The sequence below is a fragment of the Vibrio sp. Vb0598 genome (assembly GCF_033338935.1).
In the GTDB taxonomy this organism is placed as follows: Bacteria; Pseudomonadota; Gammaproteobacteria; order Enterobacterales; family Vibrionaceae; genus Vibrio; species Vibrio alginolyticus.
The window spans coordinates 115,344-172,630 of sequence record NZ_JAWOTP010000006.1 but is presented as its reverse complement, the minus strand read 5'-3'; the positions used below and the strand labels follow the sequence as shown (position 1 = coordinate 172,630).

Annotated in this window: 60 protein-coding genes (2 of these 60 cut by a window edge); 36 read left to right on the top strand and 24 right to left on the bottom strand. The window is 44.5% G+C overall.

The window, feature by feature from the left end:
* From R7Q38_RS08950 to R7Q38_RS08880, 15 genes are all read left to right on the top strand, one after another.
* Positions 1-593, top strand: partial view of a hypothetical protein gene (locus R7Q38_RS08950; protein ID WP_318114197.1) — the 3' portion only. Its footprint begins 166 nt before the window's first position; only the last 593 of its 759 coding nucleotides appear in the window; its start codon lies beyond the left edge, outside the window; it ends in the stop codon at positions 591-593.
* Positions 594-705: 112 nt separating this feature from the next.
* The gene (locus R7Q38_RS08945; protein ID WP_005457441.1) at positions 706-834 is read left to right on the top strand and encodes a hypothetical protein; all 129 of its coding nucleotides are present in this window, start codon (positions 706-708) and stop codon (positions 832-834) included.
* A complete protein-coding gene (locus R7Q38_RS08940; protein ID WP_029826364.1) occupies positions 834-1,661 on the top strand; it encodes a major capsid protein P2 in 828 nt (275 codons plus the stop codon). Before R7Q38_RS08945 ends, R7Q38_RS08940 begins: the two co-directional genes overlap by 1 nt.
* 9 nt (positions 1,662-1,670) lie before the next feature.
* Positions 1,671-1,979 carry a hypothetical protein gene (locus R7Q38_RS08935; protein WP_025627790.1) on the top strand — a complete coding sequence of 103 codons (309 nt, stop codon included), beginning with the start codon at positions 1,671-1,673 and terminating at the stop codon, positions 1,977-1,979.
* Complete coding sequence (locus R7Q38_RS08930) at positions 1,979-2,122, top strand: hypothetical protein (protein WP_005457439.1); 144 nt, start codon at positions 1,979-1,981, stop codon at positions 2,120-2,122. Before R7Q38_RS08935 ends, R7Q38_RS08930 begins: the two co-directional genes overlap by 1 nt.
* Positions 2,119-2,316: a hypothetical protein gene (locus R7Q38_RS08925; protein ID WP_005457419.1), complete on the top strand. Its 198-nt coding sequence runs from the start codon at positions 2,119-2,121 to the stop codon at positions 2,314-2,316. The genes R7Q38_RS08930 and R7Q38_RS08925 overlap by 4 nt, the downstream gene beginning before the upstream one ends.
* Positions 2,301-2,687, top strand: a complete 387-nt coding sequence (locus R7Q38_RS08920) for a DNAase (RefSeq protein WP_318114196.1) — start codon at positions 2,301-2,303, stop codon at positions 2,685-2,687. Before R7Q38_RS08925 ends, R7Q38_RS08920 begins: the two co-directional genes overlap by 16 nt.
* Positions 2,688-3,215, top strand: a complete 528-nt coding sequence (locus R7Q38_RS08915) for a hypothetical protein (RefSeq protein WP_017636232.1) — start codon at positions 2,688-2,690, stop codon at positions 3,213-3,215.
* Positions 3,212-3,928: a hypothetical protein gene (locus tag R7Q38_RS08910; RefSeq protein ID WP_318114195.1), complete on the top strand. Its 717-nt coding sequence runs from the start codon at positions 3,212-3,214 to the stop codon at positions 3,926-3,928. The genes R7Q38_RS08915 and R7Q38_RS08910 overlap by 4 nt, the downstream gene beginning before the upstream one ends.
* A 3-nt stretch (positions 3,929-3,931) precedes the next feature.
* Positions 3,932-5,056: a TasA family protein gene (locus tag R7Q38_RS08905; protein WP_318114194.1), complete on the top strand. Its 1,125-nt coding sequence runs from the start codon at positions 3,932-3,934 to the stop codon at positions 5,054-5,056.
* A gap of 2 nt (positions 5,057-5,058) precedes the next feature.
* Complete coding sequence (locus R7Q38_RS08900) at positions 5,059-5,529, top strand: hypothetical protein (RefSeq protein WP_062730603.1); 471 nt, start codon at positions 5,059-5,061, stop codon at positions 5,527-5,529.
* Positions 5,530-5,590: 61 nt separating this feature from the next.
* The gene (locus tag R7Q38_RS08895; protein WP_025625168.1) at positions 5,591-5,818 is read left to right on the top strand and encodes a hypothetical protein; all 228 of its coding nucleotides are present in this window, start codon (positions 5,591-5,593) and stop codon (positions 5,816-5,818) included.
* Positions 5,799-5,984 carry a hypothetical protein gene (locus tag R7Q38_RS08890; protein WP_025543506.1) on the top strand — a complete coding sequence of 62 codons (186 nt, stop codon included), beginning with the start codon at positions 5,799-5,801 and terminating at the stop codon, positions 5,982-5,984. The genes R7Q38_RS08895 and R7Q38_RS08890 overlap by 20 nt, the downstream gene beginning before the upstream one ends.
* A gap of 263 nt (positions 5,985-6,247) precedes the next feature.
* Entirely contained in the window at positions 6,248-7,078 is an 831-nt protein-coding gene (locus R7Q38_RS08885) for a hypothetical protein (protein WP_318114193.1), read from the top strand.
* Positions 7,079-7,253: 175 nt separating this feature from the next.
* Positions 7,254-8,036, top strand: coding sequence for a hypothetical protein (locus tag R7Q38_RS08880; protein ID WP_318114192.1), 783 nt, complete (start codon positions 7,254-7,256; stop codon positions 8,034-8,036).
* Here the strand turns inward: R7Q38_RS08880 and R7Q38_RS08875 are convergent, their stop codons facing one another.
* The 4 genes from R7Q38_RS08875 to R7Q38_RS08860 form a co-directional block, all read right to left on the bottom strand.
* A complete protein-coding gene (locus tag R7Q38_RS08875) occupies positions 8,037-8,459 on the bottom strand; it encodes a phage protein (protein ID WP_140264755.1) in 423 nt (140 codons plus the stop codon).
* A gap of 447 nt (positions 8,460-8,906) precedes the next feature.
* A complete protein-coding gene (locus R7Q38_RS08870) occupies positions 8,907-10,628 on the bottom strand; it encodes an ATP-binding protein (protein ID WP_005377471.1) in 1,722 nt (573 codons plus the stop codon).
* Entirely contained in the window at positions 10,618-11,799 is a 1,182-nt protein-coding gene (locus tag R7Q38_RS08865; RefSeq protein ID WP_005389165.1) for an FIST signal transduction protein, read from the bottom strand. Before R7Q38_RS08865 ends, R7Q38_RS08870 begins: the two co-directional genes overlap by 11 nt.
* Positions 11,800-11,912: 113 nt before the next feature.
* Positions 11,913-12,269, bottom strand: a complete 357-nt coding sequence (locus R7Q38_RS08860; RefSeq protein WP_171342957.1) for a hypothetical protein — start codon at positions 12,267-12,269, stop codon at positions 11,913-11,915.
* 257 nt (positions 12,270-12,526) lie between these two features.
* Here R7Q38_RS08860 and ccoN point away from each other — a divergent pair, with 257 nt between their 5' ends.
* From ccoN to uspE, 10 genes are all read left to right on the top strand, one after another.
* Positions 12,527-13,954 (top strand): cytochrome-c oxidase, cbb3-type subunit I, encoded by a 1,428-nt coding sequence (ccoN, locus tag R7Q38_RS08855; RefSeq protein WP_005396488.1) that lies wholly within the window; start codon positions 12,527-12,529, stop codon positions 13,952-13,954.
* A gap of 12 nt (positions 13,955-13,966) precedes the next feature.
* On the top strand, positions 13,967-14,587 hold the full coding sequence (gene ccoO / locus R7Q38_RS08850; RefSeq protein WP_005377475.1) for a cytochrome-c oxidase, cbb3-type subunit II: 621 nt from the start codon (positions 13,967-13,969) through the stop codon (positions 14,585-14,587).
* A 9-nt stretch (positions 14,588-14,596) separates the two neighbouring features.
* Positions 14,597-14,770: a cbb3-type cytochrome oxidase subunit 3 gene (locus R7Q38_RS08845; protein ID WP_005377485.1), complete on the top strand. Its 174-nt coding sequence runs from the start codon at positions 14,597-14,599 to the stop codon at positions 14,768-14,770.
* Positions 14,770-15,744: a cytochrome-c oxidase, cbb3-type subunit III gene (ccoP, locus tag R7Q38_RS08840; RefSeq protein WP_005377487.1), complete on the top strand. Its 975-nt coding sequence runs from the start codon at positions 14,770-14,772 to the stop codon at positions 15,742-15,744. The genes R7Q38_RS08845 and ccoP overlap by 1 nt, the downstream gene beginning before the upstream one ends.
* Before the next feature lie 105 nt (positions 15,745-15,849).
* Complete coding sequence (locus R7Q38_RS08835) at positions 15,850-16,326, top strand: FixH family protein (protein ID WP_005377489.1); 477 nt, start codon at positions 15,850-15,852, stop codon at positions 16,324-16,326.
* A 4-nt stretch (positions 16,327-16,330) separates the two neighbouring features.
* Positions 16,331-18,694 carry a heavy metal translocating P-type ATPase gene (locus R7Q38_RS08830; protein ID WP_064353934.1) on the top strand — a complete coding sequence of 788 codons (2,364 nt, stop codon included), beginning with the start codon at positions 16,331-16,333 and terminating at the stop codon, positions 18,692-18,694.
* A gap of 15 nt (positions 18,695-18,709) precedes the next feature.
* On the top strand, positions 18,710-18,874 hold the full coding sequence (gene ccoS / locus R7Q38_RS08825) for a cbb3-type cytochrome oxidase assembly protein CcoS (protein WP_005377493.1): 165 nt from the start codon (positions 18,710-18,712) through the stop codon (positions 18,872-18,874).
* 8 nt (positions 18,875-18,882) lie between these two features.
* On the top strand, positions 18,883-19,563 hold the full coding sequence (locus R7Q38_RS08820) for a sulfite exporter TauE/SafE family protein (protein WP_064353933.1): 681 nt from the start codon (positions 18,883-18,885) through the stop codon (positions 19,561-19,563).
* 90 nt (positions 19,564-19,653) lie between these two features.
* Positions 19,654-20,400 carry an FNR family transcription factor gene (locus tag R7Q38_RS08815; RefSeq protein WP_005377497.1) on the top strand — a complete coding sequence of 249 codons (747 nt, stop codon included), beginning with the start codon at positions 19,654-19,656 and terminating at the stop codon, positions 20,398-20,400.
* 180 nt (positions 20,401-20,580) lie between these two features.
* Positions 20,581-21,528, top strand: coding sequence for a universal stress protein UspE (uspE, locus tag R7Q38_RS08810; RefSeq protein ID WP_005377500.1), 948 nt, complete (start codon positions 20,581-20,583; stop codon positions 21,526-21,528).
* 139 nt (positions 21,529-21,667) lie between these two features.
* On the opposite strand, the gene ttcA is transcribed toward uspE, so the two are convergent.
* The 4 genes from ttcA to R7Q38_RS08790 form a co-directional block, all read right to left on the bottom strand.
* Positions 21,668-22,561, bottom strand: coding sequence for a tRNA 2-thiocytidine(32) synthetase TtcA (gene ttcA / locus R7Q38_RS08805; RefSeq protein ID WP_005377502.1), 894 nt, complete (start codon positions 22,559-22,561; stop codon positions 21,668-21,670).
* 198 nt (positions 22,562-22,759) lie between these two features.
* The gene (locus R7Q38_RS08800) at positions 22,760-23,422 is read right to left on the bottom strand and encodes a DUF2987 domain-containing protein (RefSeq protein WP_005389171.1); all 663 of its coding nucleotides are present in this window, start codon (positions 23,420-23,422) and stop codon (positions 22,760-22,762) included.
* Between the two features lie 13 nt (positions 23,423-23,435).
* Positions 23,436-24,272, bottom strand: a complete 837-nt coding sequence (locus tag R7Q38_RS08795; protein ID WP_172563636.1) for a glucosaminidase domain-containing protein — start codon at positions 24,270-24,272, stop codon at positions 23,436-23,438.
* Positions 24,265-25,062, bottom strand: a complete 798-nt coding sequence (locus R7Q38_RS08790; RefSeq protein WP_213877454.1) for a hypothetical protein — start codon at positions 25,060-25,062, stop codon at positions 24,265-24,267. The genes R7Q38_RS08795 and R7Q38_RS08790 overlap by 8 nt, the downstream gene beginning before the upstream one ends.
* 400 nt (positions 25,063-25,462) lie before the next feature.
* Here R7Q38_RS08790 and potA point away from each other — a divergent pair, with 400 nt between their 5' ends.
* From potA to R7Q38_RS08765, 5 genes are all read left to right on the top strand, one after another.
* Entirely contained in the window at positions 25,463-26,578 is a 1,116-nt protein-coding gene (potA, locus tag R7Q38_RS08785; RefSeq protein WP_017634901.1) for a spermidine/putrescine ABC transporter ATP-binding protein PotA, read from the top strand.
* Positions 26,559-27,419, top strand: coding sequence for a spermidine/putrescine ABC transporter permease PotB (gene potB, locus R7Q38_RS08780; protein WP_005377512.1), 861 nt, complete (start codon positions 26,559-26,561; stop codon positions 27,417-27,419). The genes potA and potB overlap by 20 nt, the downstream gene beginning before the upstream one ends.
* Complete coding sequence (gene potC / locus R7Q38_RS08775) at positions 27,419-28,189, top strand: spermidine/putrescine ABC transporter permease PotC (RefSeq protein WP_005389180.1); 771 nt, start codon at positions 27,419-27,421, stop codon at positions 28,187-28,189. The genes potB and potC overlap by 1 nt, the downstream gene beginning before the upstream one ends.
* A 102-nt stretch (positions 28,190-28,291) precedes the next feature.
* On the top strand, positions 28,292-29,323 hold the full coding sequence (locus tag R7Q38_RS08770) for an extracellular solute-binding protein (protein ID WP_017634902.1): 1,032 nt from the start codon (positions 28,292-28,294) through the stop codon (positions 29,321-29,323).
* Between the two features lie 249 nt (positions 29,324-29,572).
* On the top strand, positions 29,573-30,610 hold the full coding sequence (locus R7Q38_RS08765) for an extracellular solute-binding protein (RefSeq protein WP_005377521.1): 1,038 nt from the start codon (positions 29,573-29,575) through the stop codon (positions 30,608-30,610).
* Positions 30,611-30,698: 88 nt separating this feature from the next.
* Here R7Q38_RS08765 and cobB read toward each other — a convergent pair whose 3' ends face one another.
* Positions 30,699-31,430: a Sir2 family NAD+-dependent deacetylase gene (gene cobB, locus R7Q38_RS08760; protein ID WP_005377522.1), complete on the bottom strand. Its 732-nt coding sequence runs from the start codon at positions 31,428-31,430 to the stop codon at positions 30,699-30,701.
* 118 nt (positions 31,431-31,548) lie between these two features.
* Between cobB and R7Q38_RS08755 the strand changes: the two genes are divergently transcribed.
* Positions 31,549-31,722, top strand: a complete 174-nt coding sequence (locus R7Q38_RS08755) for a hypothetical protein (protein WP_165401620.1) — start codon at positions 31,549-31,551, stop codon at positions 31,720-31,722.
* A gap of 32 nt (positions 31,723-31,754) precedes the next feature.
* On the opposite strand, the gene R7Q38_RS08750 is transcribed toward R7Q38_RS08755, so the two are convergent.
* From R7Q38_RS08750 to R7Q38_RS08695, 12 genes are all read right to left on the bottom strand, one after another.
* Positions 31,755-32,975, bottom strand: a complete 1,221-nt coding sequence (locus R7Q38_RS08750; RefSeq protein ID WP_213914993.1) for an ammonium transporter — start codon at positions 32,973-32,975, stop codon at positions 31,755-31,757.
* Positions 32,976-33,297: 322 nt separating this feature from the next.
* Positions 33,298-34,197, bottom strand: a complete 900-nt coding sequence (locus R7Q38_RS08745; RefSeq protein WP_238844451.1) for an immunity 49 family protein — start codon at positions 34,195-34,197, stop codon at positions 33,298-33,300.
* On the bottom strand, positions 34,187-38,584 hold the full coding sequence (locus R7Q38_RS08740) for an RHS repeat-associated core domain-containing protein (protein WP_239938396.1): 4,398 nt from the start codon (positions 38,582-38,584) through the stop codon (positions 34,187-34,189). Before R7Q38_RS08740 ends, R7Q38_RS08745 begins: the two co-directional genes overlap by 11 nt.
* Before the next feature lie 423 nt (positions 38,585-39,007).
* Positions 39,008-39,424 carry a membrane protein gene (locus tag R7Q38_RS08735; RefSeq protein ID WP_005377532.1) on the bottom strand — a complete coding sequence of 139 codons (417 nt, stop codon included), beginning with the start codon at positions 39,422-39,424 and terminating at the stop codon, positions 39,008-39,010.
* Positions 39,408-40,451 (bottom strand): formate dehydrogenase subunit gamma, encoded by a 1,044-nt coding sequence (locus R7Q38_RS08730; RefSeq protein ID WP_239938397.1) that lies wholly within the window; start codon positions 40,449-40,451, stop codon positions 39,408-39,410. Before R7Q38_RS08730 ends, R7Q38_RS08735 begins: the two co-directional genes overlap by 17 nt.
* Before the next feature lie 14 nt (positions 40,452-40,465).
* Positions 40,466-41,074, bottom strand: a complete 609-nt coding sequence (gene fdh3B, locus R7Q38_RS08725) for a formate dehydrogenase FDH3 subunit beta (RefSeq protein ID WP_005377536.1) — start codon at positions 41,072-41,074, stop codon at positions 40,466-40,468.
* Positions 41,075-41,085: 11 nt separating this feature from the next.
* Complete coding sequence (locus R7Q38_RS08720; protein WP_136977098.1) at positions 41,086-43,941, bottom strand: formate dehydrogenase subunit alpha; 2,856 nt, start codon at positions 43,939-43,941, stop codon at positions 41,086-41,088.
* Positions 43,942-43,951: 10 nt separating this feature from the next.
* On the bottom strand, positions 43,952-44,152 hold the full coding sequence (locus R7Q38_RS08715) for a twin-arginine translocation signal domain-containing protein (RefSeq protein ID WP_005377542.1): 201 nt from the start codon (positions 44,150-44,152) through the stop codon (positions 43,952-43,954).
* 73 nt (positions 44,153-44,225) lie between these two features.
* Positions 44,226-44,852 (bottom strand): molecular chaperone, encoded by a 627-nt coding sequence (locus tag R7Q38_RS08710; protein WP_017820684.1) that lies wholly within the window; start codon positions 44,850-44,852, stop codon positions 44,226-44,228.
* Positions 44,853-44,861: 9 nt separating this feature from the next.
* On the bottom strand, positions 44,862-46,523 hold the full coding sequence (locus R7Q38_RS08705) for a 4Fe-4S dicluster domain-containing protein (RefSeq protein WP_318114191.1): 1,662 nt from the start codon (positions 46,521-46,523) through the stop codon (positions 44,862-44,864).
* Positions 46,524-46,831: 308 nt separating this feature from the next.
* The gene (locus R7Q38_RS08700; protein ID WP_239938399.1) at positions 46,832-47,461 is read right to left on the bottom strand and encodes a DUF3306 domain-containing protein; all 630 of its coding nucleotides are present in this window, start codon (positions 47,459-47,461) and stop codon (positions 46,832-46,834) included.
* Positions 47,451-47,915, bottom strand: a complete 465-nt coding sequence (locus R7Q38_RS08695; RefSeq protein WP_005389514.1) for a DUF3305 domain-containing protein — start codon at positions 47,913-47,915, stop codon at positions 47,451-47,453. The genes R7Q38_RS08700 and R7Q38_RS08695 overlap by 11 nt, the downstream gene beginning before the upstream one ends.
* Positions 47,916-48,238: 323 nt before the next feature.
* Between R7Q38_RS08695 and R7Q38_RS08690 the strand changes: the two genes are divergently transcribed.
* On the top strand, positions 48,239-49,063 hold the full coding sequence (locus tag R7Q38_RS08690; RefSeq protein ID WP_239938400.1) for a formate dehydrogenase accessory sulfurtransferase FdhD: 825 nt from the start codon (positions 48,239-48,241) through the stop codon (positions 49,061-49,063).
* A gap of 240 nt (positions 49,064-49,303) precedes the next feature.
* On the opposite strand, the gene R7Q38_RS08685 is transcribed toward R7Q38_RS08690, so the two are convergent.
* The 3 genes from R7Q38_RS08685 to R7Q38_RS08675 form a co-directional block, all read right to left on the bottom strand.
* On the bottom strand, positions 49,304-50,896 hold the full coding sequence (locus R7Q38_RS08685; RefSeq protein ID WP_031781344.1) for an ABC-F family ATPase: 1,593 nt from the start codon (positions 50,894-50,896) through the stop codon (positions 49,304-49,306).
* A 217-nt stretch (positions 50,897-51,113) separates the two neighbouring features.
* On the bottom strand, positions 51,114-53,153 hold the full coding sequence (locus tag R7Q38_RS08680; RefSeq protein ID WP_239938401.1) for a cache domain-containing protein: 2,040 nt from the start codon (positions 53,151-53,153) through the stop codon (positions 51,114-51,116).
* The gene (locus R7Q38_RS08675) at positions 53,143-54,594 is read right to left on the bottom strand and encodes a sigma-54-dependent transcriptional regulator (RefSeq protein ID WP_064353911.1); all 1,452 of its coding nucleotides are present in this window, start codon (positions 54,592-54,594) and stop codon (positions 53,143-53,145) included. The genes R7Q38_RS08680 and R7Q38_RS08675 overlap by 11 nt, the downstream gene beginning before the upstream one ends.
* Positions 54,595-54,927: 333 nt before the next feature.
* Here R7Q38_RS08675 and R7Q38_RS08670 point away from each other — a divergent pair, with 333 nt between their 5' ends.
* The 4 genes in view from R7Q38_RS08670 to mobA are tightly spaced (at most 50 nt apart) and all read left to right on the top strand, a layout consistent with a single transcriptional unit that may run on beyond the window.
* Positions 54,928-55,746: a substrate-binding domain-containing protein gene (locus R7Q38_RS08670; protein ID WP_152812149.1), complete on the top strand. Its 819-nt coding sequence runs from the start codon at positions 54,928-54,930 to the stop codon at positions 55,744-55,746.
* A 6-nt stretch (positions 55,747-55,752) separates the two neighbouring features.
* Positions 55,753-56,451, top strand: coding sequence for an ABC transporter permease (locus R7Q38_RS08665; protein WP_005389524.1), 699 nt, complete (start codon positions 55,753-55,755; stop codon positions 56,449-56,451).
* A 50-nt stretch (positions 56,452-56,501) separates the two neighbouring features.
* Positions 56,502-57,221: an energy-coupling factor ABC transporter ATP-binding protein gene (locus R7Q38_RS08660; RefSeq protein ID WP_025766658.1), complete on the top strand. Its 720-nt coding sequence runs from the start codon at positions 56,502-56,504 to the stop codon at positions 57,219-57,221.
* Positions 57,199-57,287, top strand: partial view of a molybdenum cofactor guanylyltransferase MobA gene (gene mobA / locus R7Q38_RS08655; protein ID WP_005453897.1) — the beginning only. It continues 499 nt past the right edge of the window; 89 of the gene's 588 nt are visible here — the first part of the coding sequence; the start codon lies at positions 57,199-57,201; the stop codon falls past the right edge of the window. The genes R7Q38_RS08660 and mobA overlap by 23 nt, the downstream gene beginning before the upstream one ends.

The following is a 57,287-nucleotide window of genomic DNA, read 5'->3' as shown; positions in this document are numbered from 1 at the left end:
ACCCTTACCGCAACTACGCGGGGGCGAAATTCCGCGGCCAACAATGTCTAGAAACCAGTTCTCGCGTGGCGTTCGTCAAGGCTTTGGTGATGGCACGTAAACGCGGCAAGTCGTTCAAGTTGGCGTATATCCCCAAAGATGGGGCTTGCTCGGAAGAATTGGAGTTCTTCAGTGCCGCGGTATGGGCGGTGGGTAATGGCGACGCTAAACAACTGCATGTGATCATCGAAGAGCTAGCAAGCTGCGTGGAGACGTCCGGTAAACTCAAAGGCAAAGCGGGCGAATTATGGCGAGGTGGGCGTCAATATGGGCTTGTACTGCATTCGATTTTCCAACGCGGGCAAGAAGTGCCCAAGACCGTGACCGAGCAATCACCTGTATGGTGGATTGGTGCGGTCAACTCGATGGCCGATGTGCGATGGCTCGCGGATAAAAAAGGCTTGTGCGTCGATACCTTGGCGGGCTTGAAGTCAGCCAAAAACAACAAAGCCGCAATTGGCAAGCCGATTGCCGAATATTTATTGGTTCGGGATGGTATCGGCAACGTGGAAAAAGGCGCATTCAACTGTCTAACCGGAGCACTTCAACGCTAAATCCAACCTATAGGTTAACCACTTAACCTATAGGTTGCTCTCACTTCCAAGCCTGTCCGTTTCCCTGTTTCATGAAATCACTTTTTAACCGTGTACAACCGAAAGGGACAACATGAAACAGCAACACAAAAACCTACTGATGGCACTGATTATCACGTTAATCGTGATTGCCGCTATCAACAATATCAGCGTACTCAACCCAGTGCGTGAAACTCTTAACGGCGAAAATGGGTGGTTCTAATGGAAGCACTAAAACAACCTTTTAACCCGCGTCCACGTGAGCTTGACCCTGTAGAGGGTGTGAACTGGGGCAACCAAGCCACCTTGCGCTTGGTATCGGGTCCAACTTACCAAAACATTGAACTGGTCACGGACATTCTCGATGCGGCAGACATCGAGCGCATCACAGTGAAAGTGAACGGCCGTGAAATCGTCAACGTGACGGGTCAAGACCTTATCGACCTGCAAGAGCACAAGAAAGAATACGTGCAAGCGGGTCGCTACGTGCTGAACTTCTCGGATTTGTCGATGCGTACCAAACTGGGTATCCGTACAGGTGAGCTAGTCACGCTGCAAGGCGAAATCTGGTTTATGTACATCCAGCTAAAAGCCAAAACGGGTGCCGCGGCACCAATGATTCGCGCTCGTGCTCATACCACGGCGGCGCAAAGCCAACGTATCTACATGCCGCGCATCTATTCCCAAACGTGGTACGCCGCATCGAGTGGTCGCACACCGTTTGACTTTGCCGAGCGTAGCGCGGCGCTGTCTATCAAGCGTTTGCACCTCAAAGACAACACGATTGAACGCGTTCGCGTCCTGCGTGATGAACGTGAAGAGCTCAACGTCAACAAGGCCGATAACGCCTACGACTTAGCCGCGGCAGGTCGTGAGCAGAATGCGGGCTTCTTCTCGATGGACTTCACGCGTTGCGGTTTTGGTAGCGAAGCACGTTTACCAACGGCGGCCATGAAACAACTGGCGTTTGAAGTGGAAAAAACGGCACCGGGCAGCATTCCGGTTCTGATTGAAGCCATCGAACAAGTGGCGGTGCCTACCGCGCAGTAAGGGGGCGTTATGGCGCAAGAGCAAAGCATGTGGGGTTCCATTTGGGATGGCGTCTTAGAAACGGGCGGCGAACTGATGACCGATGTCACCGACTTGGGCAAGGACTGGCTCGGCGTAAAGATTGAGAACGAAGCTCAACGCGTCGAATCCAGCAATCCAGATGAACAGCGAAAGCACAATAACGACTACCAACAACCCACGGGTGAGCCTGTGTACACCTCCGCGTTTGCGGGGGTGACCACCACGCACCTGATGATGGGAATGCTGTTCGTACTGTTGTTATTGGCGATGTTCTACGTCGCTAAGGGGAAGAAGTAATGCCGTTTATTCCATACCTGATTGCAGGTGCGGTGGGCGTATGGGCGGGCATCAAAATCACGGGCGGTTTTGACCGCATCGGATGGGTGCTCGGTCTGCTTCTGGTGTGTTATGTCCTGTACAAGAAAGGATTCAAATTATGATTGGTGGGCTTTTAGGCAATTCCGGCTCGATGCCAATTAGCGCCAACGGTGGTCCCGCGGTCAGCGGTGCCGATGGCGAATCAAGTGGCAGCCTATCGGTAGGCAATATCAACATGGGCGGGGGCAACTCCACCACGTTGATGATTCTTGTAGTGATTGTGATTGCGGCGGTGTTGCTATGGAAAAAGAAGTAATTGAAGTCGTGACGCAATCGAAACGTGCGCTTGGTGAACTCAAGCCCGCGTTTCGCGCTTGCCCTGATGCGTATGTCGAATTGTGCAAAGCGGTCAAGGATGGCCGCGTGAGTCTGTATCGCCTAATCAGCAATGAAAATGATCTCATCATTGCGGGTGAGCGTGATGGGGATAACTACTTTTTGTGGGGCGTCGCGGGGCGTGGTCTGCGTTCGGGGATTATCCAGTTATTCAAAGTGGTGAAAGCGGCGGGCATGTCATCCATGACCGCCGACACCGCCTTTGATGGTGTCGCCCGCTTGGTGCGTTCGATTGGCGTCACCGCCAAGCAAGACGGTGATTTTATTCGTTTGGATTTGGGGGTGCAGTAGATGGGTAGTTCTAAATCAAAATCGAGTAATACCAGTAACACGACTAACGTCAGCGGTCAGAATGCCATTAGTGGCGATAACCTCGGTGTGGCGATTTCGGGGGTGAACAACTCGACCATCAACACCACCATGACCGACCACGGCGCCGTCAATGCCGCCATGGAGCTTGGCGAAAAGGCGTTTGATGAAGCATTTGCGTTTGGCGGCGAAATGCTCAACAGCAATGAGCGTATTTCGCTTGAAGCGATGGACACCACGCACGACATTGCCGAAACCGCCATTGACGAAGTGGCTGATTTTGCGGGCGATTCCTTGGCAACGTATGCCTCAACCAACAGCGAAAACCTCGATATGTTGGCGGGACTGGCGGGCAACCAAGCGGCGCAGAACTCGAAGAATCTGCAAGCCATGATGGACTTGGCGAAATTCAAACAAGACGGCGGGCAAGTCGAAACAAGCAAGATGATGGTGATGTTAGCAATCGTGCTTGTGTTGGTGCTTGGCTACGTAATGGTGAAGAAACGATGAACACGCAACTAATCGCGGGTCAAGCCATCCCGCTGACGCCAGATGGCAATTGGCTGTATCTGAAATCGGCGCAAGCTGAGATTGAAGTCTATCGGGAATCGTCCGGTGAACGCGTCACGCTTGGTAAGTCGTCGGTGTTTAACGTGGGCGAGGGTAAACACCTTGGGCGTTTGCTTATCTCAAGCCGCACCGATAACCAGATTGAAATTCAATTTGGCTTTGGGATGTTCACGCCGCCCGTTGAGGGTCAAAGCGTTGTGGTTCAAGCCTTGCCGAATGTGGTGATTGAACAGCAACCCGCGGTAGAAATTGCGCCCAATCAACAACTGGCAGTGAATCAACTTCCCGCGGTTGAATTGGCTGCGAATCAACAGCTCGGCGTCACGACGTTGCCGCCTGTTGAGTTCAAAGCGCCGCAACCCGTGAATGTTCAATCATTGCCCGCGGTCACGCTCGAAGCCGCGCAAGTGGTCAAAGTGGATGAGCAAGTCAGTGGAAACCTCATCACCGAAGCGGTGAGCGTGTTCCCGCACAGCATTGCGCAAAACGCCACGCGCAAAGCCATCACGATTAAGGCGGCGAAAGCCAATAGCGCCTCGGTGTTTATTGATGCGTTTGAACTGGAAGCGGGCGAGCGCATCACCATTGAAAGCACGGCCGACATGACCTTAACAGGTACGGCGGGTGACACCGTCACGACTATGGAGATTTAACGCATGGGACAAGTACGAGAGAACTTACCAAACGGCGACCCACGCAACAAAATTGAATACTTGGCCGATTGCATCGACGACGCCAAGGCCGCGAGTGCAGAGAGCGGAAGCGACGCACCGCAAAACCTATTGGTAAACCCTGAGTTATCGCATTCCGGTGTTGATTTGGCGATGGGTTCTCCGCATCAACTGCGTTGGCTCACCAATGCCTACACCTACAAAGACCAAGCCGCGAACCAAATGCACCTTGGGCGCAGCTTTGGCCGTCCAGCTCCCGTAGGTTGGGGAGTGGAAGTCGTGCCGATTGATGGCGTGAGCGATTATCACAGCGTGGCGTACTCAAGCCTTGGCGGTGATATTGAGAAGTTCGACTACACGGCCAAAGCGTCCTATCTACTGGCGACAGGCTCAAACAGTCGCGTGTTGCATTTCAGTGTGTTCAGTGCGCCTTTTGACCGAGAGCTACGAGCACTCAACGATGAGGGCACCGCGTGGGTGCCAGAAAATCAATCGTATAGCTTGTTTTTTCGTGGTGAAAAGAACACCGCCGTGCGCTTTGGTTTGCTTGAACTTGATGCAAACGGCGATTTCGTCGGGTATGTGGCACAAGCGCAGATCCCCGCCGAAGCAGGGTTTAACCAGTTTTCACAAGCATGGTTGCACGGTATCAAACTCCAAGCGGGCGGTTTGTACGCTTACTTTGTGGAGTCAGATACCAGTTTGGGCGAGTTCACTTCAAGCCCAGTCAGTGCGGGCGTGTTTTTAAACCCTGATGAACTCGACATCATTCCAGACTTGACGCCAAGCGACACCGCCACACGCCGTTTTCGATTAACGGAGTCGTTTGGCGAATTCAGCAAAGCAGACGTTGAAGCGGGCGTTCATCTCAACGTGAGTAAGTTTCTGATGCCGTTTGGTATGGAAAAGCACCTTATCTTTGCGAGCTTAAAAGGCACACCAGGATATTACACCGTGCAGAACTTGCCCGCCGAAGTGGTGAAAACCCGTCATGACCAAGTCAGTGTGCGTGGAACGGTTGCCGATGCAACCACCGTCATCATGGCGTACTACTCGGAATCGCCTGTGCACTTGAATTACTTCAACTCAGTCAACTATCAAGCGGTGTAACTATGCCGCTATTTATCTTTGTCATCATACTCTTAGGGATGGGAGCCTTTACTATGACAACCTCAACCACATCAAGCGTTCGCGGGATTCGCATTCATAACCCGCTTAACATTCGCATTGCCTCTAATGCATGGAAAGGTAAGGTGACGCCGTCACGCGATAAAGCCTTTGAAACCTTTAAAGCGCCCGAATGGGGCTTTCGTGCCGGAGCAATTTTGCTGCGTAACTATCAGCTACGCCACGAACTGCACACGCTAACCGAAATCATTCACCGCTTTGCGCCACCAAACGAAAACCACACGGCCAACTATGCACGCTTTGTCGCGGGTCGTGTGGGCGTCGGTATGGATGAGCGCATTGATTTGGTGAACAACAAACCGCTGTTAGTCGAAGTTCTTCACGCCATGAGCATCATGGAAGTAGGTCGCCACTACAGCAAACACACGGTGCTGAAAGGCGTCAATCTGGTTTAAAACGTCGTTGAAAACGTCATTGATAGCGTCATATGACGTTTGATTATATTAAGGAAAAAGTATGTTTGAACGTTCAACATTAAAAGGATTTGCGTTATTAGGTTCAGTCATTGCTGCGGCAACGGGCTACGGCCATTTATTCAGCGTGGAATTGACCGATACGGGCGTCAATTTTGGCGGTGCGGTTGGCTTGGCAATTCCTGCCGTGATTGGCGCTTATGAAGCGTTACCGGACAAGTGGAAACCAAGCAAAAAAGTAGGGGGCTTGGATGGAGAGCGCCCTAGTTAACGCCTTATCTGGTCTGGGCTTTTCGTCTGAATCGCTTGTGTTGTTTGCTTTGATGGGTATGAACTTGAAATACCAGATTGCTATCAACAAGCAGTTAACCCAAGGGCTGCAAGAAGTGCGAGAAAGTGTTTTGGTTCTAACGGCCACGCGCAACAATGAAAGCTAAGGCTTAAACCTTGCGAACTGGTTCGAAACGCTACTAATGACGATTTACACAGCGAGTAGGGAGCCGATACTTTTGGCGGGTCGATTGACCTCGATAGGCTTCAAATGACGCCACCAAAGCAGAAGCCTAAAAAAGCCGAACCCTTAGCGATGGGGTTCGGCTTTCTCTTTTTGTGATGTAACAGTTATCCTTATGCTTGTTATATGCAGGAATGAGCATACAATTTAATTTCATGCTTATTGGTTCGATTTGAGGGAAGAGTAATGATTGAACAAGTTAAGATAAACGAAACGGGAATTGATGCCATTTTTTGTAAACCTTTTGAGTCAGAGGGTCTTTTTTCTAATAACAAATTAGCCGGAATTAGAATTGAACTAGAGGATATATCTCCTGACCAGCAAAAAATAGTGACAGAGCTATTAGGTCATAACGAAGTAAATGTTATAGATCCGTTTAGTAAACGCGAATACTCGGCAAAAATGACTAAACCTCAGGAGAAATTCAGTTCGGGTAATAATTTAAGATCCTACACGCTGGAAGTTATAGAGACAGACAGCATACCTTATTTCGAAAAAATAGAGCTTAACGGAAAAGCCTATGAAATTTTGAGTTATGGGGAAAAGCTTTACAAAGAGACGATTTCTAAGCAGGGTGTAGTAAAGCTCGCTCCTGAAGCCTTTGATGAATTTAAAGTTATGCTATTAGAGCCGGAGGTTAATGTTGCTAGATTGGGTTTAGACGATGAGCCTGTTAAAATGCGATTTGGTTCATCTATGTTCTGGTCTAAGCATGAGTCTGAAGAGGGAGTTTACTATAAACATATATTTCGATTATTTGACTACAATCTTGAGCCTAGTAAGAATAACTTTGCGTGTAGGGTAACTCAAAATAATTCAGTATCCCTTCTTATTGATTACAGCTTGAAGCTAGAGAGTGTCATTGAACTTTTATCACAAGAGAAATGTTTATCCCCAGAAACGAGAGATATTCTTCGAGATTTAAAACCTAAAGAAGTATTAAATGACATTGTTATAAATAATACCTTGGATTGTATTAGCGAAGTTATTGATGCAGAAGATGCTTTCTCATTATAAATATAGGAATGTGGTTCAACATCCACCTTTCTATATTTTTAGACCAACTTAATTAGGTTCGAAATATTATTCTATAACTTATTGTTTGATAAGGTTAATAATGTCAAAGGTATCAAAGAGAAGAATAAGCAATATAAAAACCAGGAGAGATATAAAACGTAAAAGAGCTCGAAACATGAGACGGTTTTACGTATCTTCTGTTAGTAATAAAGCGTCACTTGAAAACTTTTCCCATTTAATCTCGACTTTACGTATTCCTAAGGAGCATGAAGAAGAATATATAGAAATATACCGAGTATTGATTAGCCTAAGAGTTGAAAGCATTCCAAGAAAATCTGGCGGAATTAAGGGTTCTCTAGAGCGCTTGCAGAGCACTAGTATGTCCTTAAATCAAGTTTATCTGCATCGACTTATATCCTTGTATGAGGGAGTCTTTTATGCTTTAGCAACTAATAATTATTATCTCGTTGCACTTTCTATGCGGGCACTGTTTGAAACCACCGCCGCCTTGGGATACCTCTATAATCGCTTAAACTCATATAGTGAAGGCAACATAGAGTCTGAAACCTTAGATGACGATCTAATGATTTTGTTTCTTGGTACTAAAGATAAGTTGCTGCAGGAGAGTAATCCTTATGAGCCAAAAAATGTGATGAAAATGCTAGATTTTGCAGACAAAATATTTGTTTCTAAATTTCTAAAACAACAAGCTCCCAGTAAGAATATGTTGAGAGAAATATACGAATGGCTTTGTGAGTACTGTCATCCTAATTTTCATTCGACAACAATTGCATGTCAGTTAGATAAGAAAAACCAGCAGTTAAACTTTAATCATTTCAGCACTCTAGACATGAGAAAGACTCAAATACCAATTATTGAACCAATAATAATCGGAACGAAGACATTTGTTCATATGTACTATAACAGTGGGCAGCTCATCGATGCCTTAAAAAAGTAGTCATTTGTTTTTACTCGGTATCCATTCGGCGGCTTTCATTCGACGGCCGCCACGAAACGGCAACAGGTTTTCCTTAGCAGGATAAACCTTGGGGTACTCAAAGTGTCCGTACATTTCCACAAACTGACGATGTTCGTCACGCCAGAACACAAAGCTTTCCAATTCTTTAGGGCTGAACTCACGACCGGACGGTGTGATTAACACAGCTCGTTGCTCACAAACTCGAAAACCAGACCAGCGGATGTCATTAGGCAAATAACCAAGTGATTTGATGAGTAGAAGTTTTTCCGCCATCGGATTTACCGGAACGGTGCCATCTAACCAGCGAACAACCGTCGGCTTGGTAACGTGAAAAAACTCGGCGCCTTGCTTAAGGGTTTTAAATTCGCGCCAGAATAGAGTGCAGAATGATTCGTGAAACATGACAACGCTCGCAATTTGATGAACAGACTAAAATTATTTTTTTCTTGTTTTTTCGCCTTAACCGAACGCCTCATAATGTGGCGGTAAGAGTATTGGGCGAGTTTTGTAGATTGCGGGAAACAATCGCCAGTAATAGTACAAACGACTTAAACGTTTAAAACTCACAAAATTAAAATTTACGGCTTGGTTATCAGAGACTTATGAAAGGCTTAATCAAAGAGTTAGACTTTGTTAACAAAACCTCCTATAGTGCGCATTATATGTGTTATGTTAAATTGTGTATTGCTGTACGCTAAATGTTGTCTGAGTATGCTCCTATTCCCCTGCAGATTTTAAATTTAAGGGCCTTACTGTGAGCATTAAACATAATCGTTATTTACCATAAAATACTTAATATAGTTCTTAATAATCTATCGATTGTTAAGATCTATATTAACGCCTTTTTACTTATTGAAATGACTGTATAGCTTCAAAGATATCTTGTCTTCTAACTGGCTTGGAAATGAATCCGTCCATACCGGCATCCAGGCATTTATCTCTATCGCTTTCTAGCGCATGTGCAGTTAACGCTATAATTGGGGTCCTGAGACCTTTATCTCGAATAAGTCTTGTTGCGGTAATTCCATCCATCACTGGCATCGAGACATCCATGAGAATCAAATCGATTAAATCCTCATTCTCTTCTAAAAATGTTAATGCCTCAGCTCCATGGCTTGCGATATGAACATTATGGCCAAGCTTATTTAAGATAAGCTTTATTACGAACTGATTCGATTCGGTATCTTCTACGACGAGAAGTTCCATTGCTTTTGTCGGTTGATTGGTTTCGATTCTAACTGGACGATTTTGATTACAACGAGTCAAAACTGGAATCGAAATCGTAAAGGTTGAACCAACATGCTCATCACTTTTAACGGCAATCTTTCCACGCATCATTTCGACTAAATGCTTGGTTATTGCGAGCCCCAGTCCTGTACCACCGAAGCGTCTCGTGATGGAACGGTCTCCTTGATGAAATGCCGTAAACAAGTGTTCTTGCTTTGCTTTAGATATACCAATTCCAGTGTCAGATATTGAGATCACAAGTTCAGCATCTTGCTCAGATACAGAAACTTTTACTTCACCTTCGTCTGTAAACTTTATTGCATTCCCTATTAGATTAAACAGAATTTGAGATAACCGCGTGGAGTCAATCCAAAATTGTTTGTCATTAGTGACAGTACAGTTTAGCTTGAATTTAAGATTTTTCTTCTTAGCTATTTGTTTTTGCTGAGAAATAACAAAAGTGACAGTGTCTCTTAAGTTAATCCATTGTTCATTGAGCTGAAAGCGACCTGACTCGATTTTAGAAAGATCAAGAATGTCACTGATTATCGCGAGAAGTAACTCTGCAGAGCACTCCATTTGGCTCAAAGCATCAATTTGTTCTTCTGACAAGGTTGATTGCTTCAGAATATCTAGCATTCCAAGAACGGAATTTAAAGGGGTTCTTATTTCATGACTCATCATCGCTAAGAACTCCGACTTAGACCGGTTCGCAAGCTCTGCTTCTTCTCTTGCTTTAGCGAGCTGAGTTGTTCTTACTTCAACGATACGTTGTAACTTCTCTTTGGTCTCGATATCAATGACCGCCCTTTCAATTAAGGGACGAAACCGCCTCAAGGTTTCCTTATTCTCTATGCTAAAGTGCCCTTTCTGAGCTCCAATAAGTAGGATTACGGTTTGCGTTACTTCTGAACGTATACCAGTTAAAACGACCGAGTTTACATGGCTTTTTATAAAGCTGTTTAAGTTAACAAACTCAGCGAGTTTATCTGGCTCGAACAGTAGAATGCATTCACCATTGAGAGCTCTTTGATAGGTGTTACCGTGTAACCAGGATACATTATCAAATACGCTATTAGTTGATATCAATGTCTTGAAGGGATATCGTTCACCATCACGAGTCAGTACAATAAAATCATCGAAGTTGATGTACTTTTTGAGGACATTGTTTAATCCCGTAAATATCTCATGCCGATTCTTTGCCTCACTCATCGCAGATATCGCGGAAAGAATGGCCTTGTTTTCATCGGCGAGTAGTCGTTCTCTTTGTCTAGCCTGCTTTAGCTCAACTAACGCTTCTTGAAGCGCTTCCTGTTGATATATGTCTAAGTATTTATCTTTCATAAGGTTTATGGAATATAGCCGATGAAATCATCAGGTTTCCATGTCCATTCTCACCACCAATAAATCTACCTTGCTCGCCGAAAGTAAAAGGGCAAATAAAAGGCAAATGTTCTAGTTCTTGGTTAATTTGTTCACAAACGCTATTCATGTCTTGCATTAAGTGCAACATGGGACCTGCGCAAAAGATATTTATCACTCCAATTTTTCGAGACTCTTCTAATTTTTGGTTAAAAGCGGCATTGACGACTTTTGCAGCGCGCGCAACGAGATGCTCACGACTTCCTTTCATTAATGTGAGCTCGTCACCCTCTTCTATTCGTGTAAACAACTCGATTCCACCATCTTGCGTCTCACGGATCGGATGGGATAACTTGTAATATGGGCGATCATAGAGATGACCTGCGATCCGCCCTAATGGATAAGCACTCGAATTTGTAAAAAGCATATTATCTTTACCTACTTGGTTATCCTGGTGATTTGTCCACCTTCTATAAACATTGAGCGCAGGTTCGTTATCAATTTCAAGTAAGCATCTATCGTTGGTCTTGGTTGCAACACCTTTGATATTAGTTGGTGTATGTCCAGCGCTAAAAGCGATATCAACAGGTTGAGAGGAGTAAAAGAGAGTTAAGCTTAAACCTGAAGTTTGAGAGCCTTGGGCGGTTATCACAGACCATTTCCCAGCGATGTTATTATCAGCGGCTGAACCACCAATAATTGGAATTAGAGTTCCAAATCTTTCATCTATAGACGCAATGATTGATTCCTCTTGCCCTGGTGTGGCATGAAGTAGAATTAAGTTTGGTACCTCTCCTACACGGTTAGCGCTCTCAAGGGCCATATCCAAAGCCTTGGTGACACTGTCACCTGAATTATGATTAGAAATACCAGTACCATAAGCATGAGGGCCTGTATCATAAACAGCAAGTGCCGCAATTACTGGGCCTGTATGAAAGCCCTGATCTGTCATTACGGCTTGACATGAACTGGCGCCATGAAAAGGCACACCAGGAAAATGCGCAAGAAACGCTTCTCGAATCAACTCGAAATTGTATTCTTCCGTGTAGTAACACATCACGTAAGACAAGTTCTGTTGTGTCAATTCGGATCTGAGCGTTTTTATCGCTGAGTCTTCATCTTTAATATGAGTAAAAACTGATTGGCAATGCATACGATTTTATAATTGGATATCACTCTGCTGTTATACCATTCCAACCAATTTTCTCTAGGTAAGAAGGTGTTAATTTCATTAATAAGTTACGATTATCTCGTGATAGATCGTATTTATAATTGAACTACAACAATGTTTTCACCTTTTTTAAAGGTGATTTTTTTCGATTCAGGCATGATGTCCCATTCTACTGACTTATGCTTCTCGTTGAGATTGATAAAATTACCAGATTGATTTAGATCAATTTTTAGAGTGCTACTTTCTATCGTTTCGAGCGAAATTCCCATTGAGTCACGATTAATCGTGATTATTTCTCCTTCAATTGTTACATCGCATCGTTCTTTTTGTGAACAGTCAACGCTATTAACACTCTCGTGTGTAAAGGTACGCCAGAAAAATGCGCCTATTAAAACACTGAGCATGATTAAGATTTGTGCAAGTCGCGCCTTTGTTAACTTTTGTGCAGGCATAATTACTAATATCCTTGTTACAAACTTCAAACTTTTTAAATAAAAAATGATTTCCAGAGGTCCAGTAAGGTTACTACCCTGTCATTGAATTGTTAATTCAAGTATAGTGTCACGCTGAAAATGCCACTTTTTATTAAAGTCAGCAATGGAAATAAGGTGATGATAACACTTGAATTCTAGAGTTTACTTGGGTGGTGTTACGACGCAAGTCGTGTTGGAAGTAAAAGTGTAGTTAATTAGAAATTGGAAGCATGCAAATGAGCCAAGTAAAGCAGCTTGAACAAAACTACAACTATACAGTCGTTCGCCAATTTACCCTTGTGACCATTTTATGGGGCATAGTTGGTATGGCTGTTGGTGTTTTGATTGCCGCTCAATTAGTTTGGCCACAGCTAAACTTTGATACGCCGTGGTTGACGTACAGTCGCTTACGTCCACTGCATACTAATGCGGTAATTTTTGCGTTTGGTACCAGTGCTCTGTTCGCAACGTCTTATTATGTTGTACAGCGCACATGTCAAACACGTCTTTTTGGTGGCCCACTCGTTGCCTTCACCTTTTGGGGTTGGCAAGCAATCATCCTGGCAGCAGCCATTACTTTGCCTCTCGGTTTAACATCGGGTAAAGAGTATGCTGAGCTAGAATGGCCTATTGATATCGCAATTGCGCTAGTATGGGTATCATATGCGGTGGTGTTCTTCGGCACACTGGTGAAACGAAACACGTCACACATATATGTGGCAAACTGGTTCTTCGGTGCCTTTATTATCACAGTAGCAGTACTTCACATCGTGAACAGCATGGCTATTCCTGTGTCACTCGGTAAATCTTACTCGATTTACTCGGGCGCAGTGGATGCGATGGTTCAGTGGTGGTATGGACACAATGCGGTAGGTTTCCTACTGACCGCTGGTTTCCTAGGTATGATGTACTACTTCGTTCCTAAACAAGCTGAACGTCCTGTTTATTCTTACCGTCTATCTATCGTTCACTTCTGGGCACTTATTTCTCTATATATTTGGGCAGGCCCTCACCACCTTCATTATACAGCGCTACCAGACTGGACTCAGTCTCTAGGTATGGTTATGTCACTGGTTCTATTTGCTCCTTCTTGGGGTGGTATGATCAACGGTATTATGACGTTATCTGGTGCATGGCATAAGCTTCGTTATGACCCTATCCTACGTTTCCTAATCGTTTCACTGTCGTTCTACGGTATGTCTACCTTTGAAGGCCCGATGATGTCGATTAAGACGGTTAACGCACTTTCTCACTACACAGACTGGACCATTGGTCACGTTCACTCTGGTGCGTTAGGTTGGGTTGCGATGGTCTCTATCGGCTCTGTATATCACTTGGTACCTCGCCTATTTGGCCAAGAGCGTATGTACTCTGTTGGTCTAGTTAATGTGCATTTCTGGCTAGCAACAATCGGTACCGTTCTTTACATCGTTGCGATGTGGATCTCTGGTGTAATGCAAGGTCTTATGTGGCGCGCGGTTAACTCTGACGGTACGCTAACTTACAGTTTTGTTGAATCTGTAGAAGCGTCTTATCCGTTCTACTTTGTACGTTTCCTAGGCGGATTTATCTTCCTATCTGGTATGTTCCTAATGGCATACAACACGTACAAAACGGTAAGTGCACCTAAAGAAAGCCTAAAAGCTATCCCACATCCGGCATAAGGAGATTTAAGAATGAGTAATAATTCTAATAATCGCCATGAAATCTTAGAACGTAATGTCGGTTTGTTGGCTATTTTTATCGTGTTTGCTATCAGTTGGGGTGCTCTTGTAGAGATCACTCCTCTGATTTTCCAAAAGCAAACGACTGAACCTGTAGAAAATCTGCGCGCTTACACTCCTTTGGAGATGGAAGGCCGTGATATCTACATCCGTGAAGGTTGTAACGTTTGTCACAGCCAGATGGTTCGTCCTTTCCGCTCAGAGACTGAACGTTACGGTCACTACTCTGTTGCTGGTGAGAGTGTTTGGGAACACCCATTCCTTTGGGGCTCTAAGCGTACAGGCCCGGATTTAGCTCGTGTTGGTGGTCGTTATTCTGACGAATGGCACCGTGTTCACCTGTTAGATCCTCGTGAGCTTGTACCTGAGTCAAACATGCCAGGTTTCCCGTGGCTAGCTGAAAACGTTTTAGACGGTAAGCTAACTCAGAAGAAACTTGAGCTATTTCGTGATCAGTTCGGCGTTCCATACACTGATGAAGAGATCGCGAATTCGGCTAAAGAAGTAGAAGGTAAAACAGAGATGGATGCAATCATCGCTTACCTTCAGTCTCTTGGTCATGCAATGAAGTAAGGGGATCATATGGATTTCGGTACAATTCATAGTATTTATACCGTTGTACTCTTCGCTAGTTTTATTGGCATCGTATGGTGGGCATTTAGTAAAAAGCGTAAAGCACGCTTTGAAGAAGATGCCAACTTGGTGTTTGCTGACGAAGAACAAAAGACCCCTAATAACCAAGGAGTGAAGAAGTAATGACTACATTCTGGAGTCTCTGGATTATCGTGATTACTGTCGGTACGCTAGTAGGCTGTGCGATTCTCCTGACTTGGTGCGCTAAAGATAAAATGGGCGTCGAGGAAGGGGAAGACATGGGCCACGAGTACGATGGTATTCGCGAGCTAAACAACCCTCTACCAAAGTGGTGGACTTACCTGTTTGTAAGCACATTTGTGTTCGCAGCAGTTTACCTTGCCCTATTCCCAGGTCTAGGTAGCTTCAAGGGCTTTTTAAACTGGCAGAGTTCGGCTCAAACCGTTCGCTCACTAGAAGAGTCAAAAGAAGCCATCGCTGCAGCACAAGAGAACAAGCAACTAAACCAATATGCAAAAGAACTGGATGATGCCGACGCTTACTTCGGCGAAGCATTCCGTAAACTTGCGCACAATGACAGTGGTCTACGCCCAATTCCTGAAATTGCGCAAGATCCTGAAGCATTAAAAGTTGGTCAGCGTTTGTTTTTGCAAAACTGTTCTCAATGCCATGGCTCTGATGCACGTGGTCAGAAAGGCTTCCCTAACCTGACTGATGATGCATGGCTATATGGTGGCGAGCCAGCAGCGATCGTTACAACCATCATGCACGGCCGTATTGGTCAAATGCCAGCATGGAAAGATGCCCTTGGTGAGCAAGGTGTTCAAGAAGTTGTAAGTTACACACTTAGTCTATCTGGTCGTAAAGTAAATGCTCGTGAAGCCGCGGCAGGTAAAGCACGCTTCGTAGTGTGTGCTGCTTGTCATGGTACCGATGGTAAGGGTAACCCTGCAGTCGGTGCGCCTGACCTTACAGACCAAGACTGGTTATTTGGTGACTCTCGTGCAGCTGTAACAGAAACCGTAATGAACGGACGCTCAGGCGTAATGCCTGCGTGGAAAGACATTTTGGGTGAAGATAAAGTTCAGCTCGTTGCCTCATATGTCTGGAGTTTAAGTAACTCAGAGAGTAAGTAACTGAGATATTACGTAACATAGCAATAACAGCCCCTTTCATAGGGGCTGTCTTTCCTTTAAATTTAACGCCTTACATTTTTTCATTTAGCTGTTGAGAACTTTTTTATGGTAAAGCCTTGGTATAAACAATTTTGGCCGTGGTTCCTAATCATCCTTCCTCTTACTGTCGTAGTTTGGACTGTGATTACTGTGGTCGTTTTCTCGAACAACTCTGTTTCTTTAGTCGCCGAGGATTACTATAAAAAAGGCAAAGGCATTAATATCGACATTAGTAAAATGAATGTCGCTCGTGACCTAGGTCTTAACGCTGAGATTTCCTCTGAAAATAACAATGTTGTGATTGTTTTCGCTAAAGGGAAGCTACCTCATTACCCTGCTCTAACGGCCACTTTCACTCATCGTACTCTTCCTGATCGTGACTTCACAAAGCTTGTAACAGCGGATGCATCTGGTAATTACCGACTAAAAGCTGAGGAATCTATTCAAGGACCATGGTTTGTTGAACTACAACCACACGACAAGCAATGGATGATCCAAGGTAAAGTTGAGTTTCCTGCCTCTTCAACACCGTTAATGAAGTAAGCATATGTGTAAATCCTGTTATCACTGCGGTGAAGATGTACCAGCCAACACGGATTTCAAAGTAGAAATATTGGGTGAAATTCGCGACATGTGTTGTCCGGGCTGCGAAACTGTGGCGCAGACTATTGTCGATAGTGGTCTTGTATCATATTACCAATACCGCACTGCGCCTGCAGAAAAGGCAGATCTAGTACCAGAGCAACTCCAAGCTTTAATTCATTATGACAATGCGGATGTACAATCTGAATTCGTACGAAATCGCGAAAATGTTTCTGAAGTAACCCTTTCTTTAGAAGGCGTTTCATGTGCTGCTTGTGCGTGGTTAATCGAAAAGCAAGTTTCCAATACAGCCGGGTTGGTATCTATTCGTGTTAATACAACCACCAATCGAGCGTTACTAGCCTGGGATAAAACTCAGGTACGGTTAAGCGAGCTCCTTTCCGTTATTCATAAACTTGGTTACAAAGCTGCACCTTTTGAAGCAGATAAGCAAGAAGCCTCTTACCATCGAATGATGAAGCAATATCTATATCGGCTAGGTATTGCAGGTTTAGCAACCATGCAGGTCATGATGCTCGCCGTTGCACTGTATCTCGAAGTCTTTGGTGATTTAGAGCCAGAGTTTAAAAGTTACTTTCGTTGGGTAAGTTTGATTTTTGCTACTCCTGTTTTGCTTTATTCCGCTCTTCCATTTTACTTAAACGCATGGCGCAGTATCAAAGGCCGAACCCTTGGTATGGATGTCCCGGTTTCTATCGCGTTGATCTTTGCCTATGTTGCAAGTTTAGTTGCAACAGTAACTGAACAAGGCGAAGTCTTCTTTGAATCTATCTCGATGTTTACCTTCTTTTTGTTAGTAGGTCGATTCTTAGAGATGCGCGCTCGTCGCAAAGCTGCTGCAGCGAGTGGTAACCTTCTTAAGTTGATTCCGGCAATTGCTACAACGCTGGACGGTGATCAGATACCCGTGAAGACGCTAAAAGTTGGCGATCGTATTCGCGTTCTACCTGGTGAACATATCCCCGCTGACGGTAAAGTTATTTCAGGCCGTATTCATATTGATGAATCCATGCTAACAGGTGAGTCAGTGCACGTTGTGAAACGAGAAGGCGATATTGTTTATGCGGGAACGCTAAACGGAGACGAATCATTTGAACTTGAGGTAGTAAGCTCAAAGGCCGATTCAATGATTTCCAACATCGTGCGTTTACAAGATGAAGCTCAACACTCCAAACCTAAAATTGCGGAAATTGCAGACATTGTCGCCCGTTACTTTGTTGGTGTGATTCTTATTATCTCTGCTGGTACTTGGTTTTACTGGCATCAAACAAAACCAGATGATGCGTTTTGGATCATGCTGTCTGTGTTAGTCGCTACGTGTCCATGTGCGCTATCTCTGGCCACACCGACCGCACTCACTTGTGCTACCTCTAGAATGGGTAATTTTGGCATTTTACTTCGTAAAGGCCATGTGTTTGAGACATTATGTAAGATCAACCACTTAGTTGTAGATAAAACAGGCACTCTAACGAAAGGTGATATTGAGATCTGTGAAACAAAGGTACTTAGTGATCTCCCACAGAAAGATTGTCTATCACTAGCTGCAGCTTTAGAGGCTCATGCAAACCACCCTATCGCTCGTTCTTTTGCAACTTTCACCAATGATGACTTTATCGTGTCTGATGTGCAAAACGTGATTGGGTCAGGGATTGAAGGGATATGGAATGGCAAAATCGTTAAGATAGGTAGTGCTGCTTTTGTTCAAGGCAAAGAAAGTGGTGAAAGCCAGGCGGTCTATCTGTCGGTTGATGGCAAGCATGTCGCTAGCTTTTACTACCGCGACCCTATCCGAAAAGAAAGCAAAGCCTTTATTCAACGTTTTGCTGACGCTGGAATTAAGACAACCCTGCTAACTGGTGATTCTCTCTCAAACGCCCAACCAGTGGCGAATGAAATTGGTATCGATCACATCGTCGCGTCAGCAAAGCCAGAAGATAAGCTTGCATACCTTAAGAGCTTGGACGAAAACAGTATCACTATGATGGTTGGTGATGGAATCAATGACGCGCCGACTCTCGCCGGAGCTCACCTTTCTGTCGCAATGGGCGGTGGTACAGATGTCGCTAAAGCTTCTGCAGATATGACGTTACTTGGGGATAATCTCGAAAAGCTACTAGAGGCACGTTTGCTTGCACTGCGTACAAGAAAGATTATTCGAGAAAACTTGGCTTGGTCTTTGGGTTACAACCTGTTAATTTTGCCTTTGGCGGTCGCAGGTTTAGTGGCTCCCTACATTGCAGTAGTTGGCATGTCTGCAAGCTCAATTATCGTTGTATCTAACTCTTTGCGCCTGCTCAAAGAGAAATAAGTAGAGAAAGCAAACATGGAAAGTCTTTATATATTGATTCCCATCGCTATCGTTCTCGTTTGTGTTGCTGTCGCCGTTTTTCTTTGGGCGGTAAGAAGCGATCAGTTTGAAGATCTTGAACGGCAAGGGCACAACATTCTTCTCGACGAAGAAGACCAATCTAATAGTGATAAAAAGTAGCGACCTTTATGACTCCTGATTTTATCGGTGCGTTGATGATCGGCTTAGTAGGAGCCGGTCATTGTATGGGTATGTGTGGTGGTATCGCGTCTCTACTTACCATGGGCTCTTCTGCTAAAAATAAAACCACCCCTCTTATCCCCCTCTTCTACAACCTCGGACGATTGTTCAGTTATACCTTAATAGGTGCATTAGTGGGTGGTGCTATATCAGGTTTATCTGAGCTTAGTGGGTTAACGCACTCTCTTGCTTGGTTAAGGCTGATTGCTGCGTTATTCATGATCCTGGTCGCGCTGTATATTGCTAAATGGTGGCAAGGCTTACTTTTAATAGAAAAGCTAGGGCAGTATCTCTGGCGCTTTATCTCGCCGGCAGGGAAGAGTTTGTTACCATTAAAGCATCCTCTTCACGCGTTGCCATTTGGCTTTATTTGGGGTTGGTTACCATGTGGTTTAGTTTATTCAGCGCTTACTTGGTCGGCGGTTTCTGGTAGTGCGATGAACGGCGGCCTAATTATGCTTGCGTTTGGGCTCGGAACGCTACCTGCAATGCTTATTATTGGATACGGTGCCAATCATTTTCAGAAATTACAAAAATCATTAATATTTAGAAATATTTCAGCATTAATACTTATTGGCTATGGTACGTATACCGCTGTAGGAGCCTTAGCATTACTCGGTTTCATATAACGTTAAACTCTATTGAGGTGACATTTTTGCTACCCTTTAGGATTAAGCGATGCTAAAATATTGATGTATATCAAATAGTGAAAGGTTGTTATGATTTCTGAAAAACCTGCAACAAAGCGTATCCAATCAGGCGGTTGCGCCATTCATTGCCAAGATTGTAGCATTAGTCAACTGTGTATCCCGTTCACTCTAAATGAGGCAGAACTTGACCAGCTTGACCAAATCATCGAACGTAAGAAGCCTATTCAAAAAGGACAAGAGCTTTTTAAGGCCGGTGATGAGCTAAAATCGCTATACGCTATCCGCTCTGGTACCATCAAGAGCTATACGATCACAGAGCAAGGTGATGAGCAAATCACAGCGTTTCACTTAGCTGGAGACTTAGTCGGTTTCGATGCTATCACTGGTGACTCCCACCCTAGCTTTGCTCAAGCACTCGAAACGTCGATGGTATGTGAAATCCCATACGAAATTTTAGACGATCTATCGGGTAAAATGCCTAAGCTTCGCCAGCAAATCATGCGTTTGATGAGTAACGAAATTAAAGGTGATCAGGAAATGATTTTGCTTCTTTCTAAAAAGAACGCAGAAGAGCGACTAGCTGCTTTCCTTTACAACCTATCAACGCGTTTTTCTCAGCGTGGCTTCAGCCCTAGAGAGTTTCGTTTAACTATGACTCGTGGTGATATTGGCAACTACCTTGGTCTTACAGTCGAAACGATCAGTCGTTTGTTAGGTCGTTTCCAGAAATCTGAGATCCTAAGCGTAAAAGGTAAATATATCACTATCTTAGACCACGATGCATTGATGGAACTTGCTGGTGTAACTAAAGAATAATACACCCTAATTATTGATGTAGCTCGAAAATGAGCTACATCATATTTCTCATAAATTCCTTTCGAAAGTCCTCAAAAAGTTCTCCAAACTAAGCTACAGTAAAAATGTACGGTGAGTACTCCAAAATACTGATTTAATTTACATTCAGTATCTGGTTTTGCAATAGAAGTGGGCTTAGTTATGAGTATATACAGTAAGATCCTTGTTGTAGCTGACATCAATAATGATGAGCAGCCCGCACTTGCAAGAGCTGTTCAATTAGCTCAGAAAAGTGTATCTAGAAGCCGAATCACTTTCTTTTTATCCATTTACGATTTCTCGTATGACATGACGTCAATGCTATCAGTGGATGAAAGAGATGCTATGCGTCGAGGTGTCATTCATCAGCGTGAGCAGTGGATGCGTAAAATTGCTCAACCATACCTAAACGATGGCTTCGACTTTGATGTTTGTGTTGTCTGGCACAACCGCCCTTATGAGGCGATTATTGCTGAAGTCTATGCAGGCAATCATGACCTAGTCATCAAAGGCACACGTAAGCATGATGTTTTAGAGTCTGTCATTTTCACACCGACAGATTGGCACTTGTTGCGAAAATGCCCTATTCCAGTGCTTCTTATCAAGAATGCTGCTTGGCCGGAACAAGCAAGTATCCTTGCCTCAGTACATGTGGGCTCAGAAAACCCGACTCATATTGATCTCAACGATACGATGGTCGAGCGATTAAAAGAAATCACCACTCGGCTTGAGGCCAAGCCATATCTTGTTAACGCCTATCCCGTTACACCGGCGAATATTACGATTGAACTTCCTGAATTTGACCCAACGACTTATACCGATGCAGTGCGAGGTCATCATTTAACGGCTATGAAAGCACTACGCCAAAAACATGGTCTTGATGAAGAACAAACGATAGTTGAGCAAGGTTTACCTGAAGATGTCATTCCGGCAGCTGCAGAGCGCTTGAACGCAGCAATGGTTATTTTAGGTACCACAGGGCGAACAGGGCTTTCTGCTGTCTTTATTGGTAATACAGCGGAGCACGTAATTGATAAAATAAATTGCGATGTGTTGGCTCTAAAACCAAAAGGCTACATTAGTCCTCTCGATCCAAATACAGCAACCTAATCTCTCCTTAGTATTGCTATGTATTGAGCGCTTTCAAATAAACGCTAATAAATCCCCCGAATACAGGGGGATTTTGTTTGGGAACAGTTAAAGCGTTGGGTACAAAAAAGGAGGTCTAATTGACCTCCTTTTTTACGAGTTAGATGTTCGTAACATCGATGAACATTGATTCATCAATATTCGTCGAAGAAACGACAGCCTCATTAAATTCATACTCTTCGCGGTTACCCTCACGATCTAGCGGTAAGTTAACAAAGTCGAACAATTCGCGGTCTGCTAGTTGGCTTGGGCTTACGTTTTGAATTGATTTAAAAATCGCTTCCACACGCCCTGGCGTCTTCTTATCCCATTCAATCAACATTGCTTTTATAGATTGACGCTGAAGGTTCTCTTGAGAGCCACAAAGGTTACACGGAATTATTGGGAAATCCTTGTGCTCAGCGTATTTGATCAAATCTTTTTCACGACAGTAAGTCAATGGACGAATGACCACGTTACGGCCATCATCAGAGCGTAGCTTTGGTGGCATCGCTTTAAGGCGAGAGCCGTGGAACATATTCAAGAACATTGTTTCGACGATGTCATCCATGTGATGACCTAGCGCAAGCTTAGTTGCACCAATCTTCTCTGCAAATGAATACAGCGTACCACGTCGCAGGCGTGAACACAGACCACAAGTGGTTTTGCCTTCTGGTACCTTCTCTTTTACGACGGAATACGTGTCCTTATCGACGATATAGTAAGGGATATTCAGTGTTTCGAAATACTCTGGCAGAATGTGCTCAGGGAAGCCCGGTTGTTTTTGGTCTAGGTTTACCGCAACCACTTCAAATTTGATCGGTGCGGCTTTTTGAAGATTCAGCAGGATATCAAGCATCGCGAATGAATCTTTACCACCGCTAATACATGCCATTACAACATCGCCTTCTTCGATCATGTTGTAATCAGTAATGGCATTTCCAACATGTCTTCTTAGGCGTTTCTGAAGCTTGTTGAATTCTAGGGTTTCTTTTCTTGTATCTATTTGGTTCATTGCGGGCTCTCACATCGCCGATAAATCGACTAGGACTTCCTAACATGGGTTTCTTTGGGGCGTGGATTATACGAGCTTTTTACGCAGGATTAAATGCTTGTCTTATTGAGTCTTTAAGAAAAGAGTGTGAAAGATACTTTAGTTACGGTCAAAATTAAAAAAGAGCTGCGATTGCAGCCCTTTCTAAACGTTCAGTGTTCATTTCTTTGCGTTAGGTAGATAAGGTAACACTCGCATCGTCGGTTCTGGTAGTGTCATTGTGCCACCTTGCCCTATTTCACTTAGTGCGACTTGTATCTTGCCATTGACAATTGGCTTTTCGGTTCCGTTTGAGAAAATCACTTTATCATTCAGTTGATTTGCAAACTCCATCGTCACACCTTGAACCTCCGGTGTAAACCAACCCGCAAACATACCGCCTAAATCTTCCAGCATCGTCTGCATTTGAGGTAGAAGAGGCTTAAGTTGGTCGTAAGAAACGTTACCCTGTAATGGTTCTTTGGTCATCACGACAAGTGAGTAATCGCAACGTGTATCTTTTGGGGTATCGACAAAAACCAACGGATTCGCTGACTTTAAGTTTTTATCAACAGGTAAAGGCAACTCTTGTGAAGCAGGGATAACAAACTCTTCATAGTGCTCTTCTTTTTCCATCCAAGCTTTTTCTATCGTACAAATTTGTTTAGTTTTTGCGTCCACAAAAAAGACACCAACTTTCACATCGTCATGCCCTTCTTTATTGTTGTTTTTTAGTTGAGTGTATAACTTTGAGTACGTGAACATGTACTCTTGAGCTTGGGTTATCGGCGATACAAGAATTAGCGCCGCACTTCCCAATAGACTTAGGCTTAACTTTTTCATTTTATCCGTTATTTTATTGCGTCCAGTAGGCGTTGTTATGACGAATCATAGCGCGAAGATCGTGTACATAGGCGATGCCACGTTCAGAATAGGCTAGTAACCCATGCGTTAACTCTGACGCCGTTGCGACCGTTAACAAGCCCTTGTTCTTTTCAGCCAGAGATGTTCTGATTTCACGCAGGTCTGCATACGCTGGGTTTCGATTAACATTCATAAAGTAGCCATGAACAGACTGTTGTACAGAATCGAATTTTTCAACTTCATGAACTTTGTTAGCGCCACGTTGCGCTGGAACAATTCCACAGCCCTTTTTATAACACCATTGGCCGAACAAGTTGTTTGCTTGAGTAGCAAAACGAGAAGTGCCCCACGCAGATTCATTTGCCGCTTGAGTTAGAACCAACGCTTCTGGTAAGACGTTCACTCTCACAAGCATCTCGTCTAGCCACGCTTGATCAACCTTATTGTTACTCAAGGGCAAAGAATACAAAGATGATAACCGCAGTGCATACTCTTGTTGTACTTGCGTCACTTGCCCCACCTTTAAAGAGGTAAGAAAGGCCCGCTCATGACGAATTCGTTGATTTTCAAGAGCAATTTTAGGCCTTAAAAAATCAAAAAAAGCTGCTTTTTTCTCTTTCGTATCTTTTATTGAATTGAAGTCTGGGATATCACCGATGTATGGCAAGTGTGATAAATCGACATGCTTAATCTTGCCAGAGAGTACGTCAGGATTTTCCACATATTTAAACTGTTTCTCGTAGTGTAAATATGGGCCTATAGAAATAAAAGTGGCGGCTATACAGGTTGCCGCCACTCGTAAACTTATTGATTTCAAAGAATTAGGCATCAAACACCTGTGAGTTACCATTGTGATCATTATCGTTTTTCTGTGTTGTAACGATCTTAAGCTTAATTCCAAACATTTCGCGGTAGAGTATGCCTTTCAAATGGAAGAAGAATGGCAGCACAAAAATCAAGCCAATACCGTAGAACATTGCTGCAATAATAAACATTAACATCACGCCTAAGTAAAGCCCCGCGACCACAAAAATCTTCTTGTTGATTGCGCGAAGTGATAACAGCAACGCTTGCATTGGTGGCACCCTTTTCTCACAAATCAACAAGATAGAGTGACTAAATGCCAAGGAAAGATACAGCGACAGTAAAGGAAAAATCATACCAACCACACCTTGTAGCATTAAGCTCATGAGCGTTGCTAGGATAACAGGAATGGTGAACTGCAACCCCTTTCCAACATGGCGCAACTTAGTCTTTAGGCCAGCGACATGACTCATAGCCATCAAACTTATCCCCGCATAAATTGGGGCGCTAATCACCTCATAACTGAAATTCGCGACATAAATAGAAGACACAATATCGTTTGTGAACGACTCTGGGTTCTCAAACGCATCAAGAATAACGGTCAAATCGCCCAACTGCAGTTTTAATGCAATATAGAAAATACCTAACTGGACAAAAAGCAATACAATAATGGCAGGAGAAAATGATAAAAAGTGCTGGATGGTTGCTCGCCAAGCTTCGTTAAAAACCGCACCAGCTTTAAGCTCGTAGTTGCCAGACAAAGCTCGCTCTACACTCCCCCCAAGATTGAAATCTTTCTCAAAATCGTCGTTCATAGTTTATCCAAGACTAACTTGTAAAATTTTGACTGGAATTCCAGTCAATTAATGTAATCGTCATTATAAAGAAATCTTTCCACATCTAACATCACAACTCACCTACAATCCTTGCAATCTCAACTGTATGGTTGATAATTAACCACTTTCAAGGTCATGAAATTGAAACAATTGTTGAACAAAGTTTAGTGCTATCAAACTGTGTCTAGATGCCAATTAATCTCATAAAAACAGTATGGTAAGGAATGATGGCTTTTTCCTGCAAAATTATTTCTGTTTCAAGATAAGAAAATGCTTTAATTTCACACTTTTGGTGATTATGATGCGCGCCTCAAAAGTGAATGGTTAGTGTCACATCAGCTGGGATAATCCCGGCTTGAACGTGGGGGAAATACAGACGTTGAACGCAAAACCGCAAGCAGGAAAGCCAGTTATTCGTTTATCTGGTATTAGTAAAAGTTTCGATGGTAAGGAAATCATCGGTAATTTAAATCTGGATGTTAATCATGGTGAATTTCTGACGATTCTCGGGCCTTCTGGTTGTGGTAAGACAACAGTTTTACGCATGATTGCAGGTTTTGAAACGGCAGATAACGGTCAAATTATTTTGGATGACCAGGATGTAACACAGGTTCCTGCAGAGCAAAGGCACGTCAACACGGTATTTCAAAGTTACGCATTGTTTCCACACATGACCGTATATGAGAATGTCGCTTTTGGTCTTCGTATGCAGAAAACGCCTACTGCGGACATTGAACCACGAGTAATGGAAGCGCTACGCATGGTGCGCCTAGAAAAAATGGCTCAGCGTAAGCCTCATCAGCTTTCTGGCGGTCAGCAACAACGTATCGCCATTGCGCGTGCGGTTGTTAACAAACCAAAAGTACTGCTGCTAGATGAATCTCTATCTGCACTTGATTACAAACTGCGTAAGCAAATGCAAATCGAGCTTAAACAGCTTCAGCGTCAACTTGGTATTACCTTTATCTTCGTTACGCACGATCAGGAAGAGGCCCTATCGATGTCTGACCGCATTATTGTTATGCGCGACGGTGTTATCGAGCAGGATGGTTCTCCACGTGAGATTTACGAAGAGCCGAAGAACCTATTTGTTGCTCGCTTTATCGGTGAGATCAACGTATTCAACGCAACCATGCTAGAGCGTATCGACGAGAAACGTATCCGTGCAGAAATCGAAGGTGTCGAGTCTGTTGTTTACTACGATCAGGAAGCGCAAGCAGGTGAAAAACTGCAAGTACTACTTCGCCCAGAAGACTTACGTATCGAAGAGATCAAAGAGTCTGAAGAAAAAGGCATCGTAGGTCACGTAACAGAGCGTACCTATAAAGGTATGACGCTTGATTCCGTTATCCAATTGGATTCAGGCATGCGTGTAATGGTTAGCGAATTCTTTAACGAAGATGATCCTGATGTGGACCACTCACTTGGCCAGAAAGTCGCTATCACTTGGGTTGAGAGTTGGGAGGTAGTCCTCAATGATAAGCAAGAAGATTAATCTTCAAAACGCGATCATTACCTTAATCGTCGGTTGGTTAACACTTTTCGTGTTGGTACCAAATGTGATGATTATCGGTACGAGTTTCTTAACGCGTGATGAAGCAAACTTAATCGAAATGACATTTACTTTCGACAACTACTTACGTCTACTCGACCCCTTGTATGCGAAAGTGCTGATGCACTCGTTCTACATGGCGATTGTGGCGACGTTGTTGTGTTTAGTAATTGGTTACCCATTTGCTTACATCATAGCGAAAATGCCAGAGAAATGGCGCCCATTCATGTTGTTCTTAGTTATCGTACCTTTTTGGACAAACTCTCTTATCCGTACTTACGGCCTGAAGATTGTTCTGGGTACACAAGGTATTTTGAACAAATCATTAATGGCGATGGAAATCATCGATAAGCCATTACGTATTATGTACACCGAAACAGCAGTAATGATTGGTCTTGTGTACATCCTGCTTCCATTTATGATTCTGCCGCTTTACTCGGCAATCGAGAAGTTGGACAACACTTATATCGAGGCGGCGAAAGATCTTGGTGCGAACAAGTTCCAAACCATTACGAAAGTGATTCTACCTCTTACAATGCCTGGCATTATCGGTGGTTGTTTGTTGGTTCTGCTACCAGCACTAGGTATGTTCTACATCTCTGACCTTCTTGGTGGTGCGAAGAACCTACTGATTGGTAACGTTATTAAGAGCCAAGTATTGAACGCTCGTGACTGGCCATTTGGTGCTGCGACCAGTATCGCCCTCACCTTCGCAATGGCTGTGATGCTTTACGCTTACTACAGAGCAGGCAAACTATTGAATAAGAAAGTGGAGCTAGACTAATGGGACGCACAGTTAGATTTAGCTTTATGGCGCTGGTGTATGCATTTTTGTATCTGCCAATCATCGTCTTAATTGTTAACTCATTTAATGCCAACAAATTTGGTATGAAATGGGGTGGTTTCACCACGAAATGGTACGAAACCTTAGTAAATAACGACAGCCTAATGCAAGCTGCATGGCATTCATTGAACGTAGCGGTATTCTCAGCGACAGCAGCAACCATCATTGGTAGCTTAACGGCAGTTGCCCTATTCCGTTACTCGTTCAAAGGTAAAGGTGCGGTAAACGGCATGCTGTTTGTCGTGATGATGTCTCCCGATATTGTAATGGCGATTTCATTGCTTGCTCTGTTCCTAGTATTAGGCGCACAGCTTGGCTTCTTTACTCTATTGATTGCTCACATCACCTTTTGTCTACCATTCGTTGTGGTAACTGTATACAGCCGCTTAAATGGCTTTGATGTGAAAATGTTGGAAGCAGCAAAAGACCTTGGTGCAAGCGAGTGGGTTATCTTGAAACAGATCATCCTTCCTCTCGCTAAACCAGCGGTTGCCGCAGGTTGGCTATTGAGCTTTACCCTGTCTTTGGACGATGTGATCATCAGCTCGTTTGTAACGGGTCCAACATACGAAATCTTGCCATTGAAGATTTACTCAATGGTTAAGGTGGGCATTTCACCGGAAGTTAACGCCCTAGCAACGGTGATGTTGATTGTTTCTTTGGTCTTGGTAGTAATTTCTCAGTTGCTAGCAAGAGAAAAAGTGAAGTAGAATCCGCACCTGTTAACATCACGAAACAGAATGGTTACATGCCATTCTGTTTTTCTATCTATCGTCCAAAATTGGACAACGTTTGGTTTGGAGCTAACGTCAATGAAAAAATGGGCTACTCTATTAGCTGGTAGTGCATGTGCGCTTTCTCTGTTCTCTGGTACAGCGACAGCGGATGATAAAGAACTAGTATTTATGAACTGGGGTCCTTACATCAACAGTAATATCCTAGAGCAATTTACTAAAGAAACTGGCATCAAAGTGATCTACTCGACTTACGAGTCGAACGAAACTTTGTATGCAAAGCTAAAAACTCATAACCAAGGTTATGACCTAGTAGTACCTTCAACGTACTTCGTGGCGAAGATGCGTGACGAAGGCATGCTACAAAAGATCGATAAGACTAAGCTGAAAAACTTCGGCAACCTAGATAAAAACTACCTAGACAAGCCTTACGATCCAAGTAACGACTACTCTATCCCACACGTTGTTGCGATTACAGGCCTAGCGGTTAACGCAGACATGTACGATCCAAACGACTTCCAAAGCTGGGCTGACCTATGGAAGCCTGAGCTTGAAGGTCAAGTAATGTTGATGGACGACACTCGTGAAGTGTTCCATATCGCTCTGCGTAAACTTGGCTACTCAGGTAACTCAAAAGACCCTAAGCAAATCGATGAAGCGTACGCTGAGCTACAAAAGTTGATGCCAAACGTTCTAGTTTTCAACTCTGACAACCCAGGCGCACCTTACATGTCTGGCGAAGTGGGCGTTGGTATGCTTTGGAACGGTAGCGCCGCAGCGGCACAAAGTGAAGGCCTGAACCTTAAACTCGTTTTTCCTAAAGAAGGCGGTATCGGCTGGGTTGATAACTTCGCTATCTCTTCCGGTGCGAAGAACGTAGAAGCCGCTCACAAGATGATCGACTTCTTACTGCGCCCAGAAATCGCAGAGCAAATCTCTCGTGATACTGGCTACCTAACGGCGGTGGAGGAATCGAATGCTAAGTTTAAAGACGTTGCCCCACTATTCCCTTCTCAAGAAGACCTTGACCGCGTTGAATGGCAAGATGCGGTTGGTGATCTAACCGTTAAATACGAAGATTACTTCCTCAAGCTGAAAGCGGGACAATAATCTAGCTTGTGTAACAAGTCATCAACCATAGGAAAATAGGCAGCAATACGCTGCCTATTTTTGTCTTAGGCTGATATAATCGCGCGTTGCTAGGTTTATTTGTCTTGGTATCATAGATTTATCGTCTCATAACAAGGAGACAACGATATTCAAGCTAAATGAACATATTTGTGCTTACTGCGATTTGGCTCAACTTGATAACTCCAGCTAGTATTGACTTGTCCAATCGCGAAACAAAACGGAAAACAAATGAAAAGTAAATTCTACGCAAGCGCTCTATGTGCAGCGACGCTCATCGCTACCCCTGCAATGGCTGCTGATCAAGAACTGTATTTCTACAACTGGTCGGAATACATTCCAAACGAAGTTCTTGAAGACTTTACAAAAGAAACCGGAATCAAAGTTATTTACTCTACATACGAATCTAACGAGAGTATGTACGCAAAACTAAAAACTCAAGGTTCTGGTTACGACTTGGTAGTACCGTCTACCTATTTCGTCTCTAAAATGCGTAAAGAAGGCATGCTACAACAGATCGACAAAGAGAAATTATCTCATTTTGCCGATCTTGATACTAACTTCCTAAACAAACCGTTCGATCCGAACAACAACTACTCTATCCCATACATTTGGGGTGCGACCGGTATTGGTATCAATGCTGACATGCTAGACAAGTCATCGGTTTCTAAATGGGATGATTTCTGGGATAGCAAGTGGGAAGGTCAACTAATGCTGATGGATGATTCTCGCGAAGTATTCCACATTGCATTGACTAAGCTTGGTTACTCACCAAACACGACTAACCCAGAAGAAATCAAAGCCGCTTACGAAGAACTGAAAAAGCTAATGCCAAACGTATTAGTATTTAACTCAGACTTTCCTGCAAACCCTTACCTTGCGGGTGAAGTTTCACTAGGCATGCTTTGGAACGGTTCTGCATACATGGCTCGTCAAGAAGGCGCGAACATCGACATCATCTGGCCAGAAAAAGGCACTATCTTCTGGATGGACAGCCTAGCAATTCCAGCTGGTGCGAAGAACGTTGACGCAGCTCATAAGATGATCGATTTCCTACTACGTCCTGAGAACGCAGCTAAGATTGCACTTGAGATTGGTTATCCTACGCCAGTTAAAACGGCACACGATCTGCTACCGAAAGAATTTGCTAATGATCCAAGCATCTTCCCACCACAAGAAGTGATGGACAGCGGTACTTGGCAAGATGAAGTTGGCGAAGCGAGCGTAATGTACGATGAGTACTTCCAAAAGCTAAAAGTGAACAACTAATTCGTTAGTTTTAAAGATATGAAAAAGCGGCTCATGAGCCGCTTTTTTGTTCTTAATGACAAGACAAAAACTCTTCCTGTTGAAGTTACTACGCTCTTTCTTTTCCTTCTAGAGCCAGTATCTCGTCAACTAATTTTGGAACCTCAACGCTTGCTTTTCCGTAGCGTTTTTCCTCAAATTCACTTTCTACCGCACTAGGTTCTAGGTTAATTTCAATGGTATGTGCGCCGTGCATTTTTGCATCATGAACAAAACCTGCTGCGGGATACACAACGCCAGAAGTCCCAATAGAAATAAACAAATCTGCTTCTTCTAATGACGCGTAGATATCCCCCATTCGCAGTGGCATTTCACCAAACCAAACAATATGTGGTCGCATTTGTGAAGGGATCTGACAACAGTGACAAAGCTCGCCGGTCTTAATGTCCTCATTGTGCTCTACTACTTGGTTAGATTCACTACAGCGGGCCTTGAGCAACTCACCATGCATGTGAATCACATTCTGACTGCCGCCTCTTTCGTGAAGGTTGTCTATATTTTGAGTGATGACCGTCACTTTACCTTCTAACTCAGCCTCTAAACGACCTAATGCTTCATGCGCTGCATTAGGCTTTATCGCATTATCTTGAAGTTTCTTGCGGCGTTGGTTGTAAAAATCTTGAACAAGGTCCGGATCGCGAGCAAACCCTTCAGGCGTTGCTACATCTTCGATACGGTGATTCTCCCATAGGCCATCTTGCGCACGAAATGTTTGAATACCAGATTCGGCCGAGATACCTGCACCAGTAAGTACTACAATATTTCTATAAGGGAAATTCATAACTCATCCTTGCTGTTTTTTCATTAGCTTAACACTGAAAGAATAGCAACAGTAGTAATATGGATTAGACCATAGTCGTAATGGTCACTATTAGAATTACAATTTAAGAGGAACAGCAATGAGACAAGTATCTCTAGCGTTTATATTGCTTATGACTTTGGCAGGCTGTCAACTTACCAATGTTGAAGGCGAAGTCGATGATGTAAAGGTAAGAGTCAGCACCAATGATGATGACCATCGAGGTAATGGTAATTTCTGTCCTCCTGGCCAAGCCAAGAAAGGCAATTGCTAAAAGAGCGGCTTTATGCCGCTCCCATATTGGCCTCAATCCTCGTTGGTCGAAGATATTTTATGAATGGCTAGGTCAGCGCCATTGAATTCGTCTTCTTCTGAAAGCCTCAGTCCCATACTGGTATTAATCGCACCGTAGACTACAAGTGCACCAAGCACTGCGATGGAAAGGCCCAAAAGCGTTCCTAGAAGCTGAACGATAATGCTCACGCCACCTAGCCCACCCAATGCGCTTTGACCAAAAATCCCAGCGGCAATACCACCCCAAGCGCCACATACACCGTGTAAAGGCCAGACACCTAGCACATCATCAATCTTGGTTTTGTTTTGTAGGTGGGTAAAAAGATAAACAAATAGCACGCCAGCAATAGCACCTGTTACTAAAGCACCGATAGGATGCATTAAGTCTGAGCCCGCACATACAGCAACCAAGCCAGCTAGTGGGCCGTTATGAATAAAGCCAGGGTCATTCTTACCAACCAACAGTGACGCGACAATGCCCCCGACCATTGCCATCAATGAGTTCATAGCCACCAAGCCACTTATGCCTGACAAAGTTTGAGCTGACATGACGTTGAAGCCAAACCACCCCACACATAAGATCCAAGCTCCCAAAGCCAAAAACGGAATATTCGAAGGTGCAAAGTTGGTGTGCTTTCCTGCTCGAACTCTGCCTTTTCTCATGCCCAAAAACACGACGGCAACAAGCGCTATCCAGCCGCCAACACCATGCACAACGACTGAACCTGCAAAATCGTGGAAGCCATAACCAAAGGTATTGTCAAACCAAGCTTGAACACCAAAGTTTCCGTTCCAGATCATTCCCTCAAATAACGGGTATACGATGCCGACAGTGAAAAATGTTGCGATTAGAATCGGATAAAAACGAGCTCGTTCTGCGATACCACCTGAAACAATAGCGGGAATCGCTGCAGCGAAGGTCAGCAAGAAAAAGAACTTCACTAACTCGTAACCATTGCCTTGAGATAATGTCTCAGCATCAGCGAAGAAGGTGCCGCCATAAGCGACCCAGTATCCAATGAAAAAATACGCGATGGCGGATATACCGAAATCGGCCAAGATTTTAACTAAAGCATTAACTTGGTTCTTTTGGCGCACGGTTCCTACTTCAAGAAAAGCAAAACCAGCATGCATCAAAAAAACCATGATTGCGCCAAGTAGTAAGAAAAGTGTGTCGGAACTTTGCGTGAGAGTTTGTACAGCGCCGTGTACCTGATTGGCAGTTACACTCATTATGATTGTCTCCGTTGATCTGTAGCGCACTTATCCTGTGCATCAAAGTTAGGCTCATCACCAATTTGGTGAACTTAATTTATAGAGCGTCTAACAGAGCAATTCTCATTCCACAATTTACATTTCTAACACTTACACTTTAATTTATTGTTTTGTATGAACTTTAATAAAATTAGGCATTCTTGAAATGGTTCTTAACACGCTAATAAATGCACCAATATGGTTTTAGTGCACCAACATAATGCGCACCATATAGCTCAACAAAACGTAAAAGCCACCTCATGAGAGGTGGCTTATATACTGAATTGCTAACTAAAGGAGTTTATCGAGTGATCTTCCCTGCTTTTACTTCTTCTAACCAACGTCCTTCGACAAGATAGGGAGGGAGCCAACCAGTTTCAACAGATAAACGGTTACCTTTGTCATACCACATACATGCCATGCCAAGCAGAGGGAAATTAATGAACGTGCGGATCCCTACTCTATCTGGTCCCAATTCTTTAAGATGATATTTCTCTTGAAACTGTAGGTTTTTAACGAGCACTTCCTCAAAATCATAACCAATGTTAGTAGTGAGCGCTGCGAAGGTTTCTAGAATCCCCATCGCAATTTCCAACGCCCAGTTATCCCCTTGAGCTACCGCTGCGTCCATTGCTGCAACCAGCTTATCAGGGTAGTCCGATGTGCGGTTATGGAACGACTGAATTACGTCTACTAGCATATAAGACAGCTCACCCGCTTTGGTAGAGCTCTTCTTCATTAGAAAAATGGGAAAGCTTGCCAATGCGTCTAAACTAGGTCTATCACGTACAATTGTCGATATAAAATACATATCAATCCATCTATTAGGATTTATGCACCCCGTTTCCAAAATACCTTCCCCGTCCCACTTTACTTCAGGATAGTCGAGGATCTTGATAGATAATTCATCATTGGGATGCGTAGCAAGCATATGATAACCAGCACTCATCAGCGAAGTTTCGTAAAGACGTAATGTACAAATTTGCTCGTCTTCATGAGAGGCTTGAAACCATGTGTACCAGCGAACCTGCTCAATGGCGAAATCACCAAGACTGACTAGGTTTTCACGCCTGATTTTAAGGCCTTCTTTTCTGTTATCTAAGACCCGGTTTATAAATTTTTTCCGATTCACAATGGCTTGTGTGTCAAGTTCAGGATTTGCTTTTCGCTCTAAAAATTTGACCGATTCTTTACTTTGCATTTTGACTTAATCCTTTTGAATCAATTTTAAACTCTGCCACTTCTAGTTTTACATCTGAGGCCTTACCACTTTCAGGGATATTCGCTTGAGTATGTATATATCGAATAGTTCTGCCGGATAAAGCGGCGTATTGAATTTCGTCGGCAGCTAATTTTTCAGTCGTTCCTTCCTTTTTTTCAGACATTAGGTTGGTGATTTCGGCAGTGTATTCCGTTGTCCCTTGCTGATATGCCATATTTCCAATTTTTCTGCTACCCAGCGGGCTGCTCCCTCCTTTGGCCTCAACAATTATAATTTCACCTGGTGGCGGCTCTTCCACCTCGTAAACCATATCAAAATCGCCCGGCTTCGAAATTGAGGTTCCAATATCTTTGGGATGAAGCAGCTTAGCGTTAGGACGTTTACTCCGGACAAAGTCATCCGCGGCCAACTCACCTATTTTTGCAGACTGTTGGTTAATATTGCCAATTTGAGCATTATATCCCTCTTCGCCAGTTCGAGCGTCCATTGCCTCTTGACGCTCTTTCAAGCATTCATCAATTTTTGCTTTGTTTTTTTCTGTTAGCTCATAATCACTCATATTGAGTTCAGAGTTTTCTTTATACTCTGCTTTATTCAGCACAAGATCTTCAGTGAAGATCGTGCAACCTTCCTCTCCACCAACTTTCTCTGAGTCAAAAACATGCGCATTTACAAACTCCTCAATCCCAACAACATACTGCACTTCGTGTCTGGTGCCATCTGAGTGATTGATATGACGATAAAAAGTAATCTCGTTCTTCTCGCAATCAATATGGTCTAAATCGTACTCATATCGGATATGATTTTTACCTTTTGGTTTTCGGATTTTGACTTGCGAGCGAACGCCACCTTCTCCGACGGATGATTCTTTTGCAGCTTCTAAAATCTGATCGCAAACCTCTTGGGGGACATCGCTTTGCGCCTGATACTCTGCCAACATTTGACCCAAGCGTTTTAGCCCTTCTTCACAAAGGAAACCTGTTGGATCAATCCACTGGATAGGGTTGACTGCATATTGGTAATGATTAATACCACCAGCAATAGATATCGGATCTTGTTGGATAAAACGTCCTAGTTTAGGATCGTAATACCGAGCGAGGTTGTAATGTAAGCTGGTTTCTTGATCGAAGTACTGTCCTTGAAAACGCAGTGGATTTGCTACATTTTCAATATGTACATGAGCAAAGCCGTTAGCATCGTAGCTGGCACTCCATACAACATTCCCCTCGCAATCGATCAGTCGCTCTGGTTTACCAACTTGATCGCACTGGTACCAATAAATAACGTCATTTTCTAGCAGTGCCACTGGCGTGTAGGTTTCTGGTTGATATAGGTACCAGCGGAAAGCGCATGAAGAGCGTTCACCAATTAAACGTTCCCCTTCCCACAAGAACTCCGTAACGCCTTGTTGTGTAATTTTCTTCGTCCTGCGCCCTAATGCATCATATTCATATTGACTGATGCCATCGTCGGTGTGAACTTCAATGAGCTGATTTAACGCATCAAATACGCGAGTCTGAACATGTCCTTGCCCCTCACGTTTTGTCTGGTTTCCTTGCGCGTCATATTTGAACCGGACACCATCGTGTACTTCAATACGATCAGCGAATACCTCTGAAGATGGCAAAGTAGGATTGCCAAAACTATCGTATTCAAACTTAGTCACTTCTCCGGAAGCATTGACTCGTTTCAGTTGCCCTAAGGCATCGTACTGATAGTGCGTTGCTCCTGCCGTATTATCAATGATTGATGAAATACGGTTTTGCGCATTGTAAACGTACTTTTTCTCTCTATCTGGCCAATGTTGTTCAACCAAACGACCAACACCATCATAAATGATGCGCTCATTAAAATGTGCCGTTTCAATTTGGGAAACTCGTCCCATTTCATCGTAATGAAATTTGATTTGAGGTAAATCTAGGTTTCCAAACCGAATCGCTGAAAAACGCCCATATCGATCATAAGAGAAGTTCAGCTCCGTATTATCTGGCAGTACCTGAGATACGCGTTGGCCAACTCTGTTAAACTCCTGCGCTATCTCAAACTGACCTTGAATGCGCTTTGTTAAATGCCCGAATGAAGAGTATTGGTATTGCAATGTTTGATGGCGATTGGAGGCGAACGTAAGTCGCCCACCAAGCGTATAATTAAAGTGGTGCTCTACAATACCGCTAGCATTTCCTGCTTTGACGTGCTTGAGATAACCCGCAGCGTCATAGCGGTACAGCACCGTCCTATCGGCGACTTGCTTACGATGGATCCGCCCCATATCGTCATAATCAAATTGGCTTTGTAGATTATCAAACCCGATAGTTCCTGACAGCTGGCCTTCATCGTCATACAGGAATTCGAACTCTAAGCCGTCACTCCGAACTAATTTAGTCAGGTTACGTTGTTGATCGTATTCGTAAGAAATATGGCTGCCATCGGGAAAGATGACTGCTTCTTGTTGCGCGAGTGCTCCCCATTGATACGAGGTAATGCCTGCTGGCGTTCGAATCTGAGCAACACGGCTGTGCTCATCGTAAGAATATTCTTCGCTATAACCGACTTTGTCTTCGTCGTTAAAATAACGAACTGATGTACGCCTGCCAAATTGATCATAAGCGAGTTGAGCAATACACCCATCGGGATAAGCAACGCCATTCACTAAATCTTCTTCATTGTAGCTATAACGAAGTAATGTACCGTCTATTTCATTCGCGATAAGTCTTTGTTGTTCATCCCACCACCACTGACTTTTCTTACCATCTTCAGACTCTTTTTTGACGACTTGACCGTGTTTATCGTAATCATATTCCGTGACACAGCCAAACTGGTCGGTATCCCAAACTCTTTGACCGAGGCTATTGTAGTAAGCCTTCTCGATATCCCCGTCAGGTGAAACCGTTTTAACTAACTTACCTAAGCCGTCATAACCATATTGAATTTCTTTGCCAGAGGAATGAAACTTAGAAACTAATTGACCATGCTGATTATATTGATAATTGACCGTTGACTGATCAGGATAGATAGCTTGCGCTTTTCGCCCTAATTCATCATATTGCCATCGCCAAGTTTTACCTGTGGGGCTTATTTTCTCGAGTAAGTTACCCTGCTCGTCATGCAAGAAAGACCATTGATGATCTAACGAGTCAGAATAAGAAGAGTGATTTCCTTGATAATGGAAGCGATAGTCATAAATTCCTGCGTCCCCAACGTTTCTGATGCATTTCGCTTTTGCACCTTCGCCATCCCATTCAAAATAATGAGTAAAGCCAGTTGGTCGTACACGTTTAACAATTAAATGCCCGCGGTATTGATACTGTTCCTTTAAGCCTAAATGATTAGTTGCACTGACCAAATCATCGTGCTCATCATAGGTATAAGTTGTCAGAACTTTTTGGGACTTTGCATTTAGCAGTTCTACAAGGCGTCCTTGCTTATCATATTGACATTCAAGAACCGGACGCTTGTTGTATGCAATCTCGATCAATCGATGGTTTCGAGAATACTGCAGTTGAAACGTTGAAAACGTGCCATTTCTGACTTGTTTAACAACCCAACGATCATCTTTCTGTTCAAATCGATATTGATGCCCATTCGCGAGCGTTACAATCCGAGTTGTTGAGCTCAGGAAATAACAGCTCGCACCAGCGTATATTTGATAACTTGTTGCTCCAATATCTACTGGCTCAAATTCTGTGATATCGGCCTTATCGTCAACAAACTCCCAAGCGATAACATTGTCTTTCTCGTTCGTCTTTTCGCGTAATTCAAACTGAAATGCATGTCGCCAACCAAAGCCCATTCCATGATTTACATCCGACTGCGAAGAGCGGTAAGTACGCTGCCAAGTAGTACCTTGTTGTAGCTCGATATCATAGAGTTCGAGAATTTCTTCACCCGTCACAAGTGATACAGGATCACCGGCTTTCTCATGTTTTTCGCTGCTTTGTTGCTGAGGCTTGGCGGATGCGGCACTTCTGCCACTCTTTTTATTCGACTTCCCCTTTCCCTTCGATGGTTTTGCATTGACGGTATTTTGAGTCGGTGGAGGCGTAACCGCTGACGAGAGTGCGTAGTTTTCGCCGGTAGGTACAATTCGAGCGACACGTAAGTCACCGTTCACCAAAGCATTGGCAAACGTTGAATTATAGTGTTGGGAAGTAAGCTCACCGTCAGGTATGTTTGGCTTGAATTGACCAATCGTATAGAACAAGTCCTCGACAGAGCGAAGGTCAAGCTCACCAAAGCTCTCAAGAAACTCTATTGCCTCTTGTTTGGTCACGAATGTTTTAGGTTCGCCGCTAGTAAGTAACTGACCAGAGAAGTGATAACTTTCGCCAAAGCGATTCGTGATAGGAATGACGAATTGAGGGATCATAGCCGTAACGTGTTTGTCCTTTTCTTACCTTGCCGCATCATTTAATGCTCGTTTCGCTCTTTTTATTTGTGAGAGCAAGATGCCTTAATCAAACATCCTCCGATAGAGATTCCTCTGTATGCGTAGACTGAATGTATTGATGGCAATTTTCACGTATGCAACTCTTTGAATTTCTGAGCGCAGCGTACTTTAACGGGACGATGAATCCTGAGTAAATGAACAATAGCGTGAGTGAGACTAATGTCTCATCGTGACGCGATTTTTTTACATGTTTCTTACTTAACTATGATTTTCTGCCCAGTTACGTAAATTCACTCAATAAGTTGCATCAAGTATCACCACTGCGACTCAACGCTTCATATTTGAGACAAAACAGCAACAAAAAAACCGCCTATTACGGCGGTTTTGCTTAAAGAATACTGATTAAAGGTTTGGACCTGTCGATGGTCTGTGTGGTTGGTTATTGAGCAGTTGCTGCATCCCTTGAAACATTCGCATAAACCACACCAAGATGGCTAATGCAGCAAACACCATCCCTACCCAAGGAATAAAGTAAGCGATGGTTTCAAGCAAAGTACTATGCAACCAATAATCACTCACGCCAACGAGTACACCGTTAGAAGTCGCGACGGTGACGATCAACACAACAAAAAACGTCAGGTAGAGAAAGAAGGTGCGAATTAAACCGTAGTAATGAGAAATCACTACGTCGCTGTCTTCTCCCTTATCTAATCGGTAACCCGCATAGATAATTGCGATAACGCCTGAGATCAGAAACGTAAACGGGGTCAGACAGCTCAGGATGTACGCAACCCAAATCCCGTTATGAGGTTTGTTCATTCGCTTTCGCTCCTTTTACTTCCGTTTGTGCCGTATCTGTTTCGCCCATTGCTTCTTTGGATTTCACTTCTTCATACCAAAGATCGTGATGCTCTTTCGCCCATGTTTCATCAACTTCACCTGTCACCATGCCTTCTAGCGCACCTTCCATACCGAATAGACCAATATAGATGTGGAAGATAAAGCCACAGATTAGAATCAGCGCCGAAATCGCATGAACTAAGTTAGAAAGCTCCATGTCACGGCGAGTTTGGCCAAAGATAGGAAAGTCCAGAACTAAGCCACTCACTGCCGCGATAGCACCAAAGAAGATTAACAACCAATAGATTGCCTTCTCACCACCGTTTGAGAAACCAGCTGACGGATGTGTGCCTTTGTGTTTACCAACCATGCCGCCCATTTTCATAAACCAACGAACATCTGTCATGTTTGGAATCGACTTGCGCCACCATTTAAAGAGCACGAGCATCAGTAAAATGAAGAACAATGGTCCCATGTAATTGTGGTACTGCTTCGCCAACATGACGATAAAGCCCCAGAACTCAGTAGGAACGTACGGTTTTAAGAAGTGCTTACCGTAAACCAGCATCAAACCACTGAATGCCAGCGTTAAGAATGTAAACGCCATACTCCAGTGAAGCGCGCGGTCTAAACGAGACCAACGCTTCATTTTTTTACCAGTACGCGGCTTGCTAAGCATCAAAGGACCAACGAATACGTAAGCCATGATTACCATTGCAATACTGCCGAAAATCGCGACAGCACCCGCTGGAGACATCCATTTCTCTTTTAGAATGTACCAAGTCTCACCAGGTTTACTGATCAATACGCCATGTTCTGGCGATTGAGACGTGGTGTAGCCTTCTTGCCCCTCTCTGACTTCGCGCCAATAGTCTGCCCCGGCGAGTTGCGTGATCTCCTGTTGAATAACTTTAGAAGATTGTTCCTCTGCTGAAGCAGGCATTGCGAAAGTCAGCAGCAATGCTGTCAGCATTGCTAAAGATGCACGTTTAAGCGTGTTTAACATGTGCCTCTCCTTACTTAGCTTTTCGTCGCATCGTAAGAAAGATCGTTTCCGTCTGTCCAACCTGCGTTTTTCGCGCCGCGTTCTACCACACGTTGACGGAAAATGTCAGAGACTTTCTCTGCGTCACCCGCAAGCAGCGCTTTAGTTGAACAAAGCGATGCACACATCGGTAACTTGCCTTCTGCGATACGGTTCGCACCGTATTTTTGACGTTCTTCCTCAGAGCCAGGCTCTGTTTCTGGGCCGCCCGCGCAGAAAGTACATTTATCCATTTTGCCACGTTCACCAAACGCTTCTTGTTTAGGAAATTGAGGTGCGCCAAACGGACAAGCAAACAAACAGTAACCACAACCGATACACAGATCTTTATTGTGAAGAACGATGCCGTCTTCGGTATGTTCGAAACAATCAGCTGGACAAACTGCCATACAAGGCGCATCGGTACAGTGCATACAAGCAACAGAGATAGAGTTTTCACCAGCTTCACCGTCATTAAGTGTCACAACGCGACGACGTTGGATACCCCATTCAAGCGCATCGTCGTTTTCGTTCTTACATGCAGTAACACAGCCGTTACACTCGATACAGCGCTTGGTGTCACATAGGAATTTCATTCGTGCCATTGTCAGACTCCTTACGCTTTACGAATGTTACATAGGGTTACTTTGGTTTCCTGCATCAAGGTAACCGGGTCGTAACCGTAAGTGGTTGCCGTGTTAGCCGATTCGCCAACAACGTAAGGCTGTGTACCTTCTGGGTATTTAGGACGTAGGTCTTCACCTTCGAACTTACCGCCAAAGTGGAACGGAATGAACGCCAAGCCAGGTTTCACACGACGTGTTACCATCGCTTTCACCTTGATTCGTCCCTTCTCTGCACCTTCAACCCAAACATCATCACCATCTCTGAAGCCAAGATCGTTCGCGTCTTTCGGGTTCACTTCAACAAACATTTCTTGTTGAAGCTCGGCAAGCCAAGGGTTTGAACGCGTCTCTTCACCACCACCTTCGTATTCAACCAGACGGCCAGAAGTCAGAACGATTGGGTACTCGCCCGATTTGTCCTGCTCTTGAATGGATTTATACAACGTAGGTACACGGAAGATTGCATCTTTGTCTTCCCAAGTTGGGTAATCCGTTACAAGGTCACGACGTGGTGTGTAAAGTGGTTCACGATGCAGTGGCACACGGTCTGGGAACGTCCAAACAATCGCACGCGCTTTCGCGTTACCAAATGGAATACAACCGTGCTTGATCGCGACACGCTGAATACCGCCAGAAAGGTCAGTCTTCCAGTTTTTACCCTCTGCTGCCACTTTCTCTTCAGCAGTTAGGTCGTCCCACCAACCAAGTTGTTTCAATAACTTATCAGTGAACTCTGGGTAACCGTCTTTGATCTCACAGCCTTTCGAATAACTGTCTTCTGCAAGAAGGCTTTTGCCTTCGAATTCCACACCAAAGCGCGTACGGAAGTTACCGCCACCTTCTGCAACCGTCTTAGACGTATCGTACAGAATGTGTGTACCTGGGTGTTTCATTTCTGGTGTGCCCCAGCATGGCCAAGGTAGACCGTAGGTTTCACCGTTGACAGGGCCACCTTCCGCTTCCAATGTGGTTTTGTGGAACGTATGCCAGTTTTGTTGGTGCGCTTTCAAACGCTCTGGGCTTTGGCCTGTGTAACCAATCGTCCACATGCCTTTGTTGAATTCACGCGTTAGGTCTTCAATCACCGGCTGGTTGTTTTCAACACGGATGTTTTTGAACAGAAGATCGGAATAGCCCAGTTTCTTCGAAAGCAGGTACATGATTTCGTGGTCTGGTTTTGATTCAAACAAAGGTTCAATCACCTGCTCACGCCATTGTAGAGAACGGTTAGATGCGGTAACGCTGCCGTGTGTTTCAAACTGTGTTGTTGCAGGAAGCAGGTAAACGCCGTCGGTACGGTCGTTCATTACCGCAGCAACCGTTGGGTAAGGGTCCACAATCACCATCATGTCCAACTTCTGCATCGCTTTTTTCATCTCAACACCACGTGTTTGAGAGTTCACTGCGTGTCCCCAGTAGAACATTGCACGGATGTTTTCGCGCTGACGAATGTTGTCTTTGTTCTCCAGTACACCATCAACCCAACGAGATACAGGAATACCTGCACTGTGCATTGGTTTCTGACCGCTGTAAGCGTTGTCATCGAAACGACCTTTGATCCATTCGTAATCGATTTCCCACACTTTTGACCAATGACGCCAAGCGCCTTCAGAAAGGCCGTAGTAGCCCGGTAGCGTGTCAGAAAGTACGCCAAGGTCGGTTGCGCCTTGTACGTTATCGTGACCACGGAAGATGTTTGCGCCGCCGCCTGATTTACCAATGTTACCAAGCGCTAGCTCAAGCACACAGTAAGCACGTGTGTTGTTGTTACCAGTAGTATGCTGAGTACCACCCATACACCAAACAATACAGCCTGGGCGATTTTCAGAAAGCAGTTTTGCTGTTTGGTAAACGTCTTCTTCGCTTACGCCTGTTACGCGCTCAACTTCTGCTGGCGTCCATTTCGCCACTTCAGCACGGATCTCATCCATACCGAATACACGTTGACGGATGAACTCTTTATCTTCCCATTGGTTTTCGAAGATGTGCCACAACACACCCCAAATGAATGCTACGTCAGAACCAGGACGAAGTGATACATAGTGATCCGATTTTGCTGCCGTACGTGTACGACGAGGATCTGCTACGACGATCTTACAGTTGTTCTTCTCTTTTGCGATCAGAATGTGCTGCATCGCTACTGGGTGTGCTTCAGCTGGGTTTGAACCAATGAATAGCATCGACTTACAGTTGTGCATGTCATTGAAAGAGTTGGTCATCGCACCGTAACCCCAAGTATTCGCTACACCAGCCACGGTTGTTGAGTGACAAATACGCGCTTGGTGGTCAACGTTGTTCGTACCCCAAAGTGATGCCATTTTGCGGAACAAGTACGCTTGTTCGTTGCTGTGCTTTGCGCTTCCCAAGAAGTAAACCGAATCAGGGCCAGACTCTTTGCGGATGTCCATCACCTTGTTACCGATTTCTTCGATCGCTTGATCCCAAGAAAGCTTTTTCCACTTACCGTTTTCAAGCTTCATTGGGTATTTAAGACGGCGCTCACCGTGACCATGTTCACGCAGTGCTGCACCTTTTGCACAGTGACCACCGGCGTTAAATGGGTGGTCGAATGCAGGCTCTTGACCCGTCCAAACACCATTTTGAACTTCTGCGTAAATACCACAACCCACTGAACAGTGAGAACAGATAGTACGTTTTACTTCTGTTTTCGCTTCTGGATCGACTGATTTTGCTTGCGCTTTTTTCATCATTCCCGGTGCGAATAGACTAGCACCAACCACTGCGCCACCAGCGGCAAGCGAAGTGTTTTTCATGAATGCACGACGAGATACGCCAAGCTGGTTCGTTTCTTTGCTCACACTGTCGGAGCGTTTGACAAGTTTCATCCGTTATCTCCTAAAGTGTGTCGTAGTAATCGCGAATGTGTTGAGTTTCACGATACCCTTTCTTCTTCACGTCGTTTTCAGAAGGCTCAACCGTTTCTGAAGCAACGGCCACTTTCGTGGTTCCCGCAACAACAGCACCGGCAACGGCAGCGGTTGTGAAGCCTTTTAGGAGATCCCTACGGCTTGTGTTTATTTCTTTATTATCTTTCATCATTGCTTCCTTACCTTACGGTAGATCTTTGGAGACTCATGCCTCTCTATCGATATGACCAAGTACTGCTCGATTACTCGTAATCAGTGACGTTTTTCACATCAATTTTTAATTTGTTCTTACTGCTTTTGGTGTTCACGCTAAAGCGCACTTGCTCTAACGTTAAAAACGCATCGCAAAGCTGTGCAGCTGGCTTGTAGAAGTTCACGCTTTCTGCGCTCTCTAGTTGGCGCGTAAAAGATTGGAACCAAGGGGCGATGTGTTTGTTAAACACCGCTTGTTGAAGTTCTTCCTCTTCACCTGTCAGCATTGCCATCACTTCGCACAGTGCAGAAATATGGTCTTCAGGCTCTTTCACGTTCTCTTCTCGTTCGATGCCTAAAAGATCCAAATCGCGACGAATTTCCGCTAACGGTTTTTCCATCATCGAGCCAGTGCGATGCCAAGATCCGAATGGCACAACTTCACCACGTCCAATGCCAATAAACAGATCTTGATATTCTTCTTCTAACGCTTCTCGCTGCGCTTCGTTCGCGGCTTGTTGCAGTGCGAGCCAAGCTTTTTGCATCGCGCTCTCAGACGGCTCAATTTCTAGCGATTTCAGGAACGCCAGCATTTCATCACTAGGAGCACTACGAAAAAGTGCGGATAAAACGAGATAAATGTCTGTTCTCAGTGTTTGTTCTTGTTGTGTGTCCACTGCGAGCTCCTAGTATTTCAGTTGTTTCATTGGGTCTTCTGCCATCGACTCAAACATGTCGATCACACGGCAGTCTTCACACATCGCGATACGATTGATCGCCGCTTCATCAGAGAAATGAGAGTGACCGCGTAACTTGTTTTGTAGCATGTCGATCATCGATTGCGGAGCAAAGGGCTTGTGACAACGAATGCACTCGGCTGCCTTTTCTTCATGAATCACAACCGCTTTCTGGCGTTCTTCTTTCACCCAGTTCATACGAGGAGTAAGCGTCAGCACTTTCTCTGGACACGCTTTCTCGCACAGCCCACATTGAATGCAGTCTTGCTCGACGAACTTAAGCGACGGAGATCGACCGTCCGTATGCAATGCACGTGTTGGACACACCGCCACACAGCTCATACACAACGTACAACCTTTACTTTCACAAGAGACTGTGCCGTAAGGTGCGTTCGCTGGAAGTTCAACAATGTTCTCAACTGGAATACGTGATGCGGACAACGCATCCAACGCCGTAAATAGACGCTGACGTTTGTTGCCTTGCAAGTCTCCTAATGCCAAATCAAAAGACTCGGTACAAAGTGTCGGAGCACCTTCACGTAGTGACTCTAGATACAGAATGTCGATGGTTTCTTTGGCGATACCAAGCTGGCCGAGCAGCTCTTGAGCAATACCTACTTCGCTATTAAGCACACGAATAATGGTTTGAGGCATAAAACGTGAAGCCGCAAACAGCACCTGAGTAGCACCATTCACAAGCGCGGCGAACCAAGTATCAATACCAACCGAAGGCAGTTCTTCCACCACAATTGGAATCACATTATCTGGCAGTGCTTTTAGTACCATCACGTTGTAGCTCTCGTGGCGAGAACTGCAAATCAATACGATAGGATCTAAACCACCCGCTTGCTCATAGTTGGCGAGCGTACGTTCAATAAACTTTTGCGTATCTTCAGGGTTTGGCAGTGCGTAATGAATCGCTTCTGTCGGACACGCCGTAGCACAAGTACCCACGCCTTGACATAGGTATGGATTGATCTCGATGCGATGGCCCTTTCTGTCGCTGCCTTCACTCGATAGTGCCCCTGCCGGACAAGCATCCACACACCGTTCGCAACCTTTTACGCCACGAGAGCTGTGTGCACATAAATCGGTATCTAAACGGAAGAATTTCGGTTTATCGAACGTCCCCATTAAGGTTGGAATCTCTTCCAACGCTTCAGCCAGTTTCGGATAGCCACGACCTACTGGGTAGTAGCCCGGTACTGGGACTTCTTCCGACATGCAGCTGTTAAGGCAAAGATCGAGTACGATATCGAAACAATCGCTATTGATCGCAACCTTGGCAAGGTTGTTGGTCAAACCATGATTTTCAATCAGAACTTCAAACGTACCTAAGAACCCTGAAACCTGAACCGAATTGGCGTAATAAAGCTCGGGATTTGTGCCCTTTTCGCCATCGGTAGAAAGCAGCGTTAGGCTGTTCATTTGCGACAATTGCGCTGCTGCACTTTCGATGATTGCCGTTGGGCCCACAATCAAAGTATTACCGCCGCTTTCATAGCTTACGGTTGGTGGAATAAGATTGGTCAACTCTACGGTATTTTCGAAAGCGTACAGCCTCGCTTTACCGTTATTGGAAGTTGCTTGTTCTAATAATTGTTTCAGCATTGCTCAATTCCATTTATGAACATGGATAGTCTTTTCCATCTCTTAGTGTAGTTAGCGCCGGAGATTCTGCTGATTAACTTATCAATGAGAATTCTTATTCCGCCGTCTATAGGCGATGAATACTACGCAGTGCGTCCGTACTAACTTCAACCAGATTGGTATTGAGCAACAAATAGCAAGTGTCATGCCAATAAAATATCAACTAAAAATCAATGGGTTATCAATTTTACTGACAAATAGTAGGGATAAAAAAACCGGTTGAGACATTTTGTCTCAGCCGGTTCATTGAGTGTTTAGTCAAAATGTACCTATTCTTTGTGTGGTATATTTTGTCTCACCTCGTTAGGCTGTGATTCTTCAGCAAAAGTATCACTTTCGCCAGGAACTGTGTTTATATACAGTTCATTTTCATCTTGAGTAATTTGGCCATTTTTGTCGGTGTTTGACTCTGCGTCTTCAACTACCTCAGATGCGATATCGTTAACATTAAGCTCAGACCCTTGCGCAGTTTCAGCGTCTGGTTCGTCTTCCACTTTGTCTTTAACCCAATCACGCAGCGTCTCAGCGACGTCTTGAGAAAGTGACTTTAAGTTACTGTAATCATCATCGTAATCGTCTAGGCCGTCACGCACGTTAAATTCTTCGGACAAGAACATTTTGCGCAGCGCGGCTTTCTTAACGCTTTCTGAAGCTTCAGAAACCAGCAGTTGCGCCACAGACATTTCTTCGGTTTTTTCAGTCTCTACACTCGCGGTAATGTCTGGAGCCTGACTATCCTCATCGATGTTCAAAGCATCTGAGCTTTCGTCAGCGTTTGAAAGCGCTGTGACATTATCTTCGGATTGCTCCGTCTCTGCTATCGGCGTAATCTCTTCATCATGTTGGGAAGATTCTTCTAGTTTACGTTTCGACCAACGGCTTAAAAAACTAGTTGCCATTTGCTCTGCCTGCTCCTTTGCGTTTCTTGCGTCTTACTTCTAACAACTCACCGTGACGACCAATAAAGGCTTCCATCCAAGCCTGAACGGCTAACGGCATATCGTTAGATAGTACAAGGTTATCACCATCCATATATTGCGCCGCAACAGATTGTGAGGCCGTCAGTAGCTGTATCGCTGGTTTTTCACCAGACTCGACGTTATCCATCACTAAAAAGAGTTTAGGTTGCTGAGAGCTTAAGTTAAAACGGTAGTCTGTACGCTCGTCTTTATGTAATTGCAACAGACAAACATCTGGAGTCTCTTCCGTCGGATTCAGCGCAAATCCTGTCAACTGCCATTGGGTTGTCACCCAAATCCCTGTACTGATCTCATGCTCAACAAGCTCTACGCCGATTGGCCATGTATCCTCAGTCTTTTCGTAATTTTTTTCGAAATCTTTCTTATCCGACATAACTCACCCAGTCTTTCTATTTTTGGTCTGAAAACACACAGGACATTTTGCCCCCGTTTTCGACCATTTTTATTGTCTTCGAAGCAATAAACGCGCCAAGCTGATATAACTTAGTCTATATACTCCCTCAGGCTATAAGTACCAAACTAGACGAAACTCAAATGTATTGATGTGTCATTACTGCGAACTCGCAGTTTTAATGCATTGTTGACATAAAACCTCGCAATTTCTGTGGGAACCGCTATTTTGGAATGAGATTTGCTAGCCACTTAACAAGCTAAAATGCGTAGCAACCTAACGCTCTTAATCACTAGGACACGACTGTGCTGAAACCAAATATTATTAAAACCAGTGAAAATCCCCTGCAAACCATTGAAGTCGATGTGTACGACGAGTACGGCGAAAAGCTCACGAAGCAAATCGCTTGCGAGCGTCCTCTTACGGTCATGCTGAACTGGAAAGAAGTGGTCACGCTCATGACGCTAGGTTCGCGTCCAGAAGCACTAGTACTCGGTTATTTAAAAAACCAAAGCTTCCTGTCCGATCCAGCCGCGATTGAATCCGTTATTATTGACTGGGAAACGCATTCCGCAGCGGTGATTACTAAAGAAAACACTGAGCACTTAGAAGGCGCCCTGAAAAAGAAAACCGTCACCTCAGGTTGTGGCCAAGGCACTATGTATGGCAACGTGATGAAGCAACTTGAAAATTATCAAGTGCCTCAAGTTTCTCTTAAGCAGTCAGAAATTTATTCTGCGCTGGAAGCGTTAACCCATTACAACGACACCTACAAAAAAGCGGGCGCAGTACACGGCTGTGCGGTTTGCAAAGGGAATGAGGTGTTGTCATTTGTGGAAGATGTCGGCCGTCACAACGCAGTGGATACACTTGCAGGTGAGATGTGGATCAAAGAAGAGACAGGTGAAGATAAAATTTTCTACACAACTGGTCGCCTTACATCAGAGATGGTGATTAAAGTGGCTCAAATGGGCATTCCTGTTCTGCTTTCTCGCTCTGGCGTTACTCAAATGGGGTTAGATCTAGCGAAGCAATTTGGTATTACGACCATTGCGCGTGCGAAAGGTTTGCGCTTCCAAGTGTTTACAGGAGCCGACAAGGTTGAATTTGATGTAAAAGGCAACCAATAACACCTTTTCAGTGTAAACTAAAACCAATAATGCGGATTCACAGAGGATGTGGACTATGAATAATGACCAATTGTGGAATTTTCTGCTTACGCCCAGCGGTATCATGCTTTCTATGATTATTACCTTTGGCGTGGTCGGGCTCTATGCGTATATAACCGGTCAGTTTAAGGATTAAGGCCAAATATCAAAAAAGCCTCGCTAAATAGCGAGGCTTTTGCTTTTTAAACGCTTTGCGAGTAATTACGCGTCAACACCACGAGATTTTAGGAACTCAGAGTAAGTGCCTTTAAAGTCTGTGATTTTACCATCGCGGATTTCGATAATACGCGTTGCTAGTGAGTCTACGAATACACGGTCGTGAGATACGAAGAACAACGTGCCTTTGTATTGCTCAAGCGCAGTGTTCAAAGATTCGATCGATTCCATATCCATGTGGTTGGTTGGTTCGTCCATTAGCAACATGTTTGGCTTGTGCATCATCAGCTTGCCAAGCAGCATACGACCTTGTTCACCACCAGACAGTACTTTTACTGACTTCTTAATGTCGTCTTGGCCAAACAGCATACGACCTAGGAAACCACGAACCACTTGCTCGTCGTCGCCTTCTTGACGCCATTGACCCATCCAATCCGTTAGATTCATGTCTTCGGCAAACTCATGCGCGTGGTCTTGCGCGTAGTAACCGATGTTTGCATTTTCAGACCATTTGAACTCACCAGCACGCGGTTCAAGTACACCAGCAAGCGTGTTTAGAAGTGTTGTTTTACCCACACCATTTTCACCGATGATCGCAACGCGCTCTCCCACTTCAAAAATTGCATTGAAGTCTGAGAACAAGTCCTCTTCAAAACCTTGGCTCAGGTTTTCTACAATCAGAGCGTTACGGAACAACTCTTTAGACTGTTCAAAACGAATGAATGGGTTTTGACGACTAGACGCTTTCACTTCGTCCAATTTGATCTTGTCGATTTGCTTCGCACGAGATGTCGCTTGTTTTGCTTTCGATGCGTTTGCAGAGAAACGCGCAACGAACGTTTGTAGCTCAGCGATTTGTGCTTTCTTCTTAGCGTTGTCGTTTAGTAGACGTTCGCGGGCTTGAGAAGCCGCCGTCATGTACTCGTCGTAGTTACCAGGGTAAACGCGTAGCTCACCGTAGTCCAAATCAGCCATGTGTGTACATACTGAGTTTAGGAAGTGACGGTCGTGCGAAATGATGATCATTGTGCAGTTACGCGCGTTTAGCGTGTCTTCCAACCATCGGATTGTGTCCATGTCCAAGTTGTTGGTAGGTTCGTCAAGAAGCATCACATCTGGGTCTGCGAATAGAACCTGTGCTAGAAGCACACGAAGTTTCCAGCCTGGTGCTACTTCACTCATTAGACCGAAGTGTTGCTCCATTGGGATACCTACAGCAAGAAGAAGCTCGCCCGCTTTGGCTTCTGCCATGTAGCCGTCCATTTCAGCAAACTGAACTTCTAAGTCAGCCACTTTCATGCCGTCTTCTTCGCTCATTTCAGCAAGTGAGTAGATGCGGTCACGCTCTTTCTTCACTTCCCATAGCTCTTTATGACCCATGATAACGGTATCGATTACCGTAAATTCTTCGTAAGCGAACTGGTCCTGGTTTAGTTTTGCAACACGCTCGTTTGGATCGTAACTCACGTTACCGCTGGTTTGCTCAAGCTCGCCGCTGAGGATCTTCATAAAGGTTGATTTACCACAACCGTTAGCTCCAATTAAGCCGTAGCGATTACCTTCGCCGAACTTAACTGAAATGTTTTCGAATAGCGGCTTAGCGCCGAATTGTTGAGTAATATTCGCTGTGGAGATCAAAACCTTTACCTTAGCAATTGGGGTGTATTTAGAAAAACCGGGCAACGGTACTTGTTCATGCTACATACTGCAAGTGTTGTTTTTATTAATTCATCGCTAGTGAAACCATCGCAGTGCTTCTTCAAAGCAAAAAGCTCAAGTACAAATGCGTCATTGAATACAAAAAAGAGCCAGTATTATAACTGGCTCTTTCTTCCGTAATGCTTACAACAAGTGACTAAGCGATATTCGTCACCTCTAGGATCAGCTCGGCTTTTTTAGGTAAATAAATACTGAATTTACTGCCCTTTCCCCATTCCGACTCGGCTTTTAGCTCACCACCCGTTTGGCTGAGGATACTTTGGGAGACCGATAGCCCTAACCCTGTGCCTTCTCGTTTCGTTGTGTAAAATGGCGAGAAGATTCGACTCAAGTTTTCTGGTTTAATACCGCAGCCCTCATCGATAACATGAATCGCAGCTCCTTTCACTTCGCCCTCTTCAATCCAGTCTTCACTGACTACTGTTAACGTGCCTTTACCGCTCATTGCGTGAATGGCGTTCATTTGCAAATTAACTAAGATTTGTAGCAAGTGGTGACGGTTTATCTCAACGGACGTATGCGCTTGTAGGTCAGTCACAAACTCAACGTCGCGTTTCTTGGTGCCAGTTTTAACCAAGGTGATGCTTTCATCAATAATAGGATTGACATGTTGCCAAGTGATTTCATCTTGAACACCGCCTTGGCGACTGTATTGCAATAAACTGCGTGTGATATTGCGGATACGATCAATTTGCGCGTGAATCGCATCAATTTCTTCTTGTACTCGACTTGCATCGTCACCCAATTCAAAATGGATCAATTCTACGTTGCCAAGAATCACGGCGGTTGGGTTATTAATTTCGTGAGCAATCCCCGCGGTGAGTTCTCCCAGCGCTGCCAGTTTTTCATGAACAACGAGTTTGTCGCGGGTTTGGTTGAGCAATTGAATATGCAGTTCAAGATCTTGGGTTTTTTCTCTCAGGCTTGCCGTACGCTCTTGAACTTTGCATTCAAGTTGAGCTGCGGAGTTTTTCAGTTCAATTTTGCGCTCTTCTAGGGCGTCTAACATATCATCAAACTGTCTGGCTAACTGCGCAAGTTCATGATCGGCATCTAATCCTAACGGGCCAATCCGTTTTTCTTTACCTTGTTGGACCTGCTTCACCACTTTGTGAATGCGTTCGATCGGTCGAAACAGATCATAAGAACCGCGATATACCATCACGCCAGAAACCAGCAATAACATAACCGTAATCAAGCTGATTTCGGCAATGTTGGTCATGTAGGCTTTAACGAATGGCCACATTAGGTAACCGGTATAAAGCATACCAATGACGTTGTCGTATTGGTCTTTGATCGGTTGATACGCCGTAATATACCAAGCGTCATACACATAGGCTCGGTCAACCCACTGTTCACCCTTCGAAAGTACTTGGTTATACACTTCTGCGCTCACGCGAGTTCCTATAGCGCGCCCTAGTCTATGATCGCTGTCTAAAGGAACGTTGGTGCTCACACGCAAATCATCAAGAAATACCGTCAACGTACCCACAGGGCGAAGGCGGTCATTATCACTTAAGTATATGAGATCGCGGATTTGATCCACCAGCACTGTACTATTGTTAAGGAGCAAACCACCATCAAGAAAGCCGATCAAATCGTTCGCTTGGCTGTATACCGGAATCACGGTTCGACTGACTAACCCACGCGCCTCCCTGTCACCATCAGCAAGAATAGGCACTTCTGCTCGTTTGGCGAGTTCAGGATCGAGGCGTTCGAGTTCTTCTTTATTGAGTACATCAAAAAACGATTCGCGCTTGGTGAGATCCATAAAGCGGAATTTGTTTTCCATGGAATTAACGCGTTGGAAAGAGAGAAAATCTAAAGCATATCTTTTCTTCTGCTCTGTGACCCACTTTTGCAGGTCACCTTGTGGCATTCCTTTATTAATGCGAATACGGAAATCGTACGAATCGGCAAACGCCCGCACGTAATTGGCTTGCTTTTGCTGTAACAACGTTACACTGTTATTTGCAACACCAAGACGTTCCGAGACATCAAGCAGCGCATTTTGCCACGTGTAATGAATAGACCAATAAATGGTAATGCCGATCAGAGCTAACAATGTGAGGAAAATCGGCGCAGAGGTTAAGAATAACAAGCGATAACGCACCATGGTTTTAAAACGGTGCGTCCATTTTGACAATCCTTTGTGCTGTGGGCCGTTAGTCGGCATATTCCTCACCCTCAGAATCCCATTCTTTGTACTTACGTTCTAAGGTCTTGCGAGCTACGCCCAAGTCACGAGCAGCAGCAGACTTATTGCCTTCATGCAAGTTAACGACTTGTTTAATATGTGCTTTCTCGACTTCTTTTAACGTCCAGCTGTTTGGATAGCCTTCGCCAGTAAATTCTTTGCCTTCTCTAAAGGTTGGTAACTCAGCAGAGTGAGAAACAGTAATCGATACATTAGGCAGTGAATGCCCGCCATTCAGCTCTCGCCAATAGTGTGCAGGTGGTTTACCAAGCAAGATACAACGCTCAATCAAGTTTTTCAGCTCACGAATGTTTCCCGGCCAATCGTACTCACTCATGGCTTCCATGTCCTCGTGCGCCCATTTTGGCGCAGGCATACCGAGCTCGCGCGTCAGCATGTTGCTGAAAAATGGCACCAACTCAAATAAGTCGGTTTTGCGCTCTCGCAGCGGACACACTTCAATTTTCAGAACGTTTAAACGGTAATAGAGGTCACTGCGGAAATTACCTTGATTGACCTCTTCTTGCAGGTTTCGGTTGGTTGCCGCTACGATACGGACATCAATACTGATCTCTCTTTCTGAACCGACAGGGCGAATCGTACGCTGCTCTAACACACGTAATAATGATGCCTGCATTGCAAGTGGCATCTCCCCGATTTCGTCAAGAAATAAGGTGCCACCGTTCGCAACACGGAACAAACCTTCACGCGATTTTTTTGCACCGGTAAACGCGCCCGATGTATGACCAAACAACTCACTTTCTAAAAGCTCTGGTGCAATCGCGCCGCAGTTGATTGGCACAAACGGGCCCGTTCGCCCACTCGCCTGGTGGATACCTCGTGCAACTAGTTCTTTACCCGTACCCGACTCACCTTCCACCAAAACAGAAGCGCGTGATGGTGCAAATTGGTTAATAAGTTGCTTAAGCAGACGCGTTTTTTCTGAGCCGCCGATGATCTCTGAGGTATTGTGACGTTGGTAATCGCGTGTCATGGCGTACTGCATGCGTTCGTTCAAACGGCGATCCATACAGCGACTGACCGCTTTTAACATCTGCTCAAGGTTGAATGGTTTGAGGATAAAGTCGGAAGCACCGAGCTGTAGCGCTCGAATGGCAATTTCTAAATCCGCATAACCCGTCATAAAAATCACATCGGCACGTTTGTCATCATCTTCAAACGCTTCTTCCCACTCAATTCCAGAACGCCCTGGCAGATTAATATCCAGTAGGATCAGATCATAATGTCGAGAATTACGCAGTTGTTCTGCTTCTTCGATGCTACCAGCTGTATCGACATGTGAAAAAAGCTTACCCAATGCCTTTTTCAAGATGGCTTGCATGCCTAATTCATCATCGACGACCAGTACGGAAAAGGCGCTATATTGTTGGTTTGTACTAAGATGGGATTGAGTAGACATATTTACCCCAGATGGATTTCGATGGGACAGAGTGTACCAAGTTTAAACAGAGATACCCTACAAAAAGTGCGACATTTTGTACCAACGCAAACTTTTGTGCAAATAACCCCATGATTTAGTGCATAAATCGAGCACTTTTCGCTTGTAAAAGGTTGGCATCTTGTTTGCTATAAGGTGGCTACAGGGCGTATTCAAGTGATCTCAGGATGTTGGTGTTTGTTATTCCAACACCCTAAGACAACTTGCACTTTGAACTAATCGCTCTCGCCCAAGAGGCCTCTCCCAAGACATCGGGAGAAAAGCCAAAGAATCATTGGAAAGGAACACATAAAAATGAAAAAAATTGCGCTAACTCTGGCTGCGACGTCAATCACGCTTGTAAGTTACTCTGCGTTTTCCGCTCAAGATGGCGAGCACGTTCGCCTAGCAACCACTACCAGTACTTACCATTCAGGGTTACTTGATTACCTGCTTCCAAAATTTGAGAAAGACACGGGCTACAAAGTCGATGTTATCGCTGCGGGTACTGGCAAGGCCTTAAAAATGGGCGAAAACGGTGACGTAGATTTGGTGATGACACACGCACCAAAAGCAGAAGGCACATTCGTTGAGAAAGGCTACGGCGTTCTACCTCGTAAACTGATGTATAACGACTTTGTAATTGTTGGCCCGAAAGCTGACCCAGCAAAAATCAAAAATGACGAAGGCGTGTTAGATGTATTCAAAGAGATCGCGAACAAAAACGCAACGTTCATCTCTCGCGGCGATGATTCTGGTACGCACAAAAAAGAAATGGGCTTCTGGGCTCAAACTAAAATCGAACCAAACTTTGGTGGCTACCGCAGCGTAGGTCAAGGTATGGGCCCAACTCTAAACATGGCGTCTGAAATGCAAGGCTACACCATGACAGACCGCGGCACATGGTTGGCTTATCAAAACAAATTGGATCTAGAAATTCTGTTCCAAGGCGATGAAAAACTGTTTAACCCATACCAAGTTATTCTTGTTAACCCTGAACGTTACCCAACGATCAACTACCAAGGTGCGAAGGCATTCAGTGATTGGTTGGTGAACCCTCGCGGACAGGAACTTATCAATGGTTTCCGCCTGAACGGTAAACAACTGTTTGTTGCGAATGCTGAGAGCAAATAACGCAATATGAATCTTGCTGATACAACACTGGAAGCGCTTCGCTTGCTGGTGAATTTTGATGCAGACCTATGGGAGATCGTTGCGGTCTCCTTTAGTGTTTCTATCACGGCAATATCTTTAGTGGTATTGCCGGCTATTTTGATGTCCTTTGTACTGGCGTATACCGACTTTCGCGGTAAATGGTTTTTGTTGTCGATCGTAAATACGCTGCAAGCGGTCCCTACCGTGGTGATTGGCCTGTTGCTGTACATGTTGCTGTCGCGTGCTGGCCCTTGGGGAGACTGGCAAATGCTGTTCACTCAGAAGGCAATGATCTTCGGCCAAATGGTGATCTGCTTCCCTGTTTTGGTATCGATGATGCATGGTGCATTACAATCTAGCGACCGTCGTGCAGTGGAAACTGCCATCACGCTGGGCGTCTCCATTCCGCGCTTGGCAGCTACGATGATTTGGGAAACCCGCTTTCCTCTACTTGCGGCTATCATTGCAGGGTTTTCACGTATCGTGACCGAGGTGGGCTGCTCAATGATGGTTGGTGGGAACATTATGGGCGTGACGCGAAATATTCCCACGGCTATCGCAATGGAAAGCAGTAAAGGTGCTTTTGCGCAAGGAGTTGCATTAGGAATTGTATTACTATCTTTAGCGTTGGCTCTAAACTTCTTCTTATCAAGTATGAGAGGCAAAGGCTACCTCAGAACATAGAACATGAAGCAAACAAACGACTCACCATTAACCCCATGTCGAGGCGAATTATGACTATAAAAATCACCGCCGAACAGTTATCCATGCGCTTTAAAGAGCGTGTGCTTTTCCACATCCCTGAGTTAGCCATCGGCCCAAATGATGCCATTTATCTCAAGGGTGACAATGGTGTGGGCAAAACTACCCTACTCAAAATCCTTGCTGGCTTGCTCAAACCCTCTACTGGCGATGTTGTTGCGCCAAAAGATACGTGGCTGAAAAGACTGACGCGTCGCAATGGTCGTGTCGATGTGATTTATCTCCATCAATCCCCTTACCTTTTTGACGGCACTGTATATGAAAACGTAGTCTATGGAGTGAAATATCAACAAGACACGCAAAAAGATAAACGAGCTCAAGTTATTCACGCGCTGCGCATGGTAGGTTTAGAAACCTTAGCGGACGAACATATTTCCGTGTTGTCCGGCGGTGAAAAACAGCGCGTTGCCATGGCAAGGGCTTGGATCTTAAAACCGTCGATTTTATTGATGGATGAGCCAAGTGCGTCTTTAGACCAAGAATCCATTGAACGATTGGTGGTGATGGCAAAAGATCTTTTGGATCGTGGTTCCAGTATCGTGGTGACAAGCCATCAGGCAAACGCACTGACCGACTTATGTAAAAAACAGTGGTGGATTAAAGACAAGACTTTGATAGAGTCTCCTCTGTTGTATGTCATACCAAAAGAAACATCCCAAGAGAATGCATATGCTTCAACCAACACAAACTAGTTGGGTCATTTTGGCTGGTGGCCAAGCCAGCCGTATGGGTGGAAAAGATAAAGGTCTGATTGAGTT

Coding starts and splice junctions, on each gene's coding strand:
- R7Q38_RS08945 (WP_005457441.1), top strand. CDS start 706: ATGAAACAGCAACACAAAAACCTACTGATGGCACTGATTATCACGTTA.
- R7Q38_RS08940 (WP_029826364.1), top strand. CDS start 834: ATGGAAGCACTAAAACAACCTTTTAACCCGCGTCCACGTGAGCTTGAC.
- R7Q38_RS08935 (WP_025627790.1), top strand. CDS start 1,671: ATGGCGCAAGAGCAAAGCATGTGGGGTTCCATTTGGGATGGCGTCTTA.
- R7Q38_RS08930 (WP_005457439.1), top strand. CDS start 1,979: ATGCCGTTTATTCCATACCTGATTGCAGGTGCGGTGGGCGTATGGGCG.
- R7Q38_RS08925 (WP_005457419.1), top strand. CDS start 2,119: ATGATTGGTGGGCTTTTAGGCAATTCCGGCTCGATGCCAATTAGCGCC.
- R7Q38_RS08920 (WP_318114196.1), top strand. CDS start 2,301: ATGGAAAAAGAAGTAATTGAAGTCGTGACGCAATCGAAACGTGCGCTT.
- R7Q38_RS08915 (WP_017636232.1), top strand. CDS start 2,688: ATGGGTAGTTCTAAATCAAAATCGAGTAATACCAGTAACACGACTAAC.
- R7Q38_RS08910 (WP_318114195.1), top strand. CDS start 3,212: ATGAACACGCAACTAATCGCGGGTCAAGCCATCCCGCTGACGCCAGAT.
- R7Q38_RS08905 (WP_318114194.1), top strand. CDS start 3,932: ATGGGACAAGTACGAGAGAACTTACCAAACGGCGACCCACGCAACAAA.
- R7Q38_RS08900 (WP_062730603.1), top strand. CDS start 5,059: ATGCCGCTATTTATCTTTGTCATCATACTCTTAGGGATGGGAGCCTTT.
- R7Q38_RS08895 (WP_025625168.1), top strand. CDS start 5,591: ATGTTTGAACGTTCAACATTAAAAGGATTTGCGTTATTAGGTTCAGTC.
- R7Q38_RS08890 (WP_025543506.1), top strand. CDS start 5,799: ATGGAGAGCGCCCTAGTTAACGCCTTATCTGGTCTGGGCTTTTCGTCT.
- R7Q38_RS08885 (WP_318114193.1), top strand. CDS start 6,248: ATGATTGAACAAGTTAAGATAAACGAAACGGGAATTGATGCCATTTTT.
- R7Q38_RS08880 (WP_318114192.1), top strand. CDS start 7,254: ATGAGACGGTTTTACGTATCTTCTGTTAGTAATAAAGCGTCACTTGAA.
- R7Q38_RS08875 (WP_140264755.1), bottom strand. CDS start 8,459: ATGTTTCACGAATCATTCTGCACTCTATTCTGGCGCGAATTTAAAACC.
- R7Q38_RS08870 (WP_005377471.1), bottom strand. CDS start 10,628: ATGAAAGATAAATACTTAGACATATATCAACAGGAAGCGCTTCAAGAA.
- R7Q38_RS08865 (WP_005389165.1), bottom strand. CDS start 11,799: ATGCATTGCCAATCAGTTTTTACTCATATTAAAGATGAAGACTCAGCG.
- R7Q38_RS08860 (WP_171342957.1), bottom strand. CDS start 12,269: ATGCCTGCACAAAAGTTAACAAAGGCGCGACTTGCACAAATCTTAATC.
- ccoN (WP_005396488.1), top strand. CDS start 12,527: ATGAGCCAAGTAAAGCAGCTTGAACAAAACTACAACTATACAGTCGTT.
- ccoO (WP_005377475.1), top strand. CDS start 13,967: ATGAGTAATAATTCTAATAATCGCCATGAAATCTTAGAACGTAATGTC.
- R7Q38_RS08845 (WP_005377485.1), top strand. CDS start 14,597: ATGGATTTCGGTACAATTCATAGTATTTATACCGTTGTACTCTTCGCT.
- ccoP (WP_005377487.1), top strand. CDS start 14,770: ATGACTACATTCTGGAGTCTCTGGATTATCGTGATTACTGTCGGTACG.
- R7Q38_RS08835 (WP_005377489.1), top strand. CDS start 15,850: ATGGTAAAGCCTTGGTATAAACAATTTTGGCCGTGGTTCCTAATCATC.
- R7Q38_RS08830 (WP_064353934.1), top strand. CDS start 16,331: ATGTGTAAATCCTGTTATCACTGCGGTGAAGATGTACCAGCCAACACG.
- ccoS (WP_005377493.1), top strand. CDS start 18,710: ATGGAAAGTCTTTATATATTGATTCCCATCGCTATCGTTCTCGTTTGT.
- R7Q38_RS08820 (WP_064353933.1), top strand. CDS start 18,883: ATGACTCCTGATTTTATCGGTGCGTTGATGATCGGCTTAGTAGGAGCC.
- R7Q38_RS08815 (WP_005377497.1), top strand. CDS start 19,654: ATGATTTCTGAAAAACCTGCAACAAAGCGTATCCAATCAGGCGGTTGC.
- uspE (WP_005377500.1), top strand. CDS start 20,581: ATGAGTATATACAGTAAGATCCTTGTTGTAGCTGACATCAATAATGAT.
- ttcA (WP_005377502.1), bottom strand. CDS start 22,561: ATGAACCAAATAGATACAAGAAAAGAAACCCTAGAATTCAACAAGCTT.
- R7Q38_RS08800 (WP_005389171.1), bottom strand. CDS start 23,422: ATGAAAAAGTTAAGCCTAAGTCTATTGGGAAGTGCGGCGCTAATTCTT.
- R7Q38_RS08795 (WP_172563636.1), bottom strand. CDS start 24,272: ATGCCTAATTCTTTGAAATCAATAAGTTTACGAGTGGCGGCAACCTGT.
- R7Q38_RS08790 (WP_213877454.1), bottom strand. CDS start 25,062: ATGAACGACGATTTTGAGAAAGATTTCAATCTTGGGGGGAGTGTAGAG.
- potB (WP_005377512.1), top strand. CDS start 26,559: ATGATAAGCAAGAAGATTAATCTTCAAAACGCGATCATTACCTTAATC.
- potC (WP_005389180.1), top strand. CDS start 27,419: ATGGGACGCACAGTTAGATTTAGCTTTATGGCGCTGGTGTATGCATTT.
- R7Q38_RS08770 (WP_017634902.1), top strand. CDS start 28,292: ATGAAAAAATGGGCTACTCTATTAGCTGGTAGTGCATGTGCGCTTTCT.
- R7Q38_RS08765 (WP_005377521.1), top strand. CDS start 29,573: ATGAAAAGTAAATTCTACGCAAGCGCTCTATGTGCAGCGACGCTCATC.
- cobB (WP_005377522.1), bottom strand. CDS start 31,430: ATGAATTTCCCTTATAGAAATATTGTAGTACTTACTGGTGCAGGTATC.
- R7Q38_RS08755 (WP_165401620.1), top strand. CDS start 31,549: ATGAGACAAGTATCTCTAGCGTTTATATTGCTTATGACTTTGGCAGGC.
- R7Q38_RS08750 (WP_213914993.1), bottom strand. CDS start 32,975: ATGAGTGTAACTGCCAATCAGGTACACGGCGCTGTACAAACTCTCACG.
- R7Q38_RS08745 (WP_238844451.1), bottom strand. CDS start 34,197: ATGCAAAGTAAAGAATCGGTCAAATTTTTAGAGCGAAAAGCAAATCCT.
- R7Q38_RS08740 (WP_239938396.1), bottom strand. CDS start 38,584: ATGATCCCTCAATTCGTCATTCCTATCACGAATCGCTTTGGCGAAAGT.
- R7Q38_RS08735 (WP_005377532.1), bottom strand. CDS start 39,424: ATGAACAAACCTCATAACGGGATTTGGGTTGCGTACATCCTGAGCTGT.
- R7Q38_RS08730 (WP_239938397.1), bottom strand. CDS start 40,451: ATGTTAAACACGCTTAAACGTGCATCTTTAGCAATGCTGACAGCATTG.
- fdh3B (WP_005377536.1), bottom strand. CDS start 41,074: ATGGCACGAATGAAATTCCTATGTGACACCAAGCGCTGTATCGAGTGT.
- R7Q38_RS08720 (WP_136977098.1), bottom strand. CDS start 43,941: ATGAAACTTGTCAAACGCTCCGACAGTGTGAGCAAAGAAACGAACCAG.
- R7Q38_RS08715 (WP_005377542.1), bottom strand. CDS start 44,152: ATGAAAGATAATAAAGAAATAAACACAAGCCGTAGGGATCTCCTAAAA.
- R7Q38_RS08705 (WP_318114191.1), bottom strand. CDS start 46,523: ATGCTGAAACAATTATTAGAACAAGCAACTTCCAATAACGGTAAAGCG.
- R7Q38_RS08700 (WP_239938399.1), bottom strand. CDS start 47,461: ATGGCAACTAGTTTTTTAAGCCGTTGGTCGAAACGTAAACTAGAAGAA.
- R7Q38_RS08695 (WP_005389514.1), bottom strand. CDS start 47,915: ATGTCGGATAAGAAAGATTTCGAAAAAAATTACGAAAAGACTGAGGAT.
- R7Q38_RS08680 (WP_239938401.1), bottom strand. CDS start 53,153: ATGCCGACTAACGGCCCACAGCACAAAGGATTGTCAAAATGGACGCAC.
- R7Q38_RS08675 (WP_064353911.1), bottom strand. CDS start 54,594: ATGTCTACTCAATCCCATCTTAGTACAAACCAACAATATAGCGCCTTT.
- R7Q38_RS08670 (WP_152812149.1), top strand. CDS start 54,928: ATGAAAAAAATTGCGCTAACTCTGGCTGCGACGTCAATCACGCTTGTA.
- R7Q38_RS08665 (WP_005389524.1), top strand. CDS start 55,753: ATGAATCTTGCTGATACAACACTGGAAGCGCTTCGCTTGCTGGTGAAT.
- R7Q38_RS08660 (WP_025766658.1), top strand. CDS start 56,502: ATGACTATAAAAATCACCGCCGAACAGTTATCCATGCGCTTTAAAGAG.